The sequence below is a fragment of the Paenibacillus sp. Soil766 genome (assembly GCF_001428105.1).
GTDB lineage: Bacteria > Bacillota > Bacilli > Paenibacillales > NBRC-103111 > Paenibacillus_E.
On the sequence record NZ_LMSJ01000060.1, the window covers coordinates 1 to 57,671 of the forward strand.

General features: G+C 49.4%; 40 protein-coding genes (1 of these 40 running past the window's edge). 3 read left to right on the plus strand and 37 right to left on the minus strand.

The annotated features are described in order from the left end of the window. Positions 1 to 360: 360 nt before the first annotated feature. The 15 genes from ASG89_RS33995 to ASG89_RS34055 all read right to left on the minus strand — a co-directional run bounded on the left by ASG89_RS33995 (position 361) and on the right by ASG89_RS34055 (position 18,528). On the minus strand, positions 361 to 1,473 hold the full coding sequence (locus tag ASG89_RS33995; RefSeq protein WP_057315769.1) for a cupin domain-containing protein: 1,113 nt from the start codon (positions 1,471 to 1,473) through the stop codon (positions 361 to 363). A gap of 13 nt (positions 1,474 to 1,486) precedes the next feature. Next, complete coding sequence (locus tag ASG89_RS34000) at positions 1,487 to 1,966, minus strand: DinB family protein (RefSeq protein ID WP_057315770.1); 480 nt, start codon at positions 1,964 to 1,966, stop codon at positions 1,487 to 1,489. Positions 1,967 to 1,968: 2 nt separating this feature from the next. Further along, positions 1,969 to 2,910, minus strand: a complete 942-nt coding sequence (locus ASG89_RS34005) for a fumarylacetoacetate hydrolase family protein (protein WP_057315771.1) — start codon at positions 2,908 to 2,910, stop codon at positions 1,969 to 1,971. A 46-nt stretch (positions 2,911 to 2,956) separates the two neighbouring features. Then, entirely contained in the window at positions 2,957 to 4,594 is a 1,638-nt protein-coding gene (locus ASG89_RS34010) for a sulfatase-like hydrolase/transferase (protein ID WP_082593773.1), read from the minus strand. 16 nt (positions 4,595 to 4,610) lie between these two features. Beyond that, the gene (locus tag ASG89_RS34015; protein ID WP_057315772.1) at positions 4,611 to 6,158 is read right to left on the minus strand and encodes a sulfatase; all 1,548 of its coding nucleotides are present in this window, start codon (positions 6,156 to 6,158) and stop codon (positions 4,611 to 4,613) included. A gap of 168 nt (positions 6,159 to 6,326) precedes the next feature. Further along, positions 6,327 to 7,847, minus strand: coding sequence for an extracellular solute-binding protein (locus ASG89_RS34020; RefSeq protein WP_057315773.1), 1,521 nt, complete (start codon positions 7,845 to 7,847; stop codon positions 6,327 to 6,329). Between the two features lie 141 nt (positions 7,848 to 7,988). Next, positions 7,989 to 9,425: a sulfatase-like hydrolase/transferase gene (locus tag ASG89_RS34025; protein WP_057315774.1), complete on the minus strand. Its 1,437-nt coding sequence runs from the start codon at positions 9,423 to 9,425 to the stop codon at positions 7,989 to 7,991. A gap of 20 nt (positions 9,426 to 9,445) precedes the next feature. Further along, positions 9,446 to 11,743: a glycoside hydrolase family 3 protein gene (locus ASG89_RS34030; protein WP_057315947.1), complete on the minus strand. Its 2,298-nt coding sequence runs from the start codon at positions 11,741 to 11,743 to the stop codon at positions 9,446 to 9,448. A gap of 3 nt (positions 11,744 to 11,746) precedes the next feature. Then, entirely contained in the window at positions 11,747 to 12,616 is an 870-nt protein-coding gene (locus ASG89_RS36910; RefSeq protein WP_057315775.1) for a carbohydrate ABC transporter permease, read from the minus strand. Between the two features lies 1 nt (position 12,617). Continuing rightward, complete coding sequence (locus tag ASG89_RS34040; RefSeq protein WP_057315776.1) at positions 12,618 to 13,574, minus strand: ABC transporter permease; 957 nt, start codon at positions 13,572 to 13,574, stop codon at positions 12,618 to 12,620. Between the two features lie 180 nt (positions 13,575 to 13,754). After that, positions 13,755 to 15,563 carry a sensor histidine kinase gene (locus tag ASG89_RS34045; RefSeq protein ID WP_063868289.1) on the minus strand — a complete coding sequence of 603 codons (1,809 nt, stop codon included), beginning with the start codon at positions 15,561 to 15,563 and terminating at the stop codon, positions 13,755 to 13,757. Between the two features lie 143 nt (positions 15,564 to 15,706). Then, on the minus strand, positions 15,707 to 17,026 hold the full coding sequence (locus ASG89_RS34050) for a sulfatase (RefSeq protein WP_057315778.1): 1,320 nt from the start codon (positions 17,024 to 17,026) through the stop codon (positions 15,707 to 15,709). Continuing rightward, a complete protein-coding gene (locus tag ASG89_RS36915; RefSeq protein WP_157276913.1) occupies positions 17,023 to 17,190 on the minus strand; it encodes a hypothetical protein in 168 nt (55 codons plus the stop codon). The genes ASG89_RS34050 and ASG89_RS36915 overlap by 4 nt, the downstream gene beginning before the upstream one ends. A 24-nt stretch (positions 17,191 to 17,214) precedes the next feature. Beyond that, complete coding sequence (locus ASG89_RS38370; RefSeq protein WP_268795701.1) at positions 17,215 to 17,343, minus strand: hypothetical protein; 129 nt, start codon at positions 17,341 to 17,343, stop codon at positions 17,215 to 17,217. Positions 17,344 to 17,508: 165 nt separating this feature from the next. Then, the gene (locus ASG89_RS34055) at positions 17,509 to 18,528 is read right to left on the minus strand and encodes a response regulator transcription factor (protein WP_057315779.1); all 1,020 of its coding nucleotides are present in this window, start codon (positions 18,526 to 18,528) and stop codon (positions 17,509 to 17,511) included. 321 nt (positions 18,529 to 18,849) lie between these two features. Here ASG89_RS34055 and ASG89_RS34060 point away from each other — a divergent pair, with 321 nt between their 5' ends. The 3 genes from ASG89_RS34060 to clpP all read left to right on the plus strand — a co-directional run bounded on the left by ASG89_RS34060 (position 18,850) and on the right by clpP (position 20,494). Next, positions 18,850 to 19,443 carry an ArsR/SmtB family transcription factor gene (locus ASG89_RS34060; protein WP_057315780.1) on the plus strand — a complete coding sequence of 198 codons (594 nt, stop codon included), beginning with the start codon at positions 18,850 to 18,852 and terminating at the stop codon, positions 19,441 to 19,443. 13 nt (positions 19,444 to 19,456) lie between these two features. Next, positions 19,457 to 19,774 carry a hypothetical protein gene (locus ASG89_RS34065; RefSeq protein WP_057315781.1) on the plus strand — a complete coding sequence of 106 codons (318 nt, stop codon included), beginning with the start codon at positions 19,457 to 19,459 and terminating at the stop codon, positions 19,772 to 19,774. Positions 19,775 to 19,912: 138 nt separating this feature from the next. Continuing rightward, on the plus strand, positions 19,913 to 20,494 hold the full coding sequence (gene clpP, locus ASG89_RS34070; RefSeq protein WP_057315782.1) for an ATP-dependent Clp endopeptidase proteolytic subunit ClpP: 582 nt from the start codon (positions 19,913 to 19,915) through the stop codon (positions 20,492 to 20,494). A gap of 67 nt (positions 20,495 to 20,561) precedes the next feature. Here the strand turns inward: clpP and ASG89_RS34075 are convergent, their stop codons facing one another. The 22 genes from ASG89_RS34075 to ASG89_RS34175 all read right to left on the minus strand — a co-directional run. After that, entirely contained in the window at positions 20,562 to 28,418 is a 7,857-nt protein-coding gene (locus tag ASG89_RS34075) for an S-layer homology domain-containing protein (protein WP_057315783.1), read from the minus strand. 10 nt (positions 28,419 to 28,428) lie between these two features. Continuing rightward, a complete protein-coding gene (locus tag ASG89_RS34080) occupies positions 28,429 to 28,866 on the minus strand; it encodes a hypothetical protein (protein ID WP_157276914.1) in 438 nt (145 codons plus the stop codon). A 37-nt stretch (positions 28,867 to 28,903) separates the two neighbouring features. Further along, a complete protein-coding gene (locus ASG89_RS34085; protein WP_057315785.1) occupies positions 28,904 to 29,527 on the minus strand; it encodes a hypothetical protein in 624 nt (207 codons plus the stop codon). A 206-nt stretch (positions 29,528 to 29,733) separates the two neighbouring features. Next, a complete protein-coding gene (locus tag ASG89_RS34090; protein WP_057315786.1) occupies positions 29,734 to 31,764 on the minus strand; it encodes a LuxR family transcriptional regulator in 2,031 nt (676 codons plus the stop codon). Between the two features lie 170 nt (positions 31,765 to 31,934). Continuing rightward, positions 31,935 to 34,304 (minus strand): helix-turn-helix domain-containing protein, encoded by a 2,370-nt coding sequence (locus tag ASG89_RS34095; RefSeq protein ID WP_057315787.1) that lies wholly within the window; start codon positions 34,302 to 34,304, stop codon positions 31,935 to 31,937. Between the two features lie 48 nt (positions 34,305 to 34,352). Further along, complete coding sequence (locus ASG89_RS34100) at positions 34,353 to 37,481, minus strand: glycosyl hydrolase (protein ID WP_057315788.1); 3,129 nt, start codon at positions 37,479 to 37,481, stop codon at positions 34,353 to 34,355. 13 nt (positions 37,482 to 37,494) lie between these two features. Then, the gene (locus tag ASG89_RS34105) at positions 37,495 to 38,520 is read right to left on the minus strand and encodes a sialidase family protein (protein ID WP_057315789.1); all 1,026 of its coding nucleotides are present in this window, start codon (positions 38,518 to 38,520) and stop codon (positions 37,495 to 37,497) included. Between the two features lie 14 nt (positions 38,521 to 38,534). After that, entirely contained in the window at positions 38,535 to 39,458 is a 924-nt protein-coding gene (locus ASG89_RS34110; RefSeq protein WP_057315790.1) for a dihydrodipicolinate synthase family protein, read from the minus strand. A 123-nt stretch (positions 39,459 to 39,581) separates the two neighbouring features. Beyond that, positions 39,582 to 41,234, minus strand: a complete 1,653-nt coding sequence (locus tag ASG89_RS34115) for an extracellular solute-binding protein (RefSeq protein ID WP_057315791.1) — start codon at positions 41,232 to 41,234, stop codon at positions 39,582 to 39,584. Positions 41,235 to 41,358: 124 nt separating this feature from the next. Next, positions 41,359 to 42,243 (minus strand): carbohydrate ABC transporter permease, encoded by an 885-nt coding sequence (locus ASG89_RS34120; protein ID WP_057315792.1) that lies wholly within the window; start codon positions 42,241 to 42,243, stop codon positions 41,359 to 41,361. Positions 42,244 to 42,262: 19 nt separating this feature from the next. Then, positions 42,263 to 43,294 (minus strand): ABC transporter permease, encoded by a 1,032-nt coding sequence (locus ASG89_RS34125; RefSeq protein WP_082593784.1) that lies wholly within the window; start codon positions 43,292 to 43,294, stop codon positions 42,263 to 42,265. Between the two features lie 240 nt (positions 43,295 to 43,534). Beyond that, positions 43,535 to 46,789, minus strand: coding sequence for a hypothetical protein (locus ASG89_RS34130; RefSeq protein WP_057315794.1), 3,255 nt, complete (start codon positions 46,787 to 46,789; stop codon positions 43,535 to 43,537). 100 nt (positions 46,790 to 46,889) lie between these two features. Next, positions 46,890 to 47,891, minus strand: coding sequence for a zinc-dependent alcohol dehydrogenase (locus tag ASG89_RS34135; protein WP_057315795.1), 1,002 nt, complete (start codon positions 47,889 to 47,891; stop codon positions 46,890 to 46,892). Positions 47,892 to 47,914: 23 nt separating this feature from the next. Beyond that, positions 47,915 to 50,167, minus strand: a complete 2,253-nt coding sequence (locus tag ASG89_RS34140) for a helix-turn-helix transcriptional regulator (RefSeq protein ID WP_235550032.1) — start codon at positions 50,165 to 50,167, stop codon at positions 47,915 to 47,917. Positions 50,168 to 50,217: 50 nt separating this feature from the next. Next, positions 50,218 to 51,081, minus strand: coding sequence for a carbohydrate ABC transporter permease (locus ASG89_RS34145; protein WP_057315796.1), 864 nt, complete (start codon positions 51,079 to 51,081; stop codon positions 50,218 to 50,220). Continuing rightward, positions 51,075 to 51,959: an ABC transporter permease gene (locus ASG89_RS34150; RefSeq protein ID WP_414813333.1), complete on the minus strand. Its 885-nt coding sequence runs from the start codon at positions 51,957 to 51,959 to the stop codon at positions 51,075 to 51,077. Before ASG89_RS34150 ends, ASG89_RS34145 begins: the two co-directional genes overlap by 7 nt. Before the next feature lie 117 nt (positions 51,960 to 52,076). Next, positions 52,077 to 53,687: an extracellular solute-binding protein gene (locus ASG89_RS34155; RefSeq protein WP_057315798.1), complete on the minus strand. Its 1,611-nt coding sequence runs from the start codon at positions 53,685 to 53,687 to the stop codon at positions 52,077 to 52,079. Between the two features lie 409 nt (positions 53,688 to 54,096). Next, a complete protein-coding gene (locus ASG89_RS36920; protein ID WP_157276915.1) occupies positions 54,097 to 54,261 on the minus strand; it encodes a hypothetical protein in 165 nt (54 codons plus the stop codon). 6 nt (positions 54,262 to 54,267) lie between these two features. Continuing rightward, positions 54,268 to 54,975, minus strand: coding sequence for a PIG-L family deacetylase (locus tag ASG89_RS34160; protein WP_057315799.1), 708 nt, complete (start codon positions 54,973 to 54,975; stop codon positions 54,268 to 54,270). Beyond that, a complete protein-coding gene (locus ASG89_RS34165) occupies positions 54,972 to 55,193 on the minus strand; it encodes a DUF1806 family protein (protein WP_235550033.1) in 222 nt (73 codons plus the stop codon). Before ASG89_RS34165 ends, ASG89_RS34160 begins: the two co-directional genes overlap by 4 nt. A 466-nt stretch (positions 55,194 to 55,659) precedes the next feature. After that, a complete protein-coding gene (locus ASG89_RS34170) occupies positions 55,660 to 56,841 on the minus strand; it encodes a M24 family metallopeptidase (protein ID WP_057315801.1) in 1,182 nt (393 codons plus the stop codon). Between the two features lie 657 nt (positions 56,842 to 57,498). After that, on the minus strand, positions 57,499 to 57,671 hold the final stretch of the coding sequence (locus ASG89_RS34175; protein ID WP_235550034.1) for a hypothetical protein. Its footprint extends 283 nt past the window's final position; the window shows 173 of its 456 coding nt (coding positions 284-456); its start codon lies beyond the right edge, outside the window; it ends in the stop codon at positions 57,499 to 57,501.

Sequence of the window (57,671 nt, forward strand, 5' to 3'; positions counted from 1 at the left end):
CGACCTCACGGTCGACACCCTTGTCTTGAGCTAATGGTTACTACTGCCTTCACCATTCGGGATTTACACCCTATAGATAGCGCCCATGCTGGGCGCACAGTGCAGAAAGCCAGCAAACTCAAGGGTTTGCTGGCCTTTTCGTGAAAATAAAAGGACAAATAAAGTCTTGAAGTGGTTTTAGGACCAAATTGACTGATTTACAAATTAGTTTGAAGTACTTCTGACAAATTCACAAAGATGTTAAGGGAGGGTGTTCTTTGCTTTTACCTTTTGTCCTCGACATCCGACAGGTGTCGCCTATAAGAAAGTTGATGCATGTAATTATCCAAACACGACTATGGGAATCGCGATGTCCCGAATTTAAGGCAGTAACGGTTTAAATTCCCCCGTTATGGTTTGATGCCCTTCGCTAGCCTCATAGCTCTCTTCCTGTTGGAGCTCGAACTTCTCCATAATCGGCAGGTCGCTTGCCGAGAACAGGTACGCCTCTTCATCCGCAACATGCTCATGCCATGCCCAGTTCGGCACTACAAAGAAATCGCCTTGCGACCAATGATATCGAACTCCATTAATAATGGTATACCCGCTTCCTTTAAACACTTGATAAATGGTCGAGCTGGTATGGCGGTGCGCCTTCGAATGGAAACCTGCCGGAAGTTTCTGCATCCAAGCGGCGATATTCGGGTTGGCCGTCTTGCCAGTGGACGGATTGATAAATTCTACCGCATACCCATCATAAGCATCCGGTTCAAACCGACTCAGTCCCTCGAGTGCCGCCAATGTTTGGCTCCACTTGTAGGAACCAACAGGGGCGATCTTCGGCTCGCGGTCGCCAATCGGACGAACCATGCCGCCCTCGTAGCGTGAAATGCTGAAGTTGTCCGGCACCTTCGGCTGTTCGATCCTCTCGGGATACCCTTCAAAGAACGTGCCCGAAATGGCATAAATCGTCGGGATGTCGAGACAGTCCATCCAGATCATCGGCTTATCGCCCAAGTGAGCATGACCGTGCCACAGTCCTTTCGGGGTGGTGAGGAAGTCACCCTCCGCCATAAAAAACCGCTCGCCTTGCACGATGGAATAAGCGCCCTCCCCCTGCATAATAAACCGCAGTGCACTCTGGGTGTGACGGTGCGACGGTGCTGTTTCCCCCGGCAGCAGCAGTTGTACGGCGGCGTACAGCGTTTGCGTCGTCGATGCCCAGCCCCATGGCTGGCGGTACGTCAAACCCGGGTTTTGGAAAAAGATGGCGCGCCTCTCCCCTCCACGATCCGGGGTGAAGATCTCCTGAGCCTCCATTAGCTTAGCGTGCAGCGTCTCCCATTTCCATAAATAGGCCTCGGCTTGGGGGGTAGGCTGCTTGTGCATGAGATCGGGAATTGCATGCCACAGTGGGCCAAGATGATACTTCTCGATTTCGCGGTTAAAATCTTTGACCGTTTGACTTTGAAAGAAATCCATTTTTTCAGACATCGTGTACCCCCCGTTAGTTGAACGCGCCGATGTTGCGCTCGATTTGCTTCAGATGTGTGATTAAGTGCTCCGTTAACAAGTGATCGACGATAAACGAAAGCGGCTTCGTTCCAAAGCGCGGGTTTCGGCTCTGCGCTTCAAGCTGAAGATCCTCCTCGCGCAGCGAACCCAGCACGTCTTGGACCTGCTGCTTGGTAGCGGCTAGACCTTGTAATACATCCGGGGCTTTCCGTTCATGAGCATCCGACACGGCGGCCAGCCGGCCTTCATGCTGCAGCCCGCGTCCCCATGGCGTTTCCGGCGAGTTGATCATGGTTTGCAGCTCCCGCAGCCAGTAGGGAATCGCTTCCTCCAGATGGCACAATACCTGCTGCACCGACCAGCTTTCTTCGTTTGGCTTCCAGCGCAGAGCCTCTTCGGACAGTCCTTGGCAGGCCGCAATAATCTGATCTGTTGTTTGGTGAATAGATGCGATCGTTTCTTTCAAACTCATCCTTAAACACACTCCGTTTTTTTCACCGTATTCTCCAACATGCCGATGCGATCAATTTCAATCCGAACCACATCTCCGTCTTTGAGGAACACCTCCGGCTCGCGCGCCACCCCGACACCTCCCGGTGTTCCTGTCAGTATCACATCGCCCGGCTCGAGCGTCATCAGGTTCGATAGAAACTCCACCAAATACGGTACGCTGAATACGAGATTGGCGGTGTTCGAGCGCTGGCGCTGCTCGCCGTTGACCGTGAGAACGATCTCTAACCCTGCCGGATCCAGGAGCTCATCGGCCGTGACGAGCCATGGCCCCATGGGCGCGCTGCCCTCGACAGTTTTGCCCTGCAGCCACTGTATCGTCCGTCGTTGAATATCGCGGTAGGTCACATCGTTCACAATCGTGTAGCCAGCGACATACTGCAGCGCGTCGGCTTGCGATACGTTTCTGGCGCGTTTGCCAATCACAAAAGCGAATTCAGCTTCATAATCCAGTTGCTCCGACACCGGATAGAACGGAATGTCGTCCTGCGGACCGACTATGGTGTTTCCGAACTTGGCGAATACCACGGGGAAGTCCGGCAAGCCGCGGCCCATCTCGAGGATATGTTCACGATAGTTATGGCCAACGCAGATTATTTTCCCCGGGTTCCGTACCGGTGCCTCAATTTTAACTTCGGATATGCGATGGAACACCTTATATTTCATGGCATATCCATGCTTTTGGGCATAGTCTATCGCCTTCTTGACCAATTCCATGCTTTGCTCCCCGCCCTGCAGGAACTCCACCATATTTGCAGGAACGAAGGCTTCAGCCACTTGTACCGAGCGAATAACCCCCTCGGCCTCCAGCATCGTGCGATAAGCATAATTCAGATCGATGACTTGTTCCCCGTTAATCATGCCGATCCGCGTGTTGCCTTCATAACTAAAGCTGACTAATTTCATTGGTCTCTCTCCCTCTTCATTTTCCATCGTAAATTTGTGGTGCCGTCTACACTTTCTTAAATGTCCCCGCCGCTTCCTCGCTGTCCTTGAAGCCGATACGAACCCCCTTAGCGCGAATATACATCGTTCCTTCCGTCAGAAATAACGGCTTGGTGTACAACTTCCAGGACGGATTGTCTCCGTCTTCCAGTGTGTAAGCGATAGAGGCGCCTTGCGTAGCCGAATGCAGAAGGATCGCTGTCGCCTCCCCATACTCGCCGCAGGTCACGGCTTCCCTGCCGTGCAGCATGCTGTTGAGCGGGATGAAAATCGGTGAAGCGGTGTGCGGTTGTGTCCCGCCAGGCCACATTTGCGCGACCATCTGCTCCTCCGGCACATCGCCCCACACATCGTATTTGCAGCGCCAATCATCAACGACCGAACGAAACCTTTCCAGCTCCTCGCGATAGTTAGGGTCGTCCGCTAGATTTCTCATTTCGTAAGGATCCGCCAAACAGTCATAGAGCTCTTCAGCGGGACGCTTATGCTGCATCAATAACCGTTGGTCTCCTTCAAGCTGGCCGGAAAGTTCCAGTCTCCACAGCTCCTGAAACGCTGGATGTTGATGGCTGAACTGAACCCACTGCAGATAAGGCTTGTCCGGATAATAATTCCGGATATATTTGTACCGCTTATCCCGTGCAGCGCGGATCATATCATAAGATTCGTCATATCGGTCACGAGTCGCATAGACATAGTCCCTCGGCTTTGCCTTGCTCCCTAGGAAGGGCTGACCTTGCATATGGTTCGGCACGGTTGCCCCGGCTAACGACAGCACGGTAGGGCCGAGATCAATCAAGCTGACGAGGGCATCGCTCACTTGTCCGGGCGCCATCATGCCTGGCCAGCGGACGATCAGAGGGACTCGGATTCCTGCGTCATAAGGCCAACGTTTGGCACGAGGCAGGCCTTCGCCATGATCGCTCCACAGAAACACAATTGTGTTCTCCGCGAGACCGTCTTCCTCCAATTGCTGCAACAGGGAACCGACGAACTCGTCCGCTTCGGCAATAAGGTCGTAGTATCTGGCGATCGAGTCACGCGTTTTCGGCGTATCCGCCAAGTATGGGGGGACTTTCACCTGATTCGGATCGGTAACTAGCGGCCGCTCCATAGGATGATCAGGATAATAATTGCCGCGGATCATAGTGCCCCACATGCTGCTCTCATGCGTCAGAATGTGGTTAAATACCGCAAAGAACGGTTGATCCGCATCCCGATTGCGCCAATGTGCGTCCCGGCTATCTTCATCCCACGCCGTCAATGGCGAAGCAAACTGATAGTCCGTCTTCCAGTTGTTCGTACAGTAGTAGCCCTCTGCCCGTAAATGCTCCGTAAAGGTCTTCACATAAGCCGGAGGCACTGCAAAATACGGAGTCGGAAGTTCCGGCGTATTTTTGTTAACATGCTCCGTGCGCATGTGATGCGCCCCTATCGCAGTCGGATACATACTGGTAATGATCGCAGACCGGCTCGGGGAGCAAACGCCTGCGGTTGCAAACGCATTCGTGTACAGCGTGCCCGCTGATGCGAGCTCATCGATATGAGGCGTCCGCGCCAATTCATCACCGTAACAGCCGAACCTCGGACTCGTATCCTCTATTGAAATCCACAGGATATTCGGTCTCGTTGTTGTGGCGCTCATGCTACTCATCCCCTTCTTATTTCCCTGCCATTTTAGCACTTATTTTCGCCTGCAAGCCGGCGAGAACGCTGCTCCGTTCCTGTAGAGTCTCAGCAGCGTGTCTACGCTTCAGCTCCTCTGCAAGGTGCCCTCTTCCCGTATTTTGCAATCGCTCCACGTAGTTGCTCAAATAGCCCTTAGCATGGAACGGCCCGCCTTCCTTCATCACGGTCCACAAAGGATCGACAGCATCGGTGTTTCGCCGCATCATATCGTCATGCCACTGGTTTAGATAGTAAACAGCTTCGTAACAGAGTTCCCGATGCTCAGCAGCAACGTTAAACTGCTCCTTCGGGTCTTCGGCCAGATTGTACAGCATATCTTCATCGAACAAATGGAGACCGTCGTGATAGGTCCGTATATACATCCAGTCCTTGAAGCGAACCGCTCGCTGTGCGACATGCGCGCATTGGGAGACCACCAAGTAGTCACGCCCGCATGGAGCACCTTCCTTGAGTGCCGGAGCGAAGCTCTGTCCGTGCCAATCCGGGATTGGCGCGCTGCCCAGCATCTCGGCTATGGTCGGCAGCAAATCGAGGTGATAATGCAGCCCATCATCCACGATGCCCTGCTTCATGCCCGGCCAGCGGATGATCATCGGGATGCGGCATGTTCCCTGGTCCGCAGTCGCATGCTCGCCATAGATACCGAGCTGCCCCATGTTCTCGCCATGGTCGGCAGAGATCATAATGATCAGCTCTTCCATGACGCCTTGCTCTTCAAGAGCCTTGAATAGGACGCCGAGATGGTCATCCATATAACGGATCCCGCAATCGTAGCCGTCTATCATTTTCCGCATATCATCCATGTTCAGGATTTCACCCGGGTGGCGCGGAAAATGAGGGCTCGTTTCGTTGGTATATTGCTTATTTCGGAAATCAATGTTCAGCTCATGCACGCTGTGGGAACCGACCATTTCCTTATGCCGCTCCAAGACTTCTTCGGTGATCCACTCCGGCAGAGGCTCGTGTTCAAATGGATTGCCGAACTCTTGAGGTGCACGATATGGCGTATGCGGATCCCAGTAGTTGATGTACAGGAACCAGTTGTCGCGACTCGCATTGCGCTGAATCCAATCCAACGCCACTGGCGTCACATGCTCGGCCGATTCGTTGCCATATCTTCCAGTGTTCAAGATCTCATTAAAGCCGGCGTAAAATTGAAAGGTCGAGTGTCTTTGAGCAAAGGGACTAATCAAAGCCGTATTCATATCGGCCGCCAGTCCAAGATAGGAAGGCAGCGAGCCTCCCCGCGTCAGCTTACCCATCAGTTCCCGCTCAGTTCCCTCAAGCTTCATATCGCCTGCAGTTCCGCCATGTCCGACGAGGCCGTTGACGATCCCAAATTTGCCGCTCATCAGCGCTGTGCGGGACGGAGCACACGGAGCATCCGATGTATAGTAGTTAGTAAAGCGAACACTTTCCCCCGCAATACGGTCGATATTCGGTGAAGTATTCCGTTGATACCCATAACATCCCAGGTGATCCGGACTGGTCGAATCCAGATCCAAAAACAATATTCTCACAGTGATCATCTCCATTCTCTAAGCTAGCGTGTGGCACATTTTTATCATAAACACTCGCCCGCGATAAGTCGTTATCCGATTCTCTGAATTGTGATACTCTCAAGTTATGAAAAAATCCCCGAGAAGCCCTTACTTTCGCAAGTGGCTCCTCAGGGATCGTACCAACCGTTATTCCTTATAGGAAACGTTCAATTCTTCAATGATTTTGTTGCCACCGCCTGCCAGCCAGTCAGCCGACGCTTTCTCGATAACGGATACCGGCTCGCGGCCCATAATGATTTTGGAGACGGTCTCCCACCATTTCAGGTTCAAGTTGGCCCCGGACTTCGTCAACGTCTCGGATTCGAGGCCTGCGGCCTTATTTTTCCAGGTATACTTGTCATTCTGGGTAAACATGTCTCTGATCATCTGGTGATACGCAGGGTCCTCCCATTTGTACATCTGAATACTCGGATCGAATGGACGTAACACCCAGTTGTTAAACAGATTTTGACGGTCTTTGTCTGCCGCTTCCAATTTCTCGAATTTGCCATCGGCTGTCTTCTTGTAGTGTACGCCTTCAATCCCGTTTTTGATATAATCAGAGCCTTCCGGAGACAGGAAGTAGTCGAGGATTTTCAGAATCCGCTGCTGCTTCTTCGGATCGATCTTGGCGTTGATGACGTTCTTGTCCAGCATATCAACGTTAGCGGTTCCTGTTTTGCCTGTAGGTCCTTTAGGAGGACCCAAAGGTGTAATAGCCGCGTCCGGGACAAGCTTCTTGATGGCAGCTTGGTGGTTCTTCCAATCGTTCGGATTCAGATAGGCAAACCCGACCTTGTTCGATTCGAACTTATCGACCGTGGATCTGATTTTATTGACCGGGAAGTCCTTATCGAGAACACCTTCGTTGTAGGCTTTATTTAAAAAGGTCAAGAGATTTTTCCACTCCGCCACCTGCGTTTGATAAGGAACCAGCTTTCCGTTAACATCCGCCCATTGGTTGTAAAGCCCGAAGCCGGCCATAATGAATTCAATATCTTTAATCGAATTGCTCGTTGTGTCATAATACAGGGAGAATCCGGTGGTATCCTGCTTACCGTTGCCGTCTGGATCTTTTAATGCAAACGCTTTCGCCACTTCATAAAATTCGTCGAATGTCTTCGGCGCAGACAGCCCCAGTTTCTTCAGCCAGTCTTCACGTACGCTCAATGTATCTCTATTTTCCGTAATATAGTAAGGAAGACCGAGGAGTTTGTCTTTTGGATTCAGCGCGTACAGCGGATCCTTAGGAATCTTGGCCAAGTTCGGGTATTGGGTCAAGGTAGGCTGAATGTCCAGAAACAGCCCCTGCTTCTTCCACTTGTTGAACTCTGGATTAAGTACCAGGAAAACATCCGGGAAATCGTTGGAAGCGGCCAGCACGTTCAGCTTTTCTTTATAGTTTGCGGCTGGCACCCACTGCATCTTGACATCTACGTTGAACTTTTTGTTTAGCGCTTGAATCATCGGGCTATCATCAGGCCAGCCGCCGCCTTGGAACGAACGCGCCATCCAAGTTATCGTCATTTTTTCGCTGAAATCGTCTGCAGCCGCTTTGCTGTCTCCAACTTTCTGAGATGCTGTGCCTGCAGCGTCAGGCTTGGAGCAAGCTGCTAAACTGCCGAAGGATAATGCAAGTGCGCAGAAAACCAATAAAGTCTTTTTCATTGTACACCCTCTTTTCTTCATCTAAATCCGTCTTGGATTACCTCTATATCATAGGGGACAAGCATAAAATATGCGTTACACAATTATCTGATTTATTATCCTAACTCTGGCGAACCGATATTCACCATGTAAAAGGTTATCTTACTCCACGATCGGAAGAACAGTAGCCTTGACTGGCACCGGCCATCTTTCAAGCTCCGGAACATCGGTAGCCTTGCCCCATTTGGCCAGCAACTGATGATGCTCGGCTTTCTCCAGATGTTTCTCGATAATCGCGGTCGTATCCCAGGTCTGTTTCAAAATGGCCTCAAAATGGCCGACAACGTCGCTTCTTTCTTGAGCTAGATTGTGCAGCTCTTGCGGATCCTTACTCAAATCGAACAACTGCTTGTACTGCTCATAGAAGGCATAGGCGACATATTTCCAGTTGCCCTGCCGCAGCATGCGCCCAGGAACCGGCCCGCAGTCCAACGTGGCTACATACTCGCTAATGATGTAACGCTCCGGGTCCTCCGGGCCGTTCTCCAGCAAGGATTTCAGGCTGACGCCATCCTGTCTGGGCGGAGTCTCCGCTCCGGCATACGCACACAGCGTCGGCCCCAAATCCATAATGCTTACCGGCTGCTCAACTCGACGACCGGCGGATACGCCGGTTCCTGACACGATCATGGGGATTTTGGCCGAACCTTCATAGAAGGTGCTCTTCCCGATCAACCCATGCTCACCAGCCTGCTCGCCATGGTCGGACATGTAGATGAACACGCCTTGACGACCGCTGCGCGCCAAATAACGGCTCCATCCCTCACGCACTTCTCCGACTTGGCTGTCTATCGTTTCGATCATCCCTAAATAGGCGGCACGCAGCTTGATAACATTGTCCTCCGTTAGCTTGTTCTGGGCTCGCATCTTCTGCAGGACAGGATGACCCTCGTCGAGCCCGAAAGACTCTGGAATGCCTACCCTTTCTTTATAATACATATATCGCTCAGGAGGAGCTACATAGGTATGGTGCGGACCATACGTACCGACAAAGAGGCATTGCGGCTTCTCATGGTCTTGATTCAAATAGTCCAAGGCGGCCTTGATCACAGCCTTGTCATACTCAAGCACAGGAGACGTCCCACCTCCGATAATTTTCAGACTTTGATTGGCCATTGTGCCAACAAAGGGGCCCAAATCCGAACGGGCCGAACCATAGCGCCCCCAGAATAGCGGAGTCATCTCGCCCATAATGCGTTTGGTGAATCCGTGCCGCTGGTCCTCGCCCATAAAATGCATCCGCCCGCACAGCACCGTTTCGTAGCCTTCCGCGGCAATGCCGTGAAGAAAAGTGGCCTGATCGCTGCCGATCGCACCGTGATTCGTATAGACGCCGGTTTTCTCCGGTAGTTGTCCAGTCAGCATGGATACTCTGGCAGGAACGCACAGCGGCGAGGACGTGTAAGCTGCGCTCATGACGGTTCCTTCCTGAGCGAGCTGGTCCAGATGAGGCGTGCAAACCGTCGCGTGCCCTTCATAACCTGTGTACCGCGCATGATGCTGATCGCTCAAGAACACCAATAAATCCGGTTTCTTCATACCTGCTTCCTCCCATCATCTCACTTATTCATGCTAGATAGTCGTTTTCCATATGTAGCAGTTCGCTCATCTTGAATGACGCCGCTCCAATTTAGTCCGTACGCAAAATCGTAAGCGTGCCCGGCAGAATCAACGTATACACGCATATCATGAGGAACGTCCTCATGCTGCTCCTCGACGGTTCGCATATCGGCGGGCATTTGGAATGGCAGCAGGCCGCTCGGTTCCGCAGATCCGGTAATCACTTCCATAATGGATTTCTCCACAGCTCCGAAGTTGGCTAAAATCGCACTGGCTGCACCCTCGAATTCGGCCATGACCATCGGATTATTCAAAGTCAGCGACACAATGACCGGCTTCTCCTTCATCCGTTGCTTCGTCTCCAGCACCATGTCAAGATCCCCGGCATTGGTAACGGTCACCGTCTTCCCGTTGTAGGCCCGGTTCAGCACATCTCGCGGATCTCCGGCGATGCTGACATCCCGGCCATATTCTGCAGTGTAAGGACCATATTGCAGACTGATCGGGACATAGCCTGATCCGCCAGCGGCCACGTCCGCCTTGCTGTAGCCCATCGTAGAATGTGGGCTTTCGATGAAGACAAGGGCGAAATCCGCTTCATCTGGCTCCTCCGTCACTTCGAAGTAGCGTCTAATCTCATCCAGGTTAACGGGATAGCCATCGCTTGCCGGCACCGGCCGTCCAATCCAGTTGCTGCGGGCAGGGAGCTTCCTTTTCGGAATATATACCTTTTTATTGGATTTCATGGGGAGAACCTGGTTGTCGTTCTTCAGCAGAACGAACGCTTTCAACTGCGCCTCGTAACCGGCTTGTGTGAACGCCTCGCAGCCTACCGTCTCCACGGTCTTCTGGACATCGACGTATGGATTCTCGAACAACCCCAGTCTGAATAAGTTCTTCAGCAACCTGACGGCCGATTGCTCGAACCGCCTCCGCATGTAAGCTTCACCATGCTCCCGAACACCGATCTGGTACGCCTCCATAATCGGGCCGGCTTCGTTGTTGCCGCCGAACTGGTCCACTCCTGCCATGAGCAGCTTATAGTGGCGCTCCGCTACGGTGTATCCCTCTTCAACCCCCCAGCATCTTCCTCCGGGATTCAGCCTCGTAATATCTTCCGGCGCGTCGGCGGTAATGCTCCAGTCCGTGCATACGACACCGTCGTAGCCGACCTGCTCGCGGAGTAAATCATGGATGAGGTAGGAACTGTACGAGTTGCCCACATTTTCCCCGTTCTTCTTGTCCTGCTCCCAGGAGATCGTATAATAAGGCATAACCGCGGACGCCTGCCCCGTCTTGCCGTTCAGGCGAAACGCCCCTTCGGTAAAAGGAATCAGGTGCTGCTCAAAGTTGTTCCCCGGGTATATGGCATATTTGCCGTAACCGAAGTGCGCGTCACGCCCCGCTTCACCAGAGCCGCCCCCGGGCCAGTGCTTCACCATCGCATTCACGCTGTCATAACCCCAGCCCTCCGCGATTTCTGCTTCGCCCTCCGACGTTTGAAAGCCGTCAATATAAGCGCGTGCCATATCGGCAGACAAATGCGGATCCTCGCCGAACGTCATGCCGAACCTGAACCATCGCGGATCAGTGCCGATGTCGACCTGCGGAGACAGCGCAGTCGACAAGCCAAGAGCGCGATATTCCTTGGCCGCAATCTCCCCGAACTTGCGGGCGAGCTCGGGGTCGAACGTTGCCGCAAGGCCCATCGATTCTGGCCAGATCGAGATGTGGCTGCCTCCGCCAACCTTGAATTCGGTGGAAGCATCCAGGCCGTGACGCGGATCAGAGCTGTTATTAGCCGGGATGCCAAGAGGCTCGCTTTCGGCAACCTGCTGCAGCAGGTTGTTCCATCGTGCGCCGCACTCCGGACTCTCCACGCTCGTCACAAGCACGTGGCGGATATGGTCTTTAGCCAAAAACTGCCGCTGCTGGTCCGTTAAAGCGTATGGCTCCAAGGCGCTCTCCTCAAAAGACTTACCGTCATAAGTCGCAGGATTGAAGCCCTTGCTCCCTGGAATCGCCTGATGTTTGCTGAACAGCATCAAACCGGCGATTTGGTCGATGGACATTTTAGACGCAAGATCCTTTGCCCTCTCCTCTGGCGATAAACGCCAATCCTCATAAGGATCCAGCTTGCCGTCTTTGTTCAAATCCTTGAACAACAGGCCGTCCTGACGGATTATCTTAACTCCCGTTCCTTCGGTGTAACCGAGGGTAGGGCCGTTATCATTGTTCACATACCGAATGACTTGTTCGTTCTGACGTTGCTTCACTGTATTTCCCTCATTTCTCATCAATTAACCTTTCACCGAACCCATCAGCATGCCCTTGTTAAAATATTTCTGCATGAATGGATATACGACCAACAGCGGGAACGCTGTGATCAGGACAGCCGCCATTTTTACGGCAGGGGTGTACGAGAAGCCGCCAGCGCCTACTTCCATACTAGAGTCGGATTCGATCAGCATTTGGCGCAAAAACACTTGAAGAGGCATATCATGCGAGTTATTCAAGAACAGAATCGCGTAAAAATAGGTGTTCCAATTGTGTACGGCGTAAAACAAAGTAAAGGTAACAACCGCTGGCATGGATAGCGGCATGACGATTTGCCAGAACAAACGCCACTCGGAGCAGCCATCGATTTTGGCCGATTCCTCCAGTTCGGCAGGGATGTTCTGAAAGAAGCTCCGCATGACAATCAGGTTAAACGGGGCTATCGCCCCGGTCAGGTAGAGTGCCCAATAGCTGTTAAGCAGCCCCAATTCCTTGACCACAAGATAGGTAGGAATCATCCCCCCGGCAAAAATCATCGTGAACAGCACCATAAAGTTAATCGTACGACGGCCCTTCAGCCAGTTCTTCGATAAACCGTAGGCCATCAGGCTCGTCAGCACTATGTTGATGGCTGTTCCCGTGACTGTAATCGTCACGGCATTTCGGAACGATCTCATAAAGTTATCGTTGCTGAGCAGGTAGCCGTACGCTTCGATCGTCCACTCATGAGGAAAGATAAAGAAACCGCGGGACACAAATTCCTGTTCCGTCGCAAACGAGCTAGCCACAACATAAAGAAAAGGGGCCAAGATCACCAGTAAAGTTAGGACCAACAGTCCATAAATCGTACCGGTGAAGAGCGGATCTTTTCCACGCGAGTCAAATGTATTCATGTCAGTAAACCCCCTCTTCGCCTGCTTTTTTAGAAAGCTTGTTAGCCAGTACAATCAAGACAAGGCCGACCAGCGATTTGAACAGTCCAACAGCCGTCGTGAAGCTGAATTCGCCTTGCAGTACACCGGACCGATACACATACGTATCAAATACATCGGAAACCGATAAGTTCAGCGAGTTTTGCATCAAATAAATGTGCTCGAAGCCGATATCCATGACATGTCCCAATCGCAGAATGAATAAAATAATAATCGTTCCTTTAAGCGCTGGTAGCGTAATATACAGCATCTGCTTCCAACGATTCGCGCCGTCGACGACAGCAGCTTCATACAAGGTAGGGTCCACGGCAGCCAGCGCCGCAAGGAAAATAACCGCATTCCAGCCCGCTTCTTTCCAAATGCTCTGGAACACATACACCCAGCGGAAGTAATTAGGATCTGTCAGGAGCTCAATTCGCTCGAAGCCTGCACTGGCAAGCCCTTTGTTAATCGCGCCTTCCTGTGTAGCAAACAGGATGATGGTAATGCCCACTACGACGACCCACGAGATAAAGTGCGGCATATAAATGGCGGTTTGAACAAATTTCTTAAACCAACGGACACGAACCTCGTTAAGCACTACAGCGATCACAACCGGGGCCGGAAAAAACAAGAATAAGTTAAGCGCGCTCAACACTAACGTGTTTCTTAGCAGGATTAAAAAATCCGCTTCTCCAAACAAACGCTGGAAATGCGCGAAGCCCACCCATTCGCTGCCGCCGAATCCCTCGAACGGATTGTAATCTTGAAAAGCAATAATGATCCCGCCCATCGGCACATAACGGAAAATTAAGAAATACAACAAACCGGGTAAAATCATCAGATATAATGGAAGCCCTCTCTTCCATTCCCTAAGCGCCGATTTTCTGCGCGATGGCAGATTTGCCTGCACCAATTCAATCGTGGATTCACTCTGCACTTGCGTTCCCTCCTGAGCAATACTTTGATGTGGATCAAGTTATAGCTACATCATAGCCGCTCGTCGGACAGAAGTCGTTATACGATTATCTGATTTCCAAACCTGCATAAATAGGCTCAACACAAACAGGCCGCCACCGGTTATCCCGGTCAAACGGCCTTGTCCAATGTCGGTATTCTCCTAACCTACTTTATATTTCAACGGAATGCGAATGGAAATAACGGTGCCTCTATCCGGGAAAGAAGAAAGTGTAAGCCCATAACCTTCTCCATACTGTAAAAACAATCGCGTGTGCACGTTGCGTATGCCTAATGATTCCGTTTGGATGAACTTATGATCGTTAACGTTCCGGGAGATGTCATGAAGCCCTTGCCTAAGCTCGTCCAACTTCGATTCCGGAATACCCGGTCCGTTGTCCGCAATTTCAATCACCAGATCGCCCTTGTCGTCATACGCACTGACCAATATAGCGGCATCGCCCGCCCTCGGTTCTACCACGTATTTGACCGCGTTTTCCATCAAAGGCTGAGCGGTTAACTTCACGAGCAAGCAGCCGTAAAATTTCGGGTTCACCGTGATCCGGCTCTGAAACTTCTTAGGGAATCGGATGTGCGTAATCTCCAGATATTTCTCCAGAATCGTAAGCTCTTCCCGTAACGTAACCTCATGGTCTGAAAATTTCGCGGTATAGCGGTATACGTCAGCCAAATTGGTAGCCATACTTACGACAAGTTCGTCATTGTTAATGTAACCGATACTTTTGATTACATCTAGGGAATTATAGAGCAGATGAGGATTAATTTGATTTTGAAGTGCCTGGATATAAGCCTCCTTCTGCCTCAGCCGCATGTGTACCTCCTGGAGCTTCAGCTCCGATATGGTATGGATCTGCTCGTCCAGCTGCTCGACCATTTTGTTAAAACTGTGGTTCAATATCTGAAATTCGTTCTTCCCATCCCGAAATTCGGCTCTAGTATTATAATCGCCTTGGAACACCCGATTCATATTCTGTCTCAAGTGAAGCACGGGCTTTACGAACAAATTGGACACAATCGGCACAAGAAACATAACCAATATCGCAATAAGCCCAAATGCAATAATCGTCGAATTCCTTGCCGAATACAGTCCGCTCGCCATTTCGTCAAAAGGAACAAGAGCCACGACCCTCCAGCCGAGCACCTTGGAACTGCTGGTTGAGATCAGCATATTTTTTCCGTCAACCGATTGAATACTGACCCTGCCTTCAACCGGTATCTCGATTTCTTTACCAAGCGGCGTATCGGTAATCTTGTGTCCGCGCCACTCTTTAACGCGGTGATAAACAATCGTATCGTCTTGGGAGAGCATCATGAACTGCCCTGATTGCCCGAGCTTCGACCTTTCAAACGTTTCCTCTATTTCGGACAGCGACAAATCCATGACGATATAACCGATCTGCCCTAACGTCGTGCTGCTGTAAACCGGATTCAAGATCGAGATGACGGAAAGGCCGTTTTGCTGCGGATATTTAATCGTGTGCGTCGGGATCAGAAAACGCTGCCCCGCAATCGGGACGTTATACCACGGCTCTGAGAGGTAACTTTCAACCTCCGAACTGTAGCTCCGCATGGCCAGAACACGCTTGTCCGTAGACATGAGGAATATGCCGGCGATCTCGTTGTAATTCAGAGCGACGTAGCGTCTCAACATCCCTTCAATGTTTTCTGCATCATAGGCCGAGATGCTGCCGCCGTCCTCGAACCAACGTTGAATCAGCTCTTCTTTCACGACTGTTTTCGTGGTTTTGGACAACTGCTCGAAATAAAATTCAATATGGTAATGCAATCGTTTGGCCGCTTCATCCGTCACCGTGTGAAAGTCTTTCTTTACCGTGTTGCTATAGTTCAAATGTGAGAAAAATCCCATAAGAATCATGGATAGAAAGCTGATACCGAGAAATAGGAGCACCATGCTCACCTTAATGGGAAATCGGTCCCAAAATTGTCTCATTGCACATCATGCCTTTACGTCTGAATTAGTTGAGGCTCAACATCGTGTACATGTTCTTGATCGACTTAGGATATCCTTTTTTCCTATATAAAAAAGCAAAAGAAGGATGTCATCCGTAAAGATAACATCCTCTCTGGTCTCCTCTATTCTTTGCCCCATTTGTTAACATTGTCTTGAATCACAGGATGTGACAAACCGCCTGTTATGTCCCACCAATGATCCACAGCGCCGCGAAGAGACTGCCTTGCTGTTTCCGCTTCCGGTCTCCCTGCTAGATTGACCAATTCATCGGGATCGTTCTGCAGGTTGTAAATCTCTTCCATGTCTTCCTCGTAGTAGTATACATATTTCCACTCCGGCGTCTGGGCCGCACGGAAAGGATGATAGCCCCAGTAAGCCTTGTAATGCTCGAAGAAAACGAGTTGTTCCTCAGGAGGCTCAGTGAGTCGAAGATGCGGCAGCAGTGAGCCGCCTTCGCATTCGACCGGCACCTGGATGCCTGCTGCATCGAGCAGCGTACCGGTTACAGCCGCGCTAGAGACAAGGTCTGGTATGACGGTGCGAGCCGCTTGCTCTCCCGGTGCATACAAAATGACAGGCACGTTATACAGCTCCTTATACGGGAGAACGCCCTTCAGGCGCAATTGATGTGCCCCCTGCATGTCTCCATGATCTGTCGTAAACAGGATTACGGTATTTTCCAGCATCCCTTTGGCTTCGAGCTTGCTCACTAGGCGCCCCAAGTTGTCATCCATAAGCTTCAGCATGGAACGGTAGTGCTGGGCATCTCTGCGGACAATGTCTTCCGTCATAGCGGATTCACCCTGCTGGGACCGTATCTGTTGAAATTCCGGCTTCGTCGACAAGTCGTCCTCGTAATAACTGCTCGGAATAGGCATTTCAGACTTCGGAAACTGCGCCGCATACTGCTGAATGAGCTCAAAAGGCGGGTCTACCGGTGTATTCGGATGCGGCATATACCAATTGACAGCCATAAAGAACGGCTTGTCCCCCTCATAATCTTCCAAATAGTTGAGGGCTTTCGTAGACGTCAGCGCATCTCTGTGGCTATGAAACCGCGGCTCCGGGTTGGCAGCGCCCAAATCGAAGCCATCGGTCCGATAATCGGTAATTTGGAACTCATGGTGGGCGGGAGATAATCCTAAATGCCATTTTCCTAAATAAACAGTTTCATATCCGGCACGGTTAAATTCTTTGGCAATGCCCCACTCCTGTGGATCCAAAACATGGCCGATATTGTTGACGCCTACCTGATGAGGGAATTTCCCTGTCATCCAGCTAGCCCTGGAAGGTGAGCATTGGGCGGACGTCGAGATCACGCCAGTAAACCGTACGCCTCGTTCCACCAGTTTATCCAGGTTCGGTGTGTGATAGCTGGAATTAACACAGCCTATCGCATCTACTTTTTGTTGATCGGTTGTAATCATGATGACGTTTTTCATGGCGATTGCCTCCTAGTAAATATGATCCCACCATATGCTTCATCGGGCGTAGGATTAGCCATCGCGAATACGATGCGGCGCAGCGCCATTTTCTGGACATCCTCTCCGGTCTGCAGAACGCCTCTAAACACGCCTGCCGCTTCACCCGCATCCAGGGCATCCACAGTAATATCCCGTAATGAAGACTCTTACCCCGGGCGTATCACATCGATCGAGGTAACATCTCCTCCGGCTTGACTTATGGCAGCCGCTACTTGTCCGAAGATGATTTTGCTGTGCTCCAGCTCGGCTCGAATAATAATACTGGTATGCGCCACTCTTCTTATAGCTCCCAGTTCATCATTGATTCATAGCTACATCATAATGAAACTGCCCAGGGATGTCTTTACACAATTTTCTGATTTCCGATACAATCGGGATACGACAAAAAACCCGTCCACCGGCAATTTGCCGGTTGAACAGGCTGTTATAGCTTTCAAGCTTCAGATGCCCATCCCTTTGCGATATTCGTTCGGGGAGAGTCCGGTTACATTTTTGAAAACACGATTAAAATACGGCATTGAGGAAAAGCCCACCATATCGGCGATCTGATATATTTTCAAATCGGGCTCCAGCAGCAGCTGCTTAGCTTTGTCGATGCGGATTTTATTCAGGAAATTGACGAAAGAGTCGCCCGAGTGTTGCTTGAAGAGCGCGCTGAAATGGGAGACGCTAAGCCCTACATAGTCAGAGATTTGCGATAAGCTGATCTCTTGCATATAGTTTTTTTCCGCAAAATCGCACGCTTTCTTAATCACAAGTCTGAACGATCGCTTGTTATGTTGCAGCTGACCAAACTGGCACCAGGTTTCGATCAAGGTTTGAATCTGCTTTTTGAGCAACTCTTCCGTAGTCTCCATTGGTGCAACTGTTTTCACATAATCCGGATACGTATATTCGAGGAGATCGTTCAACTTACCGGCAAAAATCCGAAGCAGTCCAAGCCTGGAGCTTGGGTGGTTGTTTGGGTCCTTGACAATGGATTGCACTAGCTGGACTTGATCTGTCATAAGCTGCTGTACATCCATCTCCTGCATGCGCTCCAAAAAGTTGTGAATGTTCATCAACTGATCGTGAGCAGGATTAAGCCTCTCGAGCCTTTGCAAAGAGCGCTCCAACGCCTCCTTCAGCACGTCCTCTCTCACCGGTTTGAGCAAATACTCGGACACCCCATACCTAATCCCCTGCTGAGCATAAGAAAAATTATCATATCCGCTAAGAATAATGCTGACAAGCGGAAATTTAATCTCGTCTATCTTCTTGATTAAGGAAAGCCCGTCCATCTTTGGCATCATAATATCCGTGATCAGTACAGTCGGACACAGCTCCTGAATCAAATTCCAAGCTTCTTCTCCATCACCGGCTTCACCCGTTACCTTGAATCCTCCGCCGATCCGGTCAACCATCTCCACTATACCACTGCGAATCCAATGCTCGTCTTCCGCTACAAGTACATGGTACATTAAAAGCCCCCCTAGAGGTCATTCCTATAAGTATAACCCTTTAGGCAAAGTAAATAAAGCATACCGCCATACAGACAGGGCCATCAACCGATGTTTAAACTAGGAGTACTTCAATCAGAACATTATCTGATACTTCAAAACTTTATTTGTTATTTCAAATCTTTATTTGTCACTTCAAAACTTTATTATCTACTTCAAAACTTATTTGTCACCCGATATATCATATCTAGTTGTTGTTCCCCGCCCATTGACTTTCCCAACTCAACGTAATAAAATATTTGTACGTAACATATAATTTGTACACCGGAGGCTATCCACTCCATGCCACAAGACAAAGAGATCCAAGACAGCTACTACATCGAGTCCCCTGAGCAGGCAACTGTGCTGCTTAACCCGCTTCGCGGAGAAATTATCGCTCAGCTCTTAGAGCCGGGATCCGCCGCGGAAGTGGCCCGCACCTTGGGCGAGACGGCTCAACGCATCAACTATCACCTGAAAGCGTTGGAGAAAGCTGGCTTAGTTCAGCGCGTTGGTACACGCCAAGTACGCAATCTGGTCGAGGTGCTCTATCGTTCGATCGCCAAAACCTTTGTACTGGCCGAATCTCTCAGTATGAAGCCTGAAACCTTGCAAAAGCTGAAGGATCAGAGCTCGCTCGCTCATCTCGTGACGACCTCTGAGCGAATTCGACGAGATGCTATGCTGCTCATGGAGCAGTCTGACGTCGGTGAAGAGATACCAAGTGCGACGCTGCAGCTTCAAGTTCGGCTATGCACGGAGCAACAGCGGCAAGCATTCATTGAGGAATATGCGACGATGGTCCAGCAGTTAGTGGAGCGTTACTCAGGTGTTCAGGATAAGACCCAGGAAGCATATCATGTTTTGCTAGCCATTTACCCCAAACCGAAGGAATGAGGAGGTATTTACCATGAGTCACGAGCAAGAGCAAGGACATGAGAAACAAGCAAGTCTGCCCAAGCGGGATACTACTCCGTTATCAGTATCACCTGTCATTGCTTGGGAACAGCCCCCTGCCCATTCAAGCGATTCCTCCAAGAGCAAGGTCATTTCGATTGATTCTTATCGCCGCCACGCCGCCGCATCCATAGATTCCGAAGCAACCGTTACCGTTCGTGAGTTCCCAACTTTTGAAAGTGAAGAACCTATTCGACTCGTCATGGTTTCGTCTGGTTTTGGACAGAAGATTACAGTCAATATCAATACGATTCAATGCAAAGCTGCTTAATTGGCTCAACAATTTAATTACGTTAATCCTTAACCTCGCAAAATAAACAGCTACGCCGTCCTTCAAGGACTTCTCACAGCGTTATGGAGAAATATAGCCAAATTTCAACCCATTTCCATGATAGAAGGGATGATTTCCATGAGCTTCATACCAATGGTAGTCGAACAAACCGCGCGCGGAGAGCGCTCGTACGATATTTACTCCAGATTGCTGAAAGACCGCATCATATTCCTGGGTACAGAGGTAAATGATCAAGTCGCGAATGCAATTATTGCCCAGCTTTTGTTCCTTTCCGCAGAGGACCCTGAGAAAGATATTTCGCTCTACATCAACTCACCAGGCGGATCAACCTCAGCTGGCCTTGCGATTTATGACACGATGAACTTCATTAAACCGGATGTCTCCACGATCTGCGTAGGTATGGCCGCCTCCATGGGCGCTACTTTGCTATCAGCCGGTGCTCCGGGTAAACGTTTTGCCCTTCCTAATGCGGAAGTCATGATCCACCAACCTTGGGGAGGTACACAGGGTCAAGCGAGTGATATTCAAATTCGCACTCAGCATATTCTCAAAACTCGCAGCATTCTAAATCGCATTCTTGCCGAAACGACCAAGCAACCGATCGAGAAAATCGAACAGGATACGGATCGCGATTACTTCTTAGAAGCCGAGGATGCGCGCGCATATGGGTTGATTGATAAGGTAATTGAGCGGATTTAGATCCGCAAAAACATGCTAAGGGCTGCTCCGAAGGTCGTTTTATGACCTTCGACACAGCCCTTTCAATCTACCACTTATATTGTGCGCAGCCCTTGGTTTTCAAAGCTGCCTCCGCTTTGAAGCCGGAGCCTTTAAATAGGTCTCCCATCTTCGTGTCTGTTTTTTCAAACTTGCTGGAAATGCCCGATTTGCTTGGACTCATGAAATCAACACCAAACGGACCCGCTTTTGCTTTGGATATGAAATCAAACTTCGGACAATCGCCATTAAATTGGCTGGAAATCTTAAGTCCGTTCGTATAAGACACCGGGCCAAAAGCTGCTTTTAATGAAAGCTCCGCTGAGATGCCTGTACTGGAAAGATCCTCTCCCGGATTAACCTCCACATTCGTTCCAATACCGAATCCAACTTCTGCGCAACCTGAGACCCCTTCATCGGTGATACAGAACTTCCCGCCTCCGCCAACCCCTTCATAGGCGCTGGCACCGACGCAGAACAAACCGCACGGATCGCGAAGCTGAATCGGATTGTTATTCACGTAATTGTATAGGTTCGCTTGACCGGAATCATACAAGATCGGATCGCGCGCCGTCCATCTGCCCGCTTCTGGATCATAGTCACGGAACCCGAAGCGCACTAGCTTCGTGCCTGAATCGTGCAATCCGCCTGCAAACCCGATGTCCAGAACGAAAGAAGGATTCGTATCAGCGAGCAACACACCATAGCTGTCATAGCGGATTTCTTTGACAATCGTCTTATCGCCTTTGAGAACTTTCGTCGGTGTCCCTACCGTATCCGTAATGACATAGTAGCGAACGCCGTCTCGTTCAAGGGCAAGCAGCAACCCATTTTCGTTATAAAAATAAGTGGTAACCGACTGATCCTCCCCGATCACAGCCGTTAAGCTTTGCGGTGCAAGTGGATTGCCGTATAGATATTGCGTTGTCTTCCCCTGCACATCTCTCGCCGTCCTACGGCCTAGCCCATCATACGTATACGTAAACGTCTGGCCATCAACCACCGCTTCTAGAAGCTCGCCTCTCGCACCATAATGGAACGTGTCGTCGCCTTTGCTTGTCAAATAGCCGTCGGCATTAAAATGATACGATGTGGATCCAGATTGGATAATGGCATCGTAATCACCATAACTGCTCGTTTCCAAAGCCGAGCCCGTTACTTCCCGCGACACCCTGTTGCGGTTTACATCATACGTATAATTTTCCGTGAATGTGGTACCGAGGGCATCCGTCCTGGATAGATGCAGCAACTGGCCGTCTTGATCAAAGATATAATCGACGGACTCTACGCCTTCTGATGTGGTCGTCGTCTGGCTGATCATCTTGCCGCTAAGATCATAGATGCGTTCATCTTTCGAAACGGCCTCGCCTTGCAACATATACAGCAGCTCACTGATCCTACCTTGTGCATCATACTTGACGCCGATATCCATCGTACCATCGGCAATCGAGGCTACGCGTTTGCCAGGACTATTCCGGTTAAATGCAAACGGACCGAACTTCGCCAGGTTGCCGTCTTTATCCCAAGATAACGGAATATCCTTATTGGCTATGGCGCCAGCCGTCATTCGGATATTCGTGAGATTGGAATAACCATCATACTTGTAAGCGAACTGCCCGTTCGCCTTGCCGAACCAATTCATACCCGTGACATCGGAGCCATCATACGTATAAGCAATCGACTGTCTGTTCGCCGGATTGGCCGCCTGCAAGCTCTCCATGGTAGAAACGAGGTCCAAATTGCCCGCATAGGAAAATAATCTTTGCACATCTGGATCGCTTAACCCGTTAATCCGTCCAACCGTGTCATAGCCGTAATTAACTTGGCGTCCTCCCGGCAGTATGGATTTCTCCATCTTCCCGGACGTTGTGAACGCAACTTGGAGCTCAGCTGATTCGCCTCCTGCCATAGAGAACCCATTGAACTTATCCAGCTCATCATAGCTTTGATCATAAACAGTTCCGTCGGGCATCACAATGGCGGTTACATTACCGACGGCATCGTATTGTTTACCGATGATTTGACCGCTTGGAAGTTGAATCGTTATTTCCCGACCTGCTGCGTCGTAGGTAAACCGTTTCGTTAGACCAGTGGCGTCACTGGTTGAGATCAATTGATTTTTATCGTTATACGTGTGAATTAAAAATTGCTCTCCTTGCTCAATCTTCACCAGAAGCCCCTTGGTGTCATACGTATACAGAAGAGGTTCAGAGCCTGGCTCCTCGATTTTCCATACACGGTCAAGCGCGTCCAAATAGGTCGTCGTTACTTGCGCTTCCGCACTCGTTTCAATGAACTTCTTCTCAAGCGCGTCATACTTCACGGAGGAACTTGATGTCTTTGTTCCACCTGATGAGGTCTCTGACATGGTATAGACAATATCCACCGACTGGACGCTGTACGGATCGTGCTTTACACGCAAGTTAACTTTCCTGGATTCGGACATCTTCCACACTCTGCCACTCGGTGTCGTCACCAGAAGATTAGATAGCTGCGGCGCATCGCTGCCCCATCTTGGATCGAGCCCAAGCTGCTTCACTACTTGCGTTCCATCCGGATACTGAATCTCTTCAGCACCTCCGGCTTGTTGCTTCGAAACGGTTCTCGCTCCAGCTGAATCTGTACTGACACGTAATAATTGCCCATTGTTTTCCGAAACTTCAAAGGAGGTGATTTCATTTCCCGGCCTCGTGTAGGTCACCTTATACCCGTTCGGAATATTCGTCCTCTCTAATGTGGACACCCCTTCCAACGGATTTTCGGCACGGGTCAGATATCCCTGCGAGTCATAACCATACCTGCGAACATGACCATTCGGATCTGTAAACTGCTTCAGAAGCCCAGTTGCATCGTATTGCATCTGATAGGACTCTCCTAGCGGATTCGACAGACGAATCAACTGCCCATTCTGTATCTGCAAGGTTGTGCGCTGCCCCCCTGATGTGATAATCGCTGTCGGGGTTCCGTCCGAGCTTCGTTCAATCGTCAGGGCGTTCCCTACCCGATCTAGCATCCTAGTGAGTCTGCCGCTGTCATCATAGGCAAATTGGGATACAACGCTGCCTGTCAGTGCATTGTTCGTTGATAGCTGACGTCCTGTTTGAGGATCGAATTCATATCGAATCAGCCCCGCTTCATCCGTGACACCATCTTGCGCTGAAGAATCTATCCGGTACAGGGAGAAATAATCTGGCGGGTTTTTGCTATGCTGCACCTGAACGATGACCTCCCCTCGCGGTCCTACAGCTAGCATGTTGATATAAACAGAGCCCGAATAGGTTCCATTTTCGTCCTTCACCTTCTGTTTCAGCTGTTGAATTTGATCGGATGCAAACTCTCTAATGGTTCCCTCTGGTGTAATTTGACAAATCTGCCGATCTCCATTATCCGCTTCCCTCATAAAGATAAGGTTCCCTTTGTTGTCTATATGCAATTGGTTTCCTGCTGTACGGAAAGTAGCTCCCTTAGCTGGCATCCCATTAACGAAATTAACGACCATATCCGGATTCATCGCACCTGCGAACAGGGATACGGATCCGTCTACCGATATTTTGCGAATACGGGTGAAGGCGCAGTACGAAAACGAGCATCCTCCCGTGTCCAGCACATATAGACTACCATCCGGCGCGGTAACCACATCATCCACGACCCCGATCGTTTCTTTCGTGAAAGGCCCGCTGTCAGCGCCGTTATTACTTCCTGTCTTCCACGTTCTATCCCCATAGGAGGTTAACATACCGTCCGAATCAATCCTGCATAATGCGAAGCCATCGGTAAAATAAAGCGAACCGTCTGGCGATATCGCCAGATTAACAGGATTGTGCAAATTCGCTTCAAGCGCTGGAATTCCGCTAGGTATTTCGCTGTATTCCTGACCCTGTGATCCAGTTCCTGCAATCGGTACCCAACTGGTCTCGGAAGTCTTTTTCCTCCAAATACGGAAAGTCCCCCAGCTCGTGCCATATAAAGTCCCTTCGGAATCGACGATCAACGCATTCAACAGGAGGGGTCCCTGAACAGGTGTTACATTTCGGGCATCGCTGCCGTCCCCCTCCATTCGGAATACTTGGGTCTCCACGTTGTTCGGATAATTTTGCGCCGTATTCATATACGTATTCACATAGATGTCGCCATCCGGACCTATTGTCGTTGCCGATGGAATCGAAATTTTGTATGACGAGCCGATGCCACCTGTGGCCGTGCTCCTAAAATCAATCAGCTTCGCAGCTAACTCTCCTTGGTCCCGATACCTCATAGATCCGCTTCCTTCAGAGAGTGCCCCCGTTTCACTGTTGTACGCTTCGTGTCCGTCCAGACTCCAACCCGCAATCCCCATTTCCTGATACACATCGACAGGACTCTCTACGAGCCCATTCCATTCCCTCTCTGTCGATAGGGTGGCAGCAGTTCGATTTAGACCGATCATGACACCTTTATCTTTCATACCAGGCTGGCCAAAACTTTTATCAAAAGCAGCAGAAGAAGCATAGTATTGCGGTCTGTAATGATACTTCACGATGACCTTATAAGAGTGAGAGCCGATCAACTGGCGCCCGTAGGCATCCTTGCCATCCCAATTGAAAGAAACTGGCTTCGTTCCTTGAGAAAGGGAAACCCATTGCGTCACTTTTTTGCCTGCGATATGGATTTCTAAGCTTATGCCTGTCAGTGATGCTGGCAATGGGCCGTTAATGACCGGAATTTCCAGCGTTGACTTGCTCTTGTAGCCCTCTGCCCGCCGACTATAATAATTAAGCGTAAGACTTGTTCCCGTGATGGGAATCGACTCTCCAAGCGTCTGCTCCTGGCATCCGATGATGGAGCCCGACTTCTTGCAATTGTCATTGATGTCTGGGTTGTCATAATTCGGTCTGAGATGAGGCGGCAATATCGCATCGTTCGGCGGACCATAAGGCCAATTGAAATCCCACGGGGTAAAATGCTCAATGGGCACGCGCCACAACGTCTTGCCATCTTGATAAAGCTCCGCCAATTTCATCTGTTCCGCGGCAGTCATGCCAATCGTTGCCAACTGCGTCCCATCATCAGTCAAACCATCGCCATTCGAGTCAATGGCAGCTATACCGCCTTCCGTACGCAGAATTTGAATAATCTTGCCGTTCGTAGATGACACCCATTCGCCTAGTTGACGGTCATAATAGCCTGACGGCACCACTTCGCCCACTGGAAAACCAAGAAAGTTATCCACATACGTATACAAAGGTTGGCTAAATCGGACTTCCGTTGCGCCTGCCCCCACAGCTTCATCGGCTGATAACTCTACCGCATACGTATAGCCAACGTACGAAGGAAGATCTCCAGGCATCGCCTGAGGTCCTTTATCTCCAACTGTATATTCGGTTGCGCGAACGTGCAGCTGAGGGAGAGACTGCGTAGTTCCATCCGGCAGTTTCATATAAGCCGTCGTTTCCGGGAGAATAAGCAGCGTCGCCTGTCTGCTGCCGTCGTTATCGCTAACAGGATTGCCTTGAGCCACCTGGATCTCCGTCGACATGCCTGACAGCTGTACGGAGGTTACCTTGCTATCGTAGGCTTTTAACGTCACGTCGGTAAGAATAACGTAGTCTTCCCAGGGGACATTCGTTTTGCGTTGAATGCTCATATAACCGTCTTTGTCGTATATCACGATAAGGTGTCCCCCGCCGTTGACGGCTAAATCGAAATGCCCATCTGCGCGGGTCCTTGTATATCCCCAATCGGGATGATCAAGTATCGTTATCTTTACACCTGATAGTGGCTGCCCCTCTTCATTCAGCACAGTTCCTTTTAAGACCGCCAGTCTTTGCGACTCGAGCGCGCCTGGTTCCACCTCTTTTTGAATCGGTTGGCTCCCTTCATACAAGAAGGCCATTTTAGTGGAAAAAGTGTCCTCCCCAGCTAACGATATCGGTGTAGGTGCCGGATCAGGGTATGACGATTCATCGGGTACAGGAGGAAGTGAATAGCTATCGACCGATGTCGACTTATTGGATTCATTACCGCTCAAATCAACGGCGCTAACGGCAAATGTATATAGAGGACCGTAGGTCAATTGCGTGACCGTATAGAACGGTGCGATCGAAGTGCCGGTATGCTCCCAGGTAAGTCCCTTATTGATGGACATATACACATGGTAACTGCTCAAATCGGCATCATGAACCGAGTCCCATTGCAAGTTAACCTCCTTCTCTTTAGGCAAAACCAACAGCCCCATTGGGACGGCAGGCGGCGCGGTATCCGGGATTTGGATTAGGCTCGCCCGCACTCGGTCGGATTTGGCCGACTCATTCCCGTTCTGATCGATCGCACTCACGGCAAACGTATAGATCGTTCCATAGGTTAACTGTGTTACCGTGTATTGTGAATGTGTCACCGTCTCCGGGAGTCTCGACCAACTCCCTCCATCATTCTCAGAGCGGTAAACGAGGTAACCGGCCACATCCGTTTCTGGAGAAGACTGCCACTGCAGCCCCACCGAATCACTGCCCGATCTTGCTGTCAATTGGGTTGGAACGGACGGCGCTGTCCGGTCGGGAACGTTCCCTCCGTTGTTGCCGTTGCCGTTCCCGCCGCCGCTTTGTCCACCGCCATTGCCTCCGCCCGTTGTACTCGGCGCGTTGATATCAGCTAAAGACCAAGTTCCAATATCGGCTGTTTCACCTGATTTGGGAGCGGACAACGGTTTATGCAGTTCCTGCAGACGGCAGCCGCACTCCTTAGATTCCTTCTGTCCCAATTTCGCCAGCGAATCTGGAATCGCATCTTTATATAAGGTCAACATAGGACTACTAGTCCTCTCAATCACGACTGCGTGATAATTTCTTTCTGGTAGAACGTATGCCTTAAAACTGCCGTCAGTTTGTGTCAACGCAAAGAAGGTAGGATTCGTTGTAAAAGAGACCGCTACGCCAGCTTTAGGCTGCCCCGCTTTATCGATCAGCTTCCCAGAGAAAACAGCTGCCTTCTCGGCAGTTAGATTGATGTTGGCTGTTTCCTCATTGAAATTGAACGCCTGGTGAGTCGCTAAGCCCTCCGATTGAACCGCTGCTTCATATTGACCATAGGGGAGCGAAGCCTCGAAATGACCTTGCTCGTTCGTTCTTCCCCAACGCAGGATGGAGCGCTCTCCTTTCACATGTACACTGACAGCAGCGCCCGACAAGGGCTGACCATTCGAAGCTGATACATGCAGCGAAATAGGATGCTCTTTCTCTTCTTCCTTCTTCTCCTCCTGCTTGTGCCAAGTCCCGATTCTAGAAAATAAGACGGCAGCTTCCGCCCGCGTCAGCTGCTTCTCTCCTCCGAATGATCCGTCCGGGAAGCCTTCAATTAATCCCGATCTCGTTAATGCCGCCACGTCGTTCTGAGCCCATTCAGGAATCTTCGCCAGATCAGTGAAATTCACCTTATCATGCGGCACTAGCTTGAAGATCCTATTGAGCATCACGGCCGCTTCCTGCCGATTGACAGGAGCATCCGGCCGAAAGCTGCCATCTGGAAAGCCCTCCACATAACCTCGGCGCGAAGCCAAGTAGACATCCTCCGCGAACCATTCACTGCCTACATCACGGTAGGACAGAGCCGCCGTCGCCGATCCATCCTCACTGAACACCACCTTGCCCAAGCGATTGGTGATGGAGACAAACTCAGCTCTCGTCAGGAGTCGATTGGGTCTGAACGCCCCGTCCTCATACCCCTTCATGATGCCTTCGGCCAGCATCGCTCGGATGGACGCGCTTGCCCATTCGGGCAGCTTCTCTTCTTGGGGAACAGAGACGGAGGGACTTACCATTTTCCCGGCGTCCGATCCATCCGCTGCTAGCGGCACAGCCTGTGCAACAGAAGTAAACAGCAAGCTTCCGATCAAACTAGCTGCAACCTTTTCCTTCCATTTTCGCCACTTCAACGCCTTCACCTCATTCCTTGTTCTGATATGTCAGTACAACAGACGTCGCATCCGGGTTAGGTGTACTAATCGTGACGAGCAATTTACTGCCGTTCAGTAGACCGCTGCCTGTATACGAATCCTCAATGATCGTCTCGTTAAGATCTGTGTACCCTGAAGATTTGTAATAGTCCTTATACAACTTCATAATTTCTTTGAAATCTGTTCGAACATCATACATAACGATAATCGCTTCCTTGGTGGAGATGGCCGATTGTACTTCAGCGTCTTTGGCGATCGGAATCGATTTCGGGAATTGTTCCGGAATACTTTCACTTGCCGTTAACGTAACCTTCTCGCCTCCTTTGCCTACTGGCAGCGTAATTGTTTTCTCATCCGCGTCGCCGCAGCCTGTAAGCAGTAACAACCCGCAGAGCAGGAGCATAAGAACGCTCAAACCTTTTTTCAAGAGAACCATTTCCTTTCTGCTTGCAATGTCCTTACATCTAACTTGCGTGTACATGTTGCACCTCACGAGTTTCCTTGTATATGTCAGCAGGCTGACCCTCCCATTTCCAAAGCGCCCTACCCAAACCGACAAAAGCAATACCAAATAAGAGTCGGGAAGCATAATCACCCATTGGAGCAAAATCGCTCACAGCGCCAACAATCATCACGATCAACGCCCAACGAGGAAGAAGCTTAATTTTTAAGGATAAGCTGGCAAACAGGATAAACGCGATCATTTTTAAACCTACATTGCCAATCGTTGCGATTAAAAAAGGAAGCGGAGGGGTGCCGTTCCCCTCGAACATGCTGGGATCCAATTGATGAATAATCGGTGCAAGCAAGATCAGCCCATATTGATGGCCAGCGAACACCGAGGAGGTCAGAAAGATGAAGAAAAACGAGAATAGACCGTACCCCCGAACTTTATGAATTTGCGCTAACAACATGCCGATAAATAGAAAAAGTGAACCCGTAACCGCCGCCGTATCAAGTCCCCAACCGACTAAACCTGACATACTGCCGTCATAGGCAGGCACAATAAAAAACCTTGCTGGCAAATAAGCCAGCCCTCCCAAAATCCCAGCAACTCCAAACGCTTTAATCAACCCATTTTGATTCATAATACACATTCCTTTCATTTGGTTTGTGGTCATACCACATATGGACCCATCATAACGGGAAGCTTTCGGACACGAAACGTACCAAACGTATACAACAAGGTATACACTTTGGATCAAACGCCAAAAAAGCCTGGAGACTCATTCTCTCAGGCTTCTTATCCGGGCATTTCCGGAAGTGTGTTATGTTAGGGGACGTCTACGTCCGCTCAGCTCATTAATTTTTGGAGAAGCTCCGTTTTACCTTTGACTTCAAGCTTTTCATAGATGCGGCTCAGGCACTTTTTCACAGTAATCTCCGCTAAATATAGCTTTTGAGCAATTTCTTGGTTAGACGAACATGTCATCGTTAGCAGAGCAATATCCCGCTCGCGATCCGTCAACCCTGATAAAATGGCATCTCGTTGGCTTGTATCCTCTTCAATTTGAGTTGATCGATATAGCTTCTCCACGAAATTCTTGATATCTTTATCTTCCCTAAAATCAAGAACAAGTACAGGTGCTGGGAATTCCGGGCCGAATCCCTTATGTGCTGCCTTAGGAACCTCTACATACCCGATTCCTTTTACCGTTTCCTGGTTATAGGTCATCGGCGCAGTATAAACCATAATCCCGCCTTTTAAATAATAGGAAAGATAGGTTTGAAAGAACATAAACCGCGCTGCCGCACTATCATCCTTGGAAAAGTCGATAATATATTGAAACCAACCGGCAGGCGACTCCGGAGCTACCCGAAAACGATCCAGCTCTTGTTTAGTCAGCGTCTGAAAATAGGACTGTGTGATTGGATTTTGCTGCAGCAGCGACAGTGAATCTCGGTGAATCGGAATATAAATAAAAATGCCTACCGCTTCATTTTTTTCGTTCTTAAGCAGCCTCACCGTGTCGCTTCCCAGCGGAATGATGTCGGCAAGACGAATGGAGGAAAACCATTTATAATGAACCGCTTTTGGAATGTTGTACATATGCTTTTCATTGGTAACGGGATCATACATTTCTTGGGAGTAGTCATCAGGATTGGCCAAAATATCATTCATATATTGTTCAGCTTCAGCCATGTTGTCCAGATAAACCGTTTCGATTTCATAGGATTGATCTAGCGCATCATCATAGAACATCGCCCGAAAACCAGGCTCCCCCACGATATAAATAAAATCTAGCAAGTGGAGATTTCTCTCTTCCAGTGAAGCATATCGAGAGGTCACGCAGCTATAGTTATACTTTACGCTACGCCGCCAAAGCTCCTGATAAACTTGCGGTTTCTTTAGCCTGAAATCTTGATTTAGCGCTTTGCGAAGGACCTGATGCAGGTACCAACCCCGCTCACTTTTGCGAATAAAGGAAAGCTGAATCAGCTTCTCGAACTCCTTATCGCTAATTGTCTTATCTAGCATCATCTCGAGGATCTCATGGTTGAAAACACGCACCATCGTTACAGCTTCCAATAACTCCCGCAGGGCGAGATCTGGGATTTCACGCAGCCATTGACCAGCAATTTCCTTAAACGTTTCATTCCATAATAAAAGAAATTCGGACTCCTGCTCTCCTCTCATACCTCGCAGTTCAAGCAAACCCATGAATAAGGATAATGTTAAAGGATGCCCCTTCGTCAACATAAATGAATTTCGAATAAAGCTTACGTCATAATCGCCATAATTCGCGGTATACTGCTCGCAAGTTTCGTAGTCAAATGCCTTCAAGTGGATCAACTTTATCATTCTTCTCCAAGCGGGAGAGGCAACCCAACCGCCTTTGAGCGGGAAACGACCAGATAGTACAATTAGGATATGGCTGGATAGCCGAACCAGAAAGGTTTGACGCAACCATTCATCCAGCTCATTCATCTCTTCATACGTATCAACCACCAAGACGATACGTCTATCTTGAGCTAGCGTATTCAGCTTTTGCACAGCCGCTTGCAAGAATACTTCCTCACTTGAATCCTCTGTCTCTAGCATACCTGTCTGAATCACAGTGAACAGTCGTGATAGGAAGCCTATTGGCGTCTTGGTAAAATCCAAGCTATCCAGAAGAAAGAAGGGAACGTCCTCATCGCCGCATATTCGTCGAAACTGATCAAGCAGGGAGCTTTTACCTATCCCTCCAGTACCGCTAATCGACAGAATACGAGCATGACTTGCTGCACCCAACACGAAATCCTTGAACAGCTTAAGCTCTTTCATGCGCCCAACAAAAAAGCTCTCTTCTAATCGCTTAATCTCCTCACCTAAGCTGCTCATTTCGACCTCCATCTGCTACTAAGTGCCTATATACTTAAAAATATACGCAAGGATCTTGCCTTTATACGAATAATCAATTTGATAAATGTAACTAAATACTACTAAACTTCAAAATGATCTACAACAACATTCATAAAAAAACCTTTTACAATTGCCAAAAAAGAGCTGCATCAATGCAGCTCTTCTTTTTTGTGTAGCGTGCGGTATTCATTTGGTGAGATGCCTTCTACTTTCTTGAAAACTCTTAGAAATGTCGTACGGCTGTGGATCCCGACGATCTCGGCAATTTCGTTCACGCGCAGATCCGATTGTACCAGCATTTCCTTCGCTTTTTCAATGCGTACCTGATTGATATAATCTGTTAAATATTGATCTTTTTTATCTTTAAACACCCTGGATACATACTTGACGGAAACGCCCATCTCATCAGCAATCTGTTCGAGCCCAAGATCTTGCGTGTAATGATCGTGGATATATTGTTCAATCAGCGATACGAGGTTCCCCGATTTCGAACCGCCTCTTTGGGCTTTCGCCATTTCGATGATTCGCGTGAAAAATTCACATATCGTTGACTCCAGCTCCTTCGTGCCGAAAAACGACTCTTCGAACGCACTGCCGTTAAAGGGGATTTCCCTTTCCATATGCAGTTGTGAGGCATGTTGTCCTTTTTCCGCTAAAAACCGGACACCGGTCACATACATTTCTTTATATAGCTGAAGCGTATGTTCATAAGAAATACTTCGCTGCTCATTGCTCTCTACGATACTCGCAACGACATCCTTCACGGCCTGCACATCACCGAGCTTTAAGTAGTTTACTATTCTTTGCTCGTCGTGGAGCGAATACCGATAGCTGTTTTCAATCGACATTTGGTTGGAATCGACAATTTGAAACCGTTGATCTTTATTGCGCTTGCTAACCGCTGTCATCGCCTCGTTATGTGAAGCGCCAATATCATTCACATTCGTATAAAATGTACCGATACCGATCGTAATATCATAATACATACGAATATCATATTCGAAAATATTAAGCATGCTTTGGAAAGCGGGGTGCAGCAGCTCCGTCTCCTGGGGACCATTCATATTAATTAAGCATACAAACATATTTTGCCGGTGATCCATTACATAACATGGAACTTGACTGCCCAGCAGATTCCATACAATCTTTTTAATGCCATTAATAATAAAGATGCGTTCCGTATCCTGAATATCCTCATAGAAGGCATCTTTGAAATCAAAAAACACAGTGCAGCATATAAAGCCGGAACGAGTGAAGCCGAAGCCTGCCTTTAACGTCTCACGTAAAATTTCTTCTTGGTTGATCGTGTGACCTTTTAACAAAAATAGCAGCGAATACTCCACATACTCGTGTGTCTGCTTATCATATTTCACTTTAACCAGCTGATGGCTGTCAGACATCCGATTAATTCCCTGCTGAATGAGCTCGAACTCGTTGGCCGCTGCACTGACCTCATGCTCTCCGTTTACCTGCACACTTTTCTGGGCAATAATGTCCCGGATATTACGGATCGGATTGTAGATGCGAAGGCTGAACACGAACGAGAATACGATTCCCATCACCATGAGCACCACGCATAGCAGCAGCGTCATTTGCAGAATACCGACTGTATAATGATTGAATTCAGCAAGCGGTGTGAACGAATAGTAATTCCATCCGTACATATCGGATTTCACATAAGCCACTAGGTAGCGTTTGCCACCGACCTCCAACTCCTTCGAAGCACTACTTTCATCAAAAGTGGCTTTTAAGTTTTGTGCGGTTAACTTATCATTCAAGTATCCTTTGGCATCGTACATAAGCTCTTGGTTACCGTCAAAAACGACAAAGCTAGTTGAGCCGAATACGGCTCCCCCCTTCAATGTCTTTTCTATGGTCTCAACGGCAATATTGATAACCATAACAGCACTGTGGTTGCGGATCCGGTTGATCATCACGATGGGGATCACTTGTTTGACATACACTTTATCCTGAATGACTTGCGAAACTGGAAGCAGCTCCACGCTTTTCTTCGAACTCATCTTGCTCATCCAGTAGCTCGCGTCGTATTTTTCATACTTGTACATGTTGTTAAAAAAAGATTCGAAATAATTGACACCGCCACTGACATAAACGTCTTGGTTATCAATATAAGCGAACATCGAATCGGCAAAATGGCCGACGATGTTCTCGTTGCGCTGCATAATACGCGGTAATCGCCACAGCTCGGATTTGACTTCTAAGCTTTGCGTACTTTTGGGCATGAACAGGGTCTGTACCTTATCATCGTATAAAAAGCTAACGCTGGTTTCCTGTGCCGTTTTGATATAGGAATCCACTGTATTGGCCGAAGATTGCAAGTTCGTCGAAATACGCTGGTTAAACTCCTTCTTCATGATGCTGACGGAATACCAATATTCAGAAACTCCGATAATGATAATCGGGATTAATAGAGACAGGAAAGAGCATAAAATAGTTAGAAACAGCCGGTTATGCTTGCCTTGCATGCCACTAATTTGCTTTACCCATGGTATTTCCACAGCTATCCCACCCTCTTCCTGCCTCCGATGTTACGACAATACGTTAAGTCATTTCAACCTAATAATTTTTATCTGCTCCATTAAACCGTACCGTTGGACGACATAATCGGGCGTAAATTCCTTCCCTGTTGTACGGAAAGAGCTCCAGTCTGTCGTTGCAGTCCGTCCGCGTGCATCATGAAACGGGCCAAACATGTTCCGTGGACTGCCCATCACTTCGATTTCCAGTTTGTTGGAACCTTGGTGCAAGTATGGGGTCAGATCGATTCCGTCCGCAGCCTTCCATGGCACATGACCTGCTGTTATACCATTGACCCGGATTTCCGTTGTCACGGCCGAGCAATCTCCGAGCAGCAGAAGCGCTTTTCTATTCGCCTCATGCTGATGATGATAATCCGCGTAATAAATGATGCTGCCGTTGTAGTGATAGTAACCCTGTAGACACCAGTCTCCTGTGTGGAGCGTATCTGGTTCGGCTGTTATGCATCGCGCCGTACTCACTCCGAAATCGCCTATGATATAACAATCTTCCATTTCCATCGCCTGATGGAAGGCACATGACAATTCCAATTCATTGATCCCTTGGCGGACCCCGGTTAACAGCACTCGGTCCATGGAACGGTCCACGAACCATCCGTCGGCCTCAGAGGTCAACGATTGTCCGTTCAAACCGATCTTGAACTGATGTGCGCCTTCAATCACCAGATGCACGGCGCCTGCCGGCACTTCCAAGACTTGAAAGGTCAGTTTCAAGCTAACTGTTGTGCCATCCTGCGGATGAGCCTCATGAATCCACTTGTAGCGTTGGGTAATCCCATTATAATACACCTGACGCATGCCGAGTTTTTCTCGGATTTCACGCTGAGCAACCCAAATTTCCTTTTCTTCCGACCAGTCGGCTTCCCCTATACGGTAAGCGCAGAGATCCAATGTCAGCACATTGGGCATCGTCCTTCTGAATGCAAACACAGGTCCGATGGCCGCGTACAAATCATCGTTAGATAGCGGAATCAACGGTATGATGTTAGAAGGCTCGTTCGCGATGTAGTTCAACTGTTCCGGAACGATGACATAAAGTTTGGAATCCGTCGGACCAAATCGAGCATAAAAGCACAACTCGTTGTCCTCCATCCAAGATGGAACCTGTTCAATGCTGCCGGTCAGTGCGTTCCATGCTTCAACACGGCCTGCCGCCACTGTTCGAACACAAACATCGAACGATTGATGCCTGTCATTATTTACGATAAACAAGGTGTGTCCGCCATCGATTTCTTTCAAGAGGTACAGCAATTCGGGCACCTCTGCCGCATAGCGGTTCTGAATGCTAACGGCCCTTGGCTGCAGTTTTTCCAGAGCTGCGATTAACTGGTCTGGTTTATCAACGACTGTTACTCCTGGATGGGCGTAGAGCCTTGCCGGTTCACCGGATACGCTGCCCTCGATCATTGTCGCAGCCGGCAGCAACGCAATAGCTCGGCCTCCCGCTTCAAGGAATGCCAAGAGCAGATCGAGTGTGCTGCGCAACATGGTGCGGATCGGCGGGATAACTACGGTCTTATATCCCGCCAGATTGACGAACAGCTTCCGGTCATGAACCCGGCCAACCTCGGCCATAATCGTCTCGTCCCCGAGATCGAAATCGTAATGCGCACCGAGCAGCATGCGCAGCAAATCATTAAATTCATCCCCGTAACGATCAATGCTGGGAATATCCCGGTCCAACCCGCGTCTTACGGCGCCATACGGATCCGTGCCAAGCATCGACCAAGCGGATGAAGAGGGGTGCAGGACAAGAATATCCCTGACAGGCGTGCCTTCAGTAATGACAGCACCTATCCGGGCGAAATAGTCCTCCATAATCCGGTTGTATTTCCACCAGGAAGTTTGGTAGTTGAAAACGGGTGGATAATCCCTTTTGCGGCAGCCTTTCATGGAATATAACGCAAGATGCTGCGATCTTACGTTCACACCAAGCACATACTGCCAATCCCCCATCCACTTTTGCCCTTCAAATGTAAATTCCCAGCCGGTACACCCATACGTTTCTGAAATAACGAATTTCCTGCCGTATTGATTCGCCACACTGGTACATTGCTTTACCGTCATATATTCGTCTGTCTGTTCGCAAAGCATATCAATGCCAGGCACATGCTGGTAACGATAATGAGGCATCACAGCTCCACCCACTCTTGTCGCTACGCCCAAGGCGCTTTCCCACAAATAGTGCCCGGTAAAAGCTAGGCCGTTCTCATCGCACCAATCCCCTAATTGTTTCGTGTACGACTCGCAAAATTTGTCCGATATGGTACGCCAGAAATCATGGCGAGCCATCGAAGACTTTTCACCATTAAAATAAAGATAAGGTAGTACATCCAGAATATCATAACCCCGTTTCTCTGAAAAATAAACGGGCAGCGAATATGTCCAAGGCAACCAGCCGCGTCCAGCCGTAAATCTGCAATTGCGGTCATGAATACCCGGCTCATCCGTGAAAATACCAGTGATGGTGCGTCCAAATTGGTCGCCTACTTCCGCTTTATATACTTCGTAGGTAGCGTTAATAAACTGGCGGACTGTATCCGGGTTCATACTGTCAGGCGGTGCTTCATCGTTAAACCATTCACTTGGGGCAGAAACCTCGATACGAAAGACAAGAAGAACTTCCTCACCCAAGGGCAAAGGAGTACATGCTGTTGCTTGAGCTGAGACTTCCATCGTTCCTAACGGAAGTCTCTCACAGCTGTGAATGTCATGGCCCTCGATGACCGCTTTAAACACGGCAGCCACTCGGCCATCATCCTCATAGATGTTGTTCCCGCGTACAACTTCTATCGTCAAGCCTTTAGAGCGGTACTCGTCGCCTTGAGCCTGTACCCTGCCGCCTGCAGAACCCGATGGCCAACGGTCTTCATCATATAGCCATGCCTGCATGCCAAGCTCTTCTGCTTTGGCAACCGATTCTTTTACCGCATCCATCCAAGCTTCACTTAAGTATGTCGTTTCCAATCCGTCTCGGGAATGCATGAAAAAGCCGCCAATGCCTTGCTCATTCATATCTTCAATCTGACGAAGCAGTTCCTCCTTCTTCAATTCGTCATTCCATGCCCAGAATGGAACGGAACGGTAAGCAGCGGGGGGCTGCTCAAATTGCTTCTTCAGCTGCGATAGCCATGTCATAATGAGCCTCCTCTTAAGCTGTTTCGACTTCCAGACTCCAGCATACAATTCGTTCCCGCTTCCACGTGTAGGTCACATAGATCCGGTTCCCTCTTGCGATGACCGCCGGATATGAATACTCTCCAGGCTCAATAGGAATCGTGAAGGAGCGGTATTCCGCCTCCAATACCACTAATTCCTCCCAGTATTCTCCATTGTCCTTGGAGATGCTTAACAACAGAGGCATGCGCGGTCCTTTATACATTCCGACCGGATTGTATGCGAGTACAAGCGTTCCATCATCCATTTGAGCCAAGTCAAACCCGCTGTTGTTGTTTGGCAGATAAGTTCGGTAGGCCGGCGACCATGTTCTGCCTGAATCGGACGAATCGCTGCGGTATATAAATCCTGCCGTGCTCCGCATGAGCATATGCACATGACCTGGCTTCGACTCCCACAGCGTCGGCTGAATGAGCCCTTTGCCCCGCACCAGCTGCATATCTCCCGTTTGCTCCTCCTTCCCATGGTTGACTGGCACCAGCTCGCTCCGGGACCATGTCACGCCTTGATCATGGGAAATATCGGCAAAGCAATCCCACACATCGCCCTCGATGGATGCAGGAGCTAACCATGTGCCATCCTGTAGAACAATCAACTTGTTTTTAACTGGCCCTCTACCGCCTATGTCTCCCGGGACCAGATCGACTGGCTGACTCCATGTCGCACCGTCATCATCAGATAGAACTACACGTGTGTACCATGCTGGAATCGGGGTCCCAACTTTATAGTGAAGCACGATTTGACCGTTATCTTGGCGGAACAGCACCGGATTCCAATGAACAAGCCCTTCTTCGTCGGCAACCTTGTACGGCTTCGACCAGACGTCATTCGTTCTCTTGGAGCACCAGATCGCGACGTCCGGGTTGCCTTCCCTGCTTCCGGCAAAGTACGCCACCAGCAGATCTCCGTTAGGGAATTCAATAACCGTCGATGCGTGGCAGCTCTTGAACGGACGGTCTTCCTCGAACACAAATTGTTTGATTTGTTTGATTAATTTCATATCTTTTTCCTCCTCTACACGTGATAGTGCTCTCTATATTGGCGAGTTAGCGCAAACAGTTGCTCAACCTCGCGCCGGTTCGAATAGGTTAATTGCCGGTGGTCTTTGGTCCTTGTATGCAGTCCGACCGACAATCCTTCAAGGCTTAAATAATACTTCGCATTGACTGGATACAACTGGCTTTCGATGACAGAGGACATGCCCAGAAAATGCTGCAACTTCTCAGCTTTCTCCTGCTGTTCTGCGTAATGGCGCGTTAGCCAAACATACAGATCCGGATGAAAGTTACCCATAATCCCGCTATATCCTTGTATGCCTAAATGCAAGGTTTCCAGCAATGTTGCTGTATTGGCGTTATATATATTCAAACCGCCACCACGCACCGCATTCAGCTTTTGCCCCATGAGTTCGGTATGACAGCATGTATCTTTCAAAAAGGTAAATCGGCCAGTAGACTCGCACCATGCCAACAACTCCGGCGAGATTAGCCGCTTGTAGGGATAAGGACATTCATAAATGCCAAAAGGAATATCTGGTACCGCACCCAGCAGTATTTCCGCATTGCGCTTCCATACATCTTCAGATTCATTCTGCTGCGCCAGCCTGTTACTGACCAGCACGACCGCCTGTACACCAGTTTCCGCAATCTTATTCAGCTCTATCATTTGATCTTCAATTGAATCTGAAATATGCCCAGAAGCGATCACTTGAACGCGCCCCTGTGCTTTATCCACGACAAATCGGGCAATAGCCTCGCGCTCCTCGAGTGTTAGAAAGAACATTTCGCTCGACTGGCAAACTGCAAAAAGTCCAGCAACCCCATGCCCAATATACCATTCGATCATTTGCTCCAACGCCTTGTAATCCACTTGATTCGATTCAGTGAAAGGAGTCACCATAGTAGGCCAAACGCCCTTGGCAATCGGTTGAATATGCATGTACTTGCTACCTCCGCTATTAGAATACTGTCTTATTCCGAATTGAATAATCTACATGCCGTTCACCGCGCCCCCTTCCTGTTAGCGCGGTGAAACAGGCCTTAGCTTGATTCCAAACTCTGCTTACTTTTTCTGAGACAATCTGGCCAATGCACCATTATAAATTTTTTCCAACTCCGAACCACCCGTATCACGTGCTTTTTTCATAATAGCGTCGTACTCGTCGATTTTCTTAACGCCCATAATAAACTTATCGTACTCCTGCTCCAACATCGTATTTAACGGTGCTAATATTTCCTTCACACGAGCAGTTTCTTCTTGGGTAAGCGGCGGATCGATGTAGGGATCGTGGTAGGCTTTATCTGCAGAGACCGTTTTCCAATAGGTCTCATGCTCCGTGCTCCAGCTGCCAGTCAACTTCTCAACTTGCACCTGCGGATCCATATTGGCGAACCAAGGCGTGAAGCTCAGCTTACCAGAGCCAAGTTCCGAGTACATGGCATAGAAAGCAGTCGGCTGGCCGTCTTTAAATTTCATGACATAATCGGATTTCAGCTTCGGTTGGCCTTTTTCATCCAAGGTATGATGAACGCCTTCAACACCGTAGCTCATCAAGTTGGACGCTTTCTCCGTGTACATCCAGTCGATCAGTTTAATAAGCGTTTCTGGATCTTTCGCTTTAGAGCTGATCGCAAACATTTTGTCCGTCAGTGTCGTAGCATAATATTCCGCTCTAGCTTTTCCACTTGCGTTAGTCGGGATCGGAATGATCTGGAAATTGCCGTCTGGAACTGCTTTCTGCAACTGCTTGGTATAATCCAGCGCGAAACCGCTGTTATCAAAGAAGAAGAACGACTTGCCGCTCGTCAACTTTTCGGTCCATTGTTGCTGAGTCGCCACCGCATAATCTTTATCCAGCACACCTGATGTAAACGCTTTATTGAAGAAACGAAGCACATCTTTAAATTGTGCTGTAGCCGGACCATACACATACTGTCCACCGTTGACATCCTTATCAAAGTAAATACCAGTACCTGTGCCCACCCCTGAGCCTAACGGATATGCCATCGTTTTAAACAATTGGTGGATAGGTCCACTTCCTTTGCGAACGGAGAACGGCGTCGAGTCCGGATAAATCTTCTTCAGCTCTGAAAGCACAGTGAGCAGCTCATCGAATGTTTTCGGTGTCGCTAGGTTATGCTTTTTCAACAAGTCTGTACGAATGACCGGACCAAAACCGTTCTTCAGCTCATTGCGACCGACTGCCGGGAATCCATACAGTTCACCGTTAGCTGTCATCTTCGCCATGTCCGGATTCTGATCCCAAAATTTCTTGAAATTCGGCATTAGACCCTTATTCATGTATTGAAGCAGTGGAACAAATACGCCGGTCGAAGCAAAATTATTGACATCGGACATGTTGATCTCAATAATATCAGGCAGGTTGTTGGTCGCTAATAGCGTTTTCTTTTTATCGTTATAATTACTGTTCGGGACATTTTCGAACTTTAATTTAATATTCGTCTGATTAAAAATTTCCTGTTGTACGAGCGCGAAGTTTTTGACTGGCTGATTCGGATGCTCTGGAAACGTTACTTTCACTTCCCGTTCTTTCTCCGAAATTTTGCCTGTACCTGCTGCTACGGCTGGTGTATTCGTTGTTTCGGACTTTGCAGATGGCGCAGCTCCATTCCCGCTGGTACAAGCGACTAATCCGGATGTAACCATAATGGTGCAAAGAGATAATGATAACCCTTTTAACGTTGTATTTTTCATACAAAAACCTCCCTTTGACTATAGATAATGTTACACATACCTACTTAAGTAATCACTAAGTTTCTGCAGATTAGCCGACATCTTCGTCGATGCTTGGGCATCCCCCCTTTCTGTTAACTCCCAGTTACCCCTTCAATGCACCGATCATCGCGCCTTTAACAAAATACTTTTGTAAAAACGGGTAGACAACCAGAATCGGCAATATCGTTATAATAATGACCGCAAACTTGTAATTGGTCGCAACGACTCGGAAGTTCGATGAAGCACTGCCTATATCTGCGGTCTGGTCGGCAAATTCCCCGGCAATGACAATATTTCGAAGCAGCACTTGAACCGGAAATTTATCGCTGTCATTCAAGTAAATCAACGCTGGGAAAAAACTGTTCCAATGATGAACCGAGTAAAACAGCACCATCGTAGCCATGACCGGCAGCGACAACGGAATAATGATTTTGAATAGTACCTGGATTTCATTAGCTCCGTCCAAGTAAGCGGATTCCTGTAAGGCCATCGGAATGCCTTCGAAATACGTTTTCATAATAATCATATTGAACGTAGAGATAGCCGGAGGGAGCACTAGTGCCCACATCGTATCGACGAGCCCGAGCTTTTGTACCACCAGATACATCGGAATTAGGCCACCGCTAATAAACATCGTTAACGCGACCATAAATATAAAAATGCCTCGGCCGTAAAAATCCTTTCTTGAAAGCGGATAGGCACAAAGCGCCGTCATGATGACATTGATCGTGGTGCCTACAATGGTGTATAGCACCGTATTACCGTAAGTCCGCCATATTTCTGGATTTTTTAATACAATCTTATAAGCATCGAACGTGATATCCATCGGTATCCATTTAATAAGGCCTCTTGTAACCAAATTACCGTCGCTGATCGACACAATAAGGATATAGTAGATCGGATACAAGGTGGCAAATATCAGTAGCATGAGGATAATTATGTTGAAGTTGTCAAAAATTTTTGAACCCATCGATATTTGTTTGTTCATAGCAACCTCCCCCTTTCTTCTACCATAAGCCGGTTTCACTAATTTTTTTGGAAAGCCGGTTAGCCGATACAAGCAGAATCAACCCAACAACCGCTTGGAACAGTTCCACAGCCGTAGCATAGCTGAAGTCGCTGCCAAGCAAACCTCTCCTGTAGACATAAGTGGAGATGACATCCGCAGTTTCATAAGTCGATCCGTTATACAACAGAATAATTTTTTCGTAACCGATGGCCATTAGCCTGCCGACATTCAGAATCAGCATGATGGAGATCGTAGGTGCAATACCGGGCAAAGTAACATTCAGCAGCTGCTTCCAGCGATTGGCACCGTCGATTTTAGCGGCATCATATAATTCTTCGTCCACCGAAGTCAGTGCGGCCAAGTAAATAATTGAGCCCCAACCGATGCTCTGCCAGATACCCGAGGAGATAAAAATAGTACGGAACCATTCCGGCTTCATCAGAAAGTGAATCGGCGTACCACCCAACCACACAATAATCTGGTTAATAAGGCCGTCTGTCGTCAGGAAGTTGACGAGCATCCCGCACACCACAACGGTAGATATAAAATGAGGCAGGTAGCTGACGCTTTGTGCGAATTTTTTCACGCGCTGGCTTTTTAATTCGTTCAATAGCAGCGCCAATACAATCGGGGCCGGGAACGCCCAAAATAGTTCATACACATTAATCAGCAACGTATTGCGCACTAGCTTCCAAAAGTAAGGGTCAATCAAAAACTTTTCAAAGTGAACGAAACCCACCCAAGGACTAGCCGTGATGCCTTTAACAATGTTGTAATCCTTGAAAGCAATGATGATTCCGTATATGGGCCAATAATGAAACAATACATAGTAGCAAAAAGGTAAGAAAAAAATCATATACAAGTATCGGCTTCGTTTCATATTACGCAGGAAAGGATAGGTCTTCATTCGCGAAACGCCGACCTCCTGCTGTACCTTGGACTGATGGATAGGAACCCCTCCCAGATGACTAGTGTACGTATCGATTTCTCCAATACTTGCAGTACTTGGAAACCGCTTCCGTGATTTCATTATAGATAATGATTTTTGCTCTTGGAAAGAACCGATGCGGTAAACATGATGCACATTTCGCACAAAATAGACCATGATTCAAATTTCTCAGCGTGTGCAAATATCGCACGAAAGGCTGATGTTCCAGGCAGGGCGCGGGTTTATCGTATTGAGGCTATTCCAGGGAATAGAAACTTAACATGAAAAAGCTGTCCTGAAAGTAGATACTTTCAGGACAGCTTTATTGTTGTGATGCTTCTTTTACAAATAGCCTGCCAGCTTTTTCAACGTTTTCGCCTGCTCTGCAGTCAATTTCCTGCCGCTTAAAGCATCCATCTCCAGAGCGAAAGCGCGCAGAATTCCGTTCTTGATCATCGGCTTTGCACGCTGGTCCGCTGCCTGCGCCAGCATCAGCTCCCTGCACAGCGCTTCAGCGAGCAGCCGATTTGCTCCCAGGAAGTCACGAATAAGCGCATACATCCCGTCGTAAGTTACCTCGATTCGATACGTATAAAGCCCCGTGTGCGTATTCCCTGCCCGATCAACGGCAATGACGGAGACTTCGTGCGCACCGGGTTCAAGCGTATAGGCTGGCGCTTGAACTAGCTGCTCGGAGCACGGGTTCGTTACAAGGCCAGACACTGCGTCAGTCGCCGTGCAGCCGATATATACCGCCTGCTGAACCGTATAAACGGGCTGACCGGAGAAGGCAACGATAGGCTCTGACTTGTCAATCCGCACGTCAAGATTACGCTCCGTTTCCGCCAAGCCAGAGAAATTGGTTGCGCGATACGTCACGCTCGTAACCCCTTCTGCCGTGACCATCATATGCGCCTCGCTGCCTTGCACCGTCATCGGCCCTGCCACCTGAGCGCCGGTAGCGGCATACGTCAAGCGGTAAGCGCCATCCGCTTTAATCGCAACGTCGGCGTCCCGGTTAAGCCAGCCGTACGCATTCGGCTGAGGGGCTACCGTGGCCACGGAAACCGGAACATGCGTATCCCTTACGCTTACTGCGAAATCGTCATAATAGGCCGACGAAAGATTATACCGGCTCGTCACCGCAATCAGACTTGCGGTTGCAGCATTCTCCGGTGCCTTCCCTTGGAGCATAACCTTCTGCCACTGAGCCAACCGTGATTCATCGAGATGAATTTCCAATGTGGAAAGGGTCGCATTATTCTTATCAAAAAAGCGGAACATAAAGCCCGGTTGCCCCGATTCAATGTAGAGATTGACGCTCGCCTTGTACTCTTCGCCTGGGATGACGGGAATCTTAGCGCTCTGCATGGCAACCGATGCGGTGCGCAAGTTATCTATGATCTTCAAGCTCTTAGCCCCTGAAAAGCGCTGCGTATCGCTGATCTCATAGCGATAGTCGGGTGCAGTCGCAAAGAGCGAAGACCAGCCGGGAATCGCTGTGCCGCTCAGCGGTTCTTCATATCCACCATTAAGAACAGAGACAGGAAGCCCTGGCGGTGGTTCTACATATTCTCCGTCCACCTCGACACGGTACAGAATTGTATTCGTCTGTTGATCTGTGAAATATAGATTGCCGTCCTGGCCGAGGTCAAATCGGGACGTATCCGCCAGCGTCCGGGATTCAAGCGTTTCCGGATCGATTACCGTCAGCTTATTATTGAAAAGTACATAAAGCAGCCCATCCTCTGACCAGCGCATAGGGTGATGAGCCCACTGGCTGAAATTGAGACTAGGATACACTTTCTTGCTCTTTACCACCTGATACGTAACAGGATCGATGGCAAAAATATATTCATAGGACGCACCCCATAGAAGTCCGTCTGGCCCAGACGAAAGATCGCCAATGTAAATCGGCTTACTAAGCCCTGGCACCCGAAGTGGAAACTCGGCGATTTTATGCTGGCTAGCCGCATCCCAGACGAAAATTTTCGCTTCTTCAGCTGTTGGCTGAGAACCCAAACCGCCTCGTATCGTGGTCGAGCCAAAAATTTTGCCGTTGATATAGGCCGTGCTTAGCACACTTTGATCCTCCACCACATTGCGGTGAACATCCATCGTTCCTGTAGCGGGATCATACACGGTCAGTGAGCCACCTAACGTGCCATAGCCCGAGATGGTAGAAATATAGAGCTTGCCTTCGGCCCCAATGATATTTACCAGCCGTTCTTGATCGTTCCCTAGCACCGCTAACCGCTTGGGGTTCGTTTCACTTGGCTCTGCATCCAAGTCAAATTCGTACAATGCCCCCTCGGGATAGACACCCATGTAAACCTTGCTGCCAACCGCAAAGACACTATCCGCCTGGCCGATGCTGAAAGGCTTCGCTGTGTTGTCCGTCAAATTCACAAGTGAAGAACGCGCCTGTGAGCCCGTTGTGATGAGCTGTGTAGGCGAAACCGCTGCTACACGGTTCACAACACCCGGCAGCCCCGGAATCACTGGCGGCTTCAGGACGACCTGCTTCGTGTCGATATTCAAGAAAGTAACACCACCGTCATAACGAACGGTGACGAGCGTTTTACCTGGAAGCTCAGGGTTGTTCGGAAACTCCACCCAATCGGCCCCCCGCAAGCCGGAGGCATACTCCATCCCAGTGAGCGCCACTTCGTACGATGCCAGATCGAAGGTTTTCAGCTTCTTGTCGGACATATAGTAAATCTTGCCGCCTACCGAATCTGTCGCGTGAAGCCCCGTTACGTTCTCCAACTCTACTTGCAGCCATGAGGACGCGACAGTATCATAAATATACGCTTCACCCGGAATCCCGCTGCCGTCTGTTACACGGGCAAACAGGTAACGGTCATCAATCGTATCCAGATCATAGATCGTATCGTTCTTCAGCGTGAAGGGGAGTGATGCCGCAATGTCCATCTTAGCCCCAGTCGTCAAATCGACCTTCACGATCTGACGATGCGCGCTTCCGGCATAGACACTGCCGCCTTGATAGGCAATCGAGCGGACATATTCTTGATCGTTCGCTCCAATCACCCGACCGTAATCCCGGGTAAGCTTGGATACGGGATCGTACTGGTACACTTTGCCGCCGGGATACGTCCCCACATACACCCGACCTTGCTCATCCGTGGTGATGCTGTTCGGCACAGACTGTCCGTCAAACTGAGCAACTTGCACTGGCGTATGGGTCACTGGCGAATAGCTCCATAACCGCGCTCCGCCTCCGTCCGCAGCCAAGTACAACGTCCCATCCGGTGCGATAGTATGCGCCCAGGAGCTCTCCGAAGGGGCGAGTGGCACGCTTCTCAGCAGCTTGTAATCCTCCAAATCGATGACATTCAGGTGGCCCGGCTTCCCTTTGCTGGTAGCATAGAGCACATAATGCCCATCTTCCTTCCCGACCGTGCCGTTAAAAACAGCGACCGTATAGTTATTGGGAATCAACAGCTCTTCCGGACTGCCGAACGTCTTCTGGGACAATCGGCCTTCAGCCGCTGATGCGGCTCCCATCCCCCAGCCGACCGTCAGCAAGATCACACACAGGAAAAGGGCAACGATACGATAAGAAATGATCCTCATAATACGACTCCTCCTTCTATAGTCAAATTACATTGAAAGCGTTTACATGTAAGGATAGATTCTTCCTGCTTCATAACCGCCCTCTACAACTTGTCAATAGTTACTGCCCATAAGTCAAAAGGGTTCCCATTGCAGCCGATACTGAGGCATAACCCTTATAAGCCTCTTCTGCCCGTGCCAGCGGATAGGTGTCGGTGATTAGGCCGTGAAGCGATATTCGTTTGTCCGCTAATAATCGGATATACGCCTCGATATTCCTGCCTTCGGTCCATCGCACATATCCGATCGGATAATCACGGTTTTCCAGCTCATATTGCGTATCGTAACGCCCAGGGCCTCCAGCTCTCGAGATAAGGACCCGCGCCTCCTTCCCGAACATAAGCCCCCTGGAATACTGGGTCGTCAAGTCCCCGACAATCACGATAGTACCCCGATCGCGAATCCAGCGCATCGCACTGTTCATCAGCGATTCGCCTGGACCGCCCGTACACAAGATGACACTGTCCGCTCCAGCCGCGCCGATGCCCGATGCCAGCTCTGCCTCGAGCAGTTCTTGGCTGTCGTAGGCCGCCTTCACACCCCCTTGACGTGCCAGCGCCACCCGCTGCGGATTCACATCGAGCGCCGTCACGCAAACTGCAGCCGCAGACGCAATTTGGGCGATGAGCTGCCCTAGAATACCGAGCCCCACGATCACGGCAGTTTCGCCAAATCGCAGATCCGCCGTGCGGAGTGCATGAATGGCAATCGCCCCAAGGCCCGCGAAAGCTGCCTCTTCTGGCAGCACCTGCTCAGGGACGACCGCCGTCAAATTCGTCGGCACCGTCAACCATTCGGCATGCCGAACAAACGGTGCGCCATAGCAGGCGACACGCTGCCCGACGTGACGATCCTTAACCTCGGCCCCCAGCGCCTCGATCACGCCGACAGCGCTGTAGCCTAGTATGCTCAGTTGATCCACCCCTCGCTGGATGTACGTCATTTCCGTCCCCGGGCTGATCGCCGAAAACTCCGTTCGTATCCGAACGTGTCCAGGCGGAATCGGTCCCGGATCCAAGTCCGTCAACAGGACTTGCCCTTGTAAAACCCCAACAGCTTTCATCCTAGTTCCTCGTTTCCCGGCAGTCACCCTGCCGCCATCTTGCGAAACTCGCTCGGCGAAATGCCATAATATTTTTTAAACGTTGTGGTGAACGTAGAGGCGTTGAGGTACCCCGTCTTCTCTCCAATTTCCGCTACACTTAGCTCGGTATGCCGAAGAAACTCCCGTGCATGCGATAGTCTGACTTTATTGAGATACTCGACATAACCTACGCCAAACGTTTTTTTGAAATAATTTGAAAAATACTTAGGACTCGTATTCAACAGTTCGGCCATATGGTCAAGATATAAATTTTCCATATAATGCAGTTCAATATATTGGTTGATGAACTCCGGATTCAGCTTGCTCTTGCCTTCCAGCAGCCGCTTGCTCCCGATAAATCGCACGATATCCTGGATCGCTTCAATCACTTCTGCACGGCTACTGGCATGATCCAGCTTTCGGCAGAACGCCATTTCTAGCTGCAAGCTCTCCTTACTATCAGCTGCGCTGCTTTCATTTGGCTTCATCAGATAGTAGAAGACGCTTTTGGCAAGATGAGCAAGCTGGTGGTGATGAATACCCAGTGCCGTATTTTCCTCAAAAATATGATCCAGCAGCTGTATAGCCTCTTCCGTTTTGCCGCTAAGAACCGTATTGGAAAGCTTCTCGAGGCTCTCAAAAGGGACATGCATTGTGGGCACATATGGTGAGGTCTCCAAGTCCATGACGGCCTCCATAGCATCGATGTTCCGATAGACCCTGCCGTTCTTGAGGTCCTGATAAGCTTCCTGGCAGTTCGTCACTTTGGAATCATACAGTCGGGTAAGGCCAACCCATAGCCCGCAACCTTGAAGCTCTTCCTGAGATGCATACTTCGCCCATCCTTCGAGCGCACCCAGCACTGCTTTCCGCCCAGATGGCAGCGCGACCCCGACCAACGCCGTAAATTGCATACTTCCCGTATAAAAAGCTGCTACCGGTCCAGCTCCACCAAGCGCATCTGCAAACCGACTAGTAATCTCGTGAATAGGAAGTCCTTGCTGAACATTACCTTCTGAAGGAGGCCTGATCTGCAAAGCGACCATAACGAACTGCCGCTCCGGGAAAAAGAACTCGTAATAGGGCTGCAGCTGCAACTCCAGCTCCCTTGTGTGAGCATATCCGTCAAGCATCTGCAAAAAAAGGCTCCTGCGGAGCTCCTGATCCGAGAATCGAATCTGCTCCTTCAGCGCTTCATTCTCCGCCTGGACTTTGACGATGCCGCTGTAAATTTTACGGAAATCGTTCCCCTTCACTTGACCCCCGCCAAACAGCTTTAAGATGTCCTTTACAGGTCGGTATAAGTAGACGCTAAGAAATGCGGACAACAGCACTGCGCTGATAATGGCGGAAATCATAATCATATGGTTTGCATTGCCCACCGAATCAATATTTTGAAATTTGAACGGCACTTTGTTGATATAAATAAAATCGTTATACTCCGATTTATAGAAGTGGTACTCTACATCATTGCGGGTCAGAGTAGCTTCCTTCTCTGGGGAGAAGTAAACTTCGTTCAGGATATCTCCGGGCTCCTGCGCCAGATCGGTGCTGAGCACCACATTGCGGCTGGCGTCCAGTACGAGCAGTGAAGCGCCAGGAATCATTGCCTTCAAATCAATTTGCTTAAGCAGTTTCTCCGCATTCAGCAGCACCATCACATTCTTATTGGACAGGCGAACCTTGTTCCCATCCATCGCAACCATCAATTGCTGCGTTCTGCGCGTCAATCCGTCCGTCGAAACCGCATAATCCGAAATTGGGAAAAACGTGAGCGCATGCTTAGAAGCCGCAAACATTTGCCAATACTTGGGGGTATACGTATCATGCTTATACTTTTTATCGAACAGAACTTGAAAGTCGCTGGTTCCCTTCGATGTTACAGCCAAATCAAGTCCATCGTAGAACACGATAATATCTTCGACATAATCGAGCGAAGAGGCCAGCCGGGCTAAGTGCTCTTGCAGCGTAAACGCTTTTGCCATGTCGAGGGTCTTGCTTTCCGACTCCAAGTCGTACGGCAGGCCGTGCACGCTAAAGATTAAGTTGTTCACCGCAGCGAACGAGCTGTCGAACGATTGGATAATATTTTGTACGACAAGAGAGTTATTTTGCGTGATTTTCTCATAGATGCCGGAAATCGAGTTTTTGTAGACAATGTAGTTGGATATAAACATGATTGTGATGACTAACAATAATGCGAAGAAAATTTGCAGAAGCCCTCTGCTCGCCATTAATCGGTTGAACGGCGTCACCCTATCACCTCGTTCTAAGTCATCCAACTACTATTCAACAGCCGTCCGTTTTAACCCTTTTCCGAGCCGAGCATCACCCCCTTGGCAAAATATTTTTGGGCAAACGGATACATCAGCATTACCGGAATCATGGAAAGTACAATCGTCGCATTCTTCATTGCCTGCGGCGCCAGTGCAGCCCGGTCTACAAGGCCGGCGTCATTCTCAGCATTATAAATCAACATATCTCTTAGCACGACCTGCAGCGGGTACATGTCCTTATCGCTTAAATAGATCATGGGGAGGAAGAAGCTGTTCCAATGCCCCATGAAGTAGAACAACCCGATGGAAGCCAGCGCCGGCTTCGATAGCGGAATGACGATGGAGAACAGAATCCGGTAATCGGAAGCACCGTCAATGACAGCCGCTTCGCGTATCTGAGAAGACATATTTTCGTAGAAGCTTTTTAGGATAATCAGTTCCATGGTCCAGATCGCATTCGGCAGCACTAACGCCCACACCGTGTCGAGAAGTCCAAGCTGCTGAACGACCATATACGTCGGAATAATTCCCGCGTTGAAAAACATCGTCATCACGATCATCAGCATGAACACTTTCCGTCCAAAAAAAGAGCGCTGTGAAAGCGGATAGGCGGCGACAGCCGTAAAAAGTAAGTTAATGAATGTCCCCAGCCCCGTATAATAGACGGAATTGAAATACGCTCGAGGGATTTTATCGCTCTTCAGTACCTCCCGATAAGCATCGAGATTAAGCCCCTTAGGAAAGAGAAATACCTTTCCTTGAATGATGGCCGACGTATCACTGAGCGAGATCGACAGAATGTACAGGACTGGATAGAGCGTTGCGATTGCGATTACGGATAATACGATGGCGTTCACCAGGGTGAATAAAGTGATTTTTCGGCTGCCTACCATAACCCGTTCCCTCCAATCCGCTTACTCACATAATTCGCTCCGAGCAGCATAATCATCGCCGTTAACGCTTCAAACATCCCTACTGCCGCAGCATAGCTATAGTTGGATTCCAGCAATCCTTTTCGATACACATAGGTGGAAAATACATCGCTTACCTCATAGGTCATCGGGTTGTAGAGCAGCAACACCTTCTCGTACCCAACCCGGATCATTGAACCCGTTTTCAAAACAAACATGACGAGCAGCGTTGGCAGCAGTCCTGGCAGCGTGATATGCCGCATCATGCGAACCCGGCTAGCACCATCGACCTTTGCCGCCTCGTAGAGCGTCGGGTTAATGCCCGCAATCGCCGCAAGGTAAATAATCGCTTCATAGCCGATCTTCTCCCAAATATCCGAAATCACATAGATCGTACGGAACCAGTTCGGATTCACGAGAAAATAGGTCTTGGGCAGGCCAAGTGCCGCCAGTAATTGATTGAAGAGACCGCTTGTAGGCGACAGAAAATCGATAATCATGGAGCAGATGATGACGACGGAAAGAAATGCCGGCAAGTAGCTCAGGGTTTGCACGGATTTTTTAAACCAGGCCAAGCGTACTTCGTTCAGCAGAATAGCCAAGAGAATCGGAAATGGAAAGCCGAATACTAGTGTATAGAAGCCTAAAAGAATTGTGTTGCGAAATAACATCCAGAAATCCTGATTCATAAAAAATTGGATAAAATACTTCAAGCCTACCCAATCACTGTCCCAAACCCCGGTAAACACACTGTAGTCCTTGAATGCGATCACTAAGCCATAAAGCGGTCCGTACCGGAATAACAGATAGAACAACAGGCACGGGGCAAATAAAATGAGCAGCTGGCGATCCCGCTTCATGTGTTTAAGGGCGGCAGCTATTCGTGCTTGCGCAGGCCGAGCCCGCCGACTCTTCGGGGCTGCCTTCTCGATGATGGGTTGTTGCATAGGGTTCCCCTCCAGTGCTCTCAAACTGTCTTATTTGGCGGCGTCAAAGCGCTTTTGTGCATCGTTATATACGTTGATGTAGGCATCCACGCCTTTTTTGGCAATCGTTTTTTTCCATTCTTCCCATTGCTCGTCGCCATATTTTTTATCCAGAACATACTTGGCATTGAACTCCTCGGCCGCCTTTTGCAAGGACGTCTGCAGCTCAGCGAGAGTTGAAATCTCGGAATCGGAAAAATTGAGAATAGGGTCAATCGGCTCCCTTTTGTTGCCTTTCAGAATTTTATCCTGCGCTTCCTTCTCTTTTTCCGAGAATTTGTAGTAAACGCTGCGGCGATCCGGCCTTAGATAAGCGCTTTCCAGCCACATGGCATAACGGTCCTCTAGAACTGAAATATCAACCAACGGCAGATCCTTCAGCTCAGGATACACGGGAGCGCCGTCCTTGCCCCACTCGAAATTCACACCTTCGACGCCCAGTGTCATCAGTTGCGAGCCAGATGGAGAGGTCAGATAATCCAGCAGCTTGAGCGCAGTTTCTTTATTCTTATTGTTCGCGACCGTCACACTGAAATCGGATACCTTCGGCAGCGTTTTGACGTTGCCCGTCGGACCGACTGGATTCGCGTAGCGCAAATTGAAGTCAGAGTTCTTCGCTTTAATCTGGTTATAGAACAGATCTAGGCGTCCGATCCAGTCCCAAGTCACAAACGATTTGTCAGTGGTCATCTTGGTTGTCCATGAATCCTGCGTATCCGTCAAAAACTCAGGATCGATTAACCCTTCGTTATACAGCTTCTTCATGAAATCCAACATGTTCTTATGCTCCGGCTGAATGCTGGCGAACTTCCACTTTTTCTCCTTCTCATCATAATACGCTGGATAACTGTCACTGCCGATGCCCCAGCCATATGACCAGTCACGGAAAATGTTCACAAGCCCTTTGGAGGCATAAGGATAAGCCGATGGGTACGCTTCTTTCAGCTTCTTCAGCGCCTGGTAGAATTCTTCCGTCGTTGTCCATTCCTTAATTCCTAGCTTGTCAAAAATGTCCTTACGATAGAGAAAGCCGTGATTGACATCACGATTCAAATCGTAGATCGGCCATGTGTAGAGCTTGCCATTCTCATCGCCGTAAGACTTGACGACCCAGCTGTTTTCTTGCAGATACAATTTCTTAAAATTCGGCAGCATCTCGGCATAGTCATTAATGGCGACCACGCCTTTTTGCTTGCCAATCTTTTTAAGCTCCGCTGCCTTGAGCCCTTCGAAGATATCCGGCAACTTCCCAGAGGCAACGATGACTTTGAGCTTATCTTGGTAGGTTTGAGGCGAATACGTTTGAAATTCAACTTTAATGCCTGTTCGCTTTAAAATCTCTTGCACGACGAGCTTATCTTCTTTAATGTTGGTCGAGTTGCTCGGCAGCATCCAGGTAATTGTCGTTGGTTCGGTGACGAGCGGCAGTTTTAACCCTCCTGTATCGCCGTAAGGATTGGCAGCTTGTGTAGCTGCGGGGGCCGTTGAAGCACTGGCAGGGGTACTTCCTTCCTTCGGGCTCCCGGTCGTTCCGCTGCAGGCGCTCAAGATTGTCGTCATCAAGGCAATGCTGGCCACTGAGCTGATTAGCTTCTTGGACATGTTTGTTCCTCCCTTTTTGAGTTGGTGGCGTGTTCTGAATTTATCATAAAAGCGCTTTCCTCATTCGTAAACCTCCCGATTTCACCAATCGTTGTTTTATCGTATTGCAGAAATAAAAAAACTGAAAACCCTTGTCATATCAAGGTTTTCCAGCATGTAGAGAATGCTAAAGAGATAGAAAATTATAAAATTGAGCTATCTTTGGGGCGATATTACGGACAGGCCGTCTATAGCGGTGGCGGCTATCTGCTCACCAGCGCTATCCAGATATCCAGATAGTTATGCAGAAAATGCGAAGCTATTTAGCGAAAAACCAAGGGGACGTGCCTCTGCACGTCCCCTTGGTTTTTCTTCTCTTTTAGATTGGATACATGCACTCGTCCTGATAGGACGGCTGAACCGTGGATCTTTAGTGATCTGTTGAAGCTTCCGCACGAATAACCTCTATTTCAATCACGCCGTTCTGAAGCTGAAACGCCATTGCCTCCTCTTCTGCCGAAAAGGCTGTCGTCAGGCTCGACACGAACAGCACAAACACCATCCAGATGACGGTCAACACAATCCGCCTTCTCACTGTTACCTAGAACAAATCGTCTCCTGACCCTACCGCAACCATTCGATCCCACTTCATAAAATATTCATAGCGCCCAAACCGCGCCAGCGCTTCCTGATCCGGCAGCCAGACCCATTCATCAATCTCAGTCTGACAGCGATGTGCGCGGAACGCTGCGAGCTTCGCTTCGAGATGCGCTTGCACGTCGATACGCGCGATCTCCTTCGGCGTGTAGCCGAACCGCTCCGGCTGCGCCATCGCGTCACCGAAGGAAATGAAGTACAGCGAACCCCGCTGCCCTATTCGCTGGAATGCCGCCGTCGTCGCTTTGCCGATGGCGCAGTGGTCCGGATGTCCGCCCAGCATTTCGTGAAACGTCAGGACTACATCTGGCTGCACCTCCTCAATCAGCGTTGCGATGCGCGCGATGAGACTCTCTTCGTCGGCGAATTCCACCATTTTGTCGCGAATATCGAAAAAGATCAGCCGTTGCACGCCTAAGTGCTCACAAGCCTCTTTAAGCTCGAGTTCACGGGTCGCCGCCATCGTTTCCCGGTTAAGATACGGCGGATTCCCCATGCGTCGTCCCATATCGCCGCGCGTCGCGCTCACGAGCGTGATGTCCACGCCATCTCTTGCATATTTGGCCAGCGTACCGCCGCAAATGAACGATTCATCGTCTGGATGCGCGAAGACTGCGAGCAGTCTTTTTCCTTGATTGTTTGTCATGTTCATTCTGGAAAAGGCTCCTTTCCCAGATGCAGCGCCACATTCATTCTGCCCCGGTCGTCATACCCCGCTAGCAGCAGGCGCCCGTGCCCGTCAACCTCATAATGCGTAAGTGCCTCCATGCGAAGCCAGCCATGCCCGTCGTAACGGAGCGCAGCCCGATATGGCCCCTCCCCCGCGATGAACGCATGCGTCACGCTCACCTTAAAATTGCGAACAAACATATATAACGTCGCTTCGCTATGCACATAAACTTCAGACCCGACAAAGGTCTGCAGTTCTTTTGCCACCTGATCTTTATCTATGATGTTCATCAGCGTCGACTCTCTTTTCTACAGGATTTTGTTGCTCTTATACTGTAACATAAATGTGTACAATAACGTAGAAAACTGCCCACCGCTTAAAGAGATAGAAGGTCTTAATCGCATTACCGCTCAGCTTGTGCAAAATTTGAATGAGGCGATAGCTATCCGAATGGGTGGGCGACAACTGAGCTGGCAGCCTGTTAGTAAAGCCGTGAAACTGGATGACCGATACCCAGAAACATTTAAACACTTATATGTTGAAAAACTGTCCTAGAAGTAGATACATCTACTTCTAAGCAGCTTTTTTTGTACTGCATGACAAAGCACCGAAAGGGAATAAGCGGAACGTATAACAAGAGTTAGCGTATACACATTCCGTTCACGCTTATAGACGCCGTATTCCACCATGGGATACGGTCAATTTCTCGTATCCACCTTCGGTGATCAGATACGTATCTTCAATACCGACGACACCTCGCCCAGGGAAGGTGAACTTGGGCTCGATCGCGATGACCATGCCCGGTGCCAGCGGGTATTTGAAGCCCTTGGCGAGAACGGGCAGTTCGTCGATTTCGAGCCCGATGCCGTGACCAAGGAATTTCACTTGGTCAGCGCCGTACCCCATGAAATGGGCGCTCAGCCCAGCTTCCTGCACTTGATCCAGCGCGAGCAGATACAGATGCTCGGCGATGGTGCCCGGCTGCAGCCTGGCTTCCGTGGCACGGAGGACTTCCTCCGCCACGTCGTAGGCTCGCTGCAGCTCAGGGTCTAGATCTCCGATCACGAGCGTACGCGTCTGATCGATCAAGTAGCCGTCGATGGTGCAGCCAATATCGACGAGGATCGGTTCGCCGCGCTGAATCAACGCGCGGCCTGAGCTCTGCGGGCTGGACGGGTGAAGCCCCGTGCCCCCGGCCGGCCCGTCAAAATAGGTGGGCACCGCTGCCGATGCACCTGATGCGACCATTCCGGTGATTAACTCGGAATTGTACGCACGCATGCGCATCAGCCCTTGGTGCCCGCGCAGTCTGAGCTGATGCTCGATGAGCGCCATCAGCTCAACCTCTGCCATCCCCTCACGAATGTGGGGGATGACCGCCTCCAGCGCGTCGTCGACGACGCGCGCTGCCGCCCGAATCGCCGTGACTTCGTCCGGCGATTTGATCATGCGCTGCTCTCGCACGAGCAGCGAGCCGTCCTCCCAGACCGCGCCGGGCAGCGCGGTCTGCAGCCTTACATAAAGCTGGACGGGTAACACGTCCAGCTCCGTCGCTATACGCAGCGGCGCAACGGCCGCTGCGTCAGTTCCCGCACAGCGAGCGCGTAGCCGCTCGCCGAGCGTCTTCCAAGAGCCGAGCGCTTCGACGGCCGCTTCCTCCTCCGCTCGAACCAAACTACGACGGACGAGATAGATCGCTTCGCCCTCCGTCGGAATGAATAAATACCCTGTCTGCATGGAGCCGCAGTAGTAATATATATCAACATTGTGTGTGACCAGGAACCCTGACCACCCTCGCTTACGCATCTCATCTTGCAGCCACTGCTGCCTTTGCTGAAAAATCGTCATCGCAATCGACTCCTATACGCCGTAGATTAACACTTCACCTCCATTATACATCTAAATAACCTTTATCGCTCTAACGGTACTTTATCTCCACTAGCTACATTTATATTTATATTTATATTTATATCTCTATCGATATCTATAACGAGATATCACCCTCACTCCAGGGCGATAGGCTAGGCTCGGCAGAAGTAGTAAAAGTTGTAGAAGATGCAGCAGCATGTTGAAGTGTTGTAGATGTTACAGAAGTTGGTTGTAAAAGTTATAACAGTTGCTGAAGTTGTTGTTGTTGCAAAAAATAAATGGATTTCCTGTATCTAATTTGGTCATTTTTGGGCTCATTTGCAGAATAACTGGATTTCCTCCAGCTATTTCCCTCGAATCTTGCGTAAATGAGTCGTTACGACGAAATTACCTGTACTTTTTCCATCTATACTCCAATACTCGGCATTTTAACTCGAATTAGCTGTATGTTTTCCAGTTAAACGGAACCAGCTGAGCCAGGCAGCCCCTCTTCCTCGTCTCACCTATTCTTCCCTTGCCTTGCCTTGCCTTGCCTTACCTTTCCTTTCCTTTCCTTTCCTTTCCCTTTCTTCCCTCATCTTGCCTCATCTTGCCTCATCGCCTTGCCTTACCTTGCCTTCCCCCCACTCGCCCACCTCAATAAACCATCTCCGCAGCAGATTTAATCGTCCACGTAATCGGCTGCAACACCATATAAGTTCGCGGAAATTCCAACCGAATAAACATAATAACGCCAGGGCGTTCCAGGGTAACTGAGTAATCCCGACTGTCATCTCGATACGTATAGGGAAATATTTCTCCCTCATTAA

Coding starts and splice junctions, on each gene's coding strand:
- ASG89_RS33995 (WP_057315769.1), bottom strand. CDS start 1,473: ATGTCTGAAAAAATGGATTTCTTTCAAAGTCAAACGGTCAAAGATTTT.
- ASG89_RS34000 (WP_057315770.1), bottom strand. CDS start 1,966: ATGAGTTTGAAAGAAACGATCGCATCTATTCACCAAACAACAGATCAG.
- ASG89_RS34005 (WP_057315771.1), bottom strand. CDS start 2,910: ATGAAATTAGTCAGCTTTAGTTATGAAGGCAACACGCGGATCGGCATG.
- ASG89_RS34010 (WP_082593773.1), bottom strand. CDS start 4,594: ATGAGCGCCACAACAACGAGACCGAATATCCTGTGGATTTCAATAGAG.
- ASG89_RS34020 (WP_057315773.1), bottom strand. CDS start 7,847: ATGAAAAAGACTTTATTGGTTTTCTGCGCACTTGCATTATCCTTCGGC.
- ASG89_RS34025 (WP_057315774.1), bottom strand. CDS start 9,425: ATGAAGAAACCGGATTTATTGGTGTTCTTGAGCGATCAGCATCATGCG.
- ASG89_RS34030 (WP_057315947.1), bottom strand. CDS start 11,743: ATGAGAAATGAGGGAAATACAGTGAAGCAACGTCAGAACGAACAAGTC.
- ASG89_RS36910 (WP_057315775.1), bottom strand. CDS start 12,616: ATGAATACATTTGACTCGCGTGGAAAAGATCCGCTCTTCACCGGTACG.
- ASG89_RS34045 (WP_063868289.1), bottom strand. CDS start 15,563: ATGAGACAATTTTGGGACCGATTTCCCATTAAGGTGAGCATGGTGCTC.
- ASG89_RS34050 (WP_057315778.1), bottom strand. CDS start 17,026: ATGAAAAACGTCATCATGATTACAACCGATCAACAAAAAGTAGATGCG.
- ASG89_RS34055 (WP_057315779.1), bottom strand. CDS start 18,528: ATGTACCATGTACTTGTAGCGGAAGACGAGCATTGGATTCGCAGTGGT.
- ASG89_RS34060 (WP_057315780.1), top strand. CDS start 18,850: ATGCCACAAGACAAAGAGATCCAAGACAGCTACTACATCGAGTCCCCT.
- ASG89_RS34065 (WP_057315781.1), top strand. CDS start 19,457: ATGAGTCACGAGCAAGAGCAAGGACATGAGAAACAAGCAAGTCTGCCC.
- clpP (WP_057315782.1), top strand. CDS start 19,913: ATGAGCTTCATACCAATGGTAGTCGAACAAACCGCGCGCGGAGAGCGC.
- ASG89_RS34085 (WP_057315785.1), bottom strand. CDS start 29,527: ATGAATCAAAATGGGTTGATTAAAGCGTTTGGAGTTGCTGGGATTTTG.
- ASG89_RS34090 (WP_057315786.1), bottom strand. CDS start 31,764: ATGAGCAGCTTAGGTGAGGAGATTAAGCGATTAGAAGAGAGCTTTTTT.
- ASG89_RS34100 (WP_057315788.1), bottom strand. CDS start 37,481: ATGACATGGCTATCGCAGCTGAAGAAGCAATTTGAGCAGCCCCCCGCT.
- ASG89_RS34105 (WP_057315789.1), bottom strand. CDS start 38,520: ATGAAATTAATCAAACAAATCAAACAATTTGTGTTCGAGGAAGACCGT.
- ASG89_RS34110 (WP_057315790.1), bottom strand. CDS start 39,458: ATGCATATTCAACCGATTGCCAAGGGCGTTTGGCCTACTATGGTGACT.
- ASG89_RS34115 (WP_057315791.1), bottom strand. CDS start 41,234: ATGAAAAATACAACGTTAAAAGGGTTATCATTATCTCTTTGCACCATT.
- ASG89_RS34120 (WP_057315792.1), bottom strand. CDS start 42,243: ATGAACAAACAAATATCGATGGGTTCAAAAATTTTTGACAACTTCAAC.
- ASG89_RS34125 (WP_082593784.1), bottom strand. CDS start 43,294: ATGAAATCACGGAAGCGGTTTCCAAGTACTGCAAGTATTGGAGAAATC.
- ASG89_RS34130 (WP_057315794.1), bottom strand. CDS start 46,789: ATGAGGATCATTTCTTATCGTATCGTTGCCCTTTTCCTGTGTGTGATC.
- ASG89_RS34135 (WP_057315795.1), bottom strand. CDS start 47,891: ATGAAAGCTGTTGGGGTTTTACAAGGGCAAGTCCTGTTGACGGACTTG.
- ASG89_RS34145 (WP_057315796.1), bottom strand. CDS start 51,081: ATGGTAGGCAGCCGAAAAATCACTTTATTCACCCTGGTGAACGCCATC.
- ASG89_RS34150 (WP_414813333.1), bottom strand. CDS start 51,959: ATGAAGCGGGATCGCCAGCTGCTCATTTTATTTGCCCCGTGCCTGTTG.
- ASG89_RS34155 (WP_057315798.1), bottom strand. CDS start 53,687: ATGTCCAAGAAGCTAATCAGCTCAGTGGCCAGCATTGCCTTGATGACG.
- ASG89_RS34160 (WP_057315799.1), bottom strand. CDS start 54,975: ATGAACATGACAAACAATCAAGGAAAAAGACTGCTCGCAGTCTTCGCG.
- ASG89_RS34165 (WP_235550033.1), bottom strand. CDS start 55,193: ATGTTTGTTCGCAATTTTAAGGTGAGCGTGACGCATGCGTTCATCGCG.
- ASG89_RS34170 (WP_057315801.1), bottom strand. CDS start 56,841: ATGACGATTTTTCAGCAAAGGCAGCAGTGGCTGCAAGATGAGATGCGT.